Origin of the sequence: Vibrio sp. 10N.222.51.C5 (assembly GCF_041474575.1) — a bacterium.
GTDB classification, from domain to species: Bacteria; Pseudomonadota; Gammaproteobacteria; order Enterobacterales; family Vibrionaceae; genus Vibrio; species Vibrio crassostreae_C.
In genome coordinates this window covers 57,672-115,342 of the sequence record NZ_JBFRUJ010000032.1, presented here as the reverse complement: position 1 = coordinate 115,342, position 57,671 = coordinate 57,672, and the positions used below count along the sequence as shown (strand labels likewise).

General features: G+C 44.5%; 47 protein-coding genes, 1 tRNA gene and 1 riboswitch (2 of these 49 cut by a window edge). Of the genes, 36 read left to right on the top strand and 12 right to left on the bottom strand.

The features are described 5' to 3' along the window. From AB4558_RS11170 to torD, 3 genes are all read right to left on the bottom strand, one after another. Positions 1-420: the 5' portion of a TfoX/Sxy family DNA transformation protein gene (locus tag AB4558_RS11170; RefSeq protein WP_019820997.1), read on the bottom strand. 171 nt of this gene lie to the left of the window's left edge; 420 of the gene's 591 nt are visible here — the first part of the coding sequence; its start codon is at positions 418-420; its stop codon lies beyond the left edge, outside the window. A 127-nt stretch (positions 421-547) separates the two neighbouring features. Continuing rightward, positions 548-633: riboswitch (cyclic di-GMP riboswitch) on the bottom strand. 170 nt (positions 634-803) lie between these two features. Beyond that, positions 804-1,808: an HTH-type transcriptional repressor PurR gene (gene purR, locus AB4558_RS11165; RefSeq protein ID WP_017063507.1), complete on the bottom strand. Its 1,005-nt coding sequence runs from the start codon at positions 1,806-1,808 to the stop codon at positions 804-806. Between the two features lie 316 nt (positions 1,809-2,124). Beyond that, the gene (gene torD / locus AB4558_RS11160; protein WP_017062095.1) at positions 2,125-2,772 is read right to left on the bottom strand and encodes a molecular chaperone TorD; all 648 of its coding nucleotides are present in this window, start codon (positions 2,770-2,772) and stop codon (positions 2,125-2,127) included. A 285-nt stretch (positions 2,773-3,057) separates the two neighbouring features. Between torD and torR the strand changes: the two genes are divergently transcribed. Continuing rightward, positions 3,058-3,771 (top strand): two-component system response regulator TorR, encoded by a 714-nt coding sequence (gene torR, locus AB4558_RS11155; protein WP_017067841.1) that lies wholly within the window; start codon positions 3,058-3,060, stop codon positions 3,769-3,771. A gap of 164 nt (positions 3,772-3,935) precedes the next feature. On the opposite strand, the gene elyC is transcribed toward torR, so the two are convergent. Beyond that, positions 3,936-4,787, bottom strand: a complete 852-nt coding sequence (gene elyC, locus AB4558_RS11150) for an envelope biogenesis factor ElyC (protein ID WP_372158806.1) — start codon at positions 4,785-4,787, stop codon at positions 3,936-3,938. Positions 4,788-4,902: 115 nt separating this feature from the next. Between elyC and cmoM the strand changes: the two genes are divergently transcribed. The 5 genes from cmoM to fdhF all read left to right on the top strand — a co-directional run bounded on the left by cmoM (position 4,903) and on the right by fdhF (position 16,978). Then, the gene (cmoM, locus tag AB4558_RS11145) at positions 4,903-5,688 is read left to right on the top strand and encodes a tRNA uridine 5-oxyacetic acid(34) methyltransferase CmoM (RefSeq protein ID WP_108149820.1); all 786 of its coding nucleotides are present in this window, start codon (positions 4,903-4,905) and stop codon (positions 5,686-5,688) included. Between the two features lie 125 nt (positions 5,689-5,813). Continuing rightward, entirely contained in the window at positions 5,814-7,151 is a 1,338-nt protein-coding gene (gene mukF / locus AB4558_RS11140) for a chromosome partition protein MukF (RefSeq protein WP_372073341.1), read from the top strand. Continuing rightward, on the top strand, positions 7,132-7,938 hold the full coding sequence (gene mukE / locus AB4558_RS11135) for a chromosome partition protein MukE (RefSeq protein WP_017062090.1): 807 nt from the start codon (positions 7,132-7,134) through the stop codon (positions 7,936-7,938). Before mukF ends, mukE begins: the two co-directional genes overlap by 20 nt. Then, complete coding sequence (gene mukB, locus AB4558_RS11130; RefSeq protein ID WP_372158805.1) at positions 7,935-12,395, top strand: chromosome partition protein MukB; 4,461 nt, start codon at positions 7,935-7,937, stop codon at positions 12,393-12,395. Before mukE ends, mukB begins: the two co-directional genes overlap by 4 nt. A 353-nt stretch (positions 12,396-12,748) precedes the next feature. Then, positions 12,749-16,978, top strand: a complete 4,230-nt coding sequence (gene fdhF, locus AB4558_RS11125) for a formate dehydrogenase subunit alpha (RefSeq protein WP_372158804.1) — start codon at positions 12,749-12,751, stop codon at positions 16,976-16,978. A 124-nt stretch (positions 16,979-17,102) separates the two neighbouring features. On the opposite strand, the gene AB4558_RS11120 is transcribed toward fdhF, so the two are convergent. The 6 genes from AB4558_RS11120 to AB4558_RS11095 form a co-directional block, all read right to left on the bottom strand. Next, positions 17,103-18,083: an alpha-L-glutamate ligase-like protein gene (locus AB4558_RS11120; RefSeq protein WP_029235672.1), complete on the bottom strand. Its 981-nt coding sequence runs from the start codon at positions 18,081-18,083 to the stop codon at positions 17,103-17,105. A 3-nt stretch (positions 18,084-18,086) separates the two neighbouring features. Next, positions 18,087-19,592 (bottom strand): inactive transglutaminase family protein, encoded by a 1,506-nt coding sequence (locus AB4558_RS11115; protein WP_029235905.1) that lies wholly within the window; start codon positions 19,590-19,592, stop codon positions 18,087-18,089. Between the two features lie 17 nt (positions 19,593-19,609). Further along, the gene (locus AB4558_RS11110; protein ID WP_017062085.1) at positions 19,610-20,350 is read right to left on the bottom strand and encodes an ATP-dependent zinc protease; all 741 of its coding nucleotides are present in this window, start codon (positions 20,348-20,350) and stop codon (positions 19,610-19,612) included. A 312-nt stretch (positions 20,351-20,662) separates the two neighbouring features. Further along, positions 20,663-21,634, bottom strand: a complete 972-nt coding sequence (gene cmoB, locus AB4558_RS11105) for a tRNA 5-methoxyuridine(34)/uridine 5-oxyacetic acid(34) synthase CmoB (RefSeq protein ID WP_017062084.1) — start codon at positions 21,632-21,634, stop codon at positions 20,663-20,665. 186 nt (positions 21,635-21,820) lie between these two features. Beyond that, on the bottom strand, positions 21,821-22,549 hold the full coding sequence (gene cmoA / locus AB4558_RS11100; protein ID WP_017062083.1) for a carboxy-S-adenosyl-L-methionine synthase CmoA: 729 nt from the start codon (positions 22,547-22,549) through the stop codon (positions 21,821-21,823). Positions 22,550-22,688: 139 nt separating this feature from the next. Continuing rightward, positions 22,689-23,594 carry a DUF72 domain-containing protein gene (locus tag AB4558_RS11095; RefSeq protein WP_029235140.1) on the bottom strand — a complete coding sequence of 302 codons (906 nt, stop codon included), beginning with the start codon at positions 23,592-23,594 and terminating at the stop codon, positions 22,689-22,691. 314 nt (positions 23,595-23,908) lie between these two features. Between AB4558_RS11095 and aspS the strand changes: the two genes are divergently transcribed. The 18 genes from aspS (at position 23,909) to AB4558_RS11005 (ending at position 41,709) form a co-directional block, all read left to right on the top strand. Next, entirely contained in the window at positions 23,909-25,687 is a 1,779-nt protein-coding gene (gene aspS / locus AB4558_RS11090) for an aspartate--tRNA ligase (RefSeq protein WP_017062081.1), read from the top strand. Between the two features lie 171 nt (positions 25,688-25,858). Continuing rightward, entirely contained in the window at positions 25,859-26,380 is a 522-nt protein-coding gene (gene ruvC / locus AB4558_RS11085) for a crossover junction endodeoxyribonuclease RuvC (RefSeq protein ID WP_372158803.1), read from the top strand. Between the two features lie 196 nt (positions 26,381-26,576). Further along, entirely contained in the window at positions 26,577-28,037 is a 1,461-nt protein-coding gene (locus tag AB4558_RS11080) for a methyl-accepting chemotaxis protein (RefSeq protein ID WP_372073332.1), read from the top strand. Between the two features lie 92 nt (positions 28,038-28,129). Next, entirely contained in the window at positions 28,130-28,741 is a 612-nt protein-coding gene (gene ruvA, locus AB4558_RS11075; protein ID WP_017062079.1) for a Holliday junction branch migration protein RuvA, read from the top strand. Between the two features lie 103 nt (positions 28,742-28,844). Beyond that, entirely contained in the window at positions 28,845-29,861 is a 1,017-nt protein-coding gene (ruvB, locus tag AB4558_RS11070) for a Holliday junction branch migration DNA helicase RuvB (RefSeq protein ID WP_017062078.1), read from the top strand. Positions 29,862-30,413: 552 nt separating this feature from the next. Then, entirely contained in the window at positions 30,414-32,000 is a 1,587-nt protein-coding gene (gene cydA / locus AB4558_RS11065) for a cytochrome ubiquinol oxidase subunit I (RefSeq protein ID WP_017062077.1), read from the top strand. 13 nt (positions 32,001-32,013) lie between these two features. Next, the gene (gene cydB, locus AB4558_RS11060; RefSeq protein WP_017067531.1) at positions 32,014-33,150 is read left to right on the top strand and encodes a cytochrome d ubiquinol oxidase subunit II; all 1,137 of its coding nucleotides are present in this window, start codon (positions 32,014-32,016) and stop codon (positions 33,148-33,150) included. 31 nt (positions 33,151-33,181) lie between these two features. After that, positions 33,182-33,289 (top strand): cytochrome bd-I oxidase subunit CydX, encoded by a 108-nt coding sequence (gene cydX, locus AB4558_RS11055; RefSeq protein ID WP_000270284.1) that lies wholly within the window; start codon positions 33,182-33,184, stop codon positions 33,287-33,289. Then, the gene (gene ybgE / locus AB4558_RS11050; RefSeq protein ID WP_017062075.1) at positions 33,282-33,584 is read left to right on the top strand and encodes a cyd operon protein YbgE; all 303 of its coding nucleotides are present in this window, start codon (positions 33,282-33,284) and stop codon (positions 33,582-33,584) included. The genes cydX and ybgE overlap by 8 nt, the downstream gene beginning before the upstream one ends. A 171-nt stretch (positions 33,585-33,755) precedes the next feature. Beyond that, positions 33,756-34,193, top strand: coding sequence for a tol-pal system-associated acyl-CoA thioesterase (gene ybgC, locus AB4558_RS11045; RefSeq protein WP_017062074.1), 438 nt, complete (start codon positions 33,756-33,758; stop codon positions 34,191-34,193). Further along, positions 34,183-34,866 carry a protein TolQ gene (tolQ, locus tag AB4558_RS11040; protein ID WP_017062073.1) on the top strand — a complete coding sequence of 228 codons (684 nt, stop codon included), beginning with the start codon at positions 34,183-34,185 and terminating at the stop codon, positions 34,864-34,866. Before ybgC ends, tolQ begins: the two co-directional genes overlap by 11 nt. Before the next feature lie 3 nt (positions 34,867-34,869). Beyond that, positions 34,870-35,313, top strand: coding sequence for a protein TolR (tolR, locus tag AB4558_RS11035; protein WP_017062072.1), 444 nt, complete (start codon positions 34,870-34,872; stop codon positions 35,311-35,313). A 13-nt stretch (positions 35,314-35,326) separates the two neighbouring features. Further along, a complete protein-coding gene (gene tolA, locus AB4558_RS11030; protein WP_017062071.1) occupies positions 35,327-36,394 on the top strand; it encodes a cell envelope integrity protein TolA in 1,068 nt (355 codons plus the stop codon). A gap of 12 nt (positions 36,395-36,406) precedes the next feature. After that, a complete protein-coding gene (gene tolB, locus AB4558_RS11025; RefSeq protein ID WP_017062070.1) occupies positions 36,407-37,759 on the top strand; it encodes a Tol-Pal system beta propeller repeat protein TolB in 1,353 nt (450 codons plus the stop codon). Positions 37,760-37,872: 113 nt separating this feature from the next. Beyond that, positions 37,873-38,415: a peptidoglycan-associated lipoprotein Pal gene (gene pal / locus AB4558_RS11020; RefSeq protein ID WP_017062069.1), complete on the top strand. Its 543-nt coding sequence runs from the start codon at positions 37,873-37,875 to the stop codon at positions 38,413-38,415. A gap of 33 nt (positions 38,416-38,448) precedes the next feature. Continuing rightward, the gene (ybgF, locus tag AB4558_RS11015; RefSeq protein WP_372158802.1) at positions 38,449-39,231 is read left to right on the top strand and encodes a tol-pal system protein YbgF; all 783 of its coding nucleotides are present in this window, start codon (positions 38,449-38,451) and stop codon (positions 39,229-39,231) included. Between the two features lie 209 nt (positions 39,232-39,440). After that, complete coding sequence (nadA, locus tag AB4558_RS11010) at positions 39,441-40,502, top strand: quinolinate synthase NadA (RefSeq protein WP_017062067.1); 1,062 nt, start codon at positions 39,441-39,443, stop codon at positions 40,500-40,502. A gap of 175 nt (positions 40,503-40,677) precedes the next feature. After that, the gene (locus AB4558_RS11005; protein ID WP_017063519.1) at positions 40,678-41,709 is read left to right on the top strand and encodes a potassium channel family protein; all 1,032 of its coding nucleotides are present in this window, start codon (positions 40,678-40,680) and stop codon (positions 41,707-41,709) included. A 75-nt stretch (positions 41,710-41,784) separates the two neighbouring features. Here AB4558_RS11005 and AB4558_RS11000 read toward each other — a convergent pair whose 3' ends face one another. Next, the gene (locus tag AB4558_RS11000; RefSeq protein WP_136978944.1) at positions 41,785-42,354 is read right to left on the bottom strand and encodes a UPF0149 family protein; all 570 of its coding nucleotides are present in this window, start codon (positions 42,352-42,354) and stop codon (positions 41,785-41,787) included. 171 nt (positions 42,355-42,525) lie between these two features. Here AB4558_RS11000 and AB4558_RS10995 point away from each other — a divergent pair, with 171 nt between their 5' ends. From AB4558_RS10995 to AB4558_RS10970, 6 genes are all read left to right on the top strand, one after another. Next, positions 42,526-44,979: a hybrid sensor histidine kinase/response regulator gene (locus AB4558_RS10995; RefSeq protein WP_017062063.1), complete on the top strand. Its 2,454-nt coding sequence runs from the start codon at positions 42,526-42,528 to the stop codon at positions 44,977-44,979. Between the two features lie 248 nt (positions 44,980-45,227). After that, positions 45,228-45,677: an L-alanine exporter AlaE gene (locus tag AB4558_RS10990; RefSeq protein ID WP_017062062.1), complete on the top strand. Its 450-nt coding sequence runs from the start codon at positions 45,228-45,230 to the stop codon at positions 45,675-45,677. Positions 45,678-45,857: 180 nt separating this feature from the next. Continuing rightward, positions 45,858-45,948 (top strand) — tRNA-Ser (locus AB4558_RS10985). Positions 45,949-46,202: 254 nt separating this feature from the next. Continuing rightward, positions 46,203-47,417 (top strand): sodium/glutamate symporter, encoded by a 1,215-nt coding sequence (gltS, locus tag AB4558_RS10980; protein ID WP_017062061.1) that lies wholly within the window; start codon positions 46,203-46,205, stop codon positions 47,415-47,417. 250 nt (positions 47,418-47,667) lie between these two features. After that, positions 47,668-48,594: a LysR family transcriptional regulator gene (locus AB4558_RS10975; RefSeq protein ID WP_017071749.1), complete on the top strand. Its 927-nt coding sequence runs from the start codon at positions 47,668-47,670 to the stop codon at positions 48,592-48,594. A 225-nt stretch (positions 48,595-48,819) separates the two neighbouring features. After that, positions 48,820-50,073 (top strand): D-amino acid dehydrogenase, encoded by a 1,254-nt coding sequence (locus AB4558_RS10970; RefSeq protein WP_372073325.1) that lies wholly within the window; start codon positions 48,820-48,822, stop codon positions 50,071-50,073. A gap of 117 nt (positions 50,074-50,190) precedes the next feature. Here the strand turns inward: AB4558_RS10970 and AB4558_RS10965 are convergent, their stop codons facing one another. Continuing rightward, positions 50,191-50,970 (bottom strand): ABC transporter substrate-binding protein, encoded by a 780-nt coding sequence (locus tag AB4558_RS10965; RefSeq protein ID WP_107898491.1) that lies wholly within the window; start codon positions 50,968-50,970, stop codon positions 50,191-50,193. A 499-nt stretch (positions 50,971-51,469) separates the two neighbouring features. Between AB4558_RS10965 and AB4558_RS10960 the strand changes: the two genes are divergently transcribed. From AB4558_RS10960 to AB4558_RS10935, 6 genes are all read left to right on the top strand, one after another. Then, the gene (locus AB4558_RS10960; protein WP_017071752.1) at positions 51,470-53,104 is read left to right on the top strand and encodes an ABC transporter substrate-binding protein; all 1,635 of its coding nucleotides are present in this window, start codon (positions 51,470-51,472) and stop codon (positions 53,102-53,104) included. Positions 53,105-53,159: 55 nt separating this feature from the next. After that, positions 53,160-54,134 (top strand): ABC transporter permease, encoded by a 975-nt coding sequence (locus AB4558_RS10955; protein ID WP_017071753.1) that lies wholly within the window; start codon positions 53,160-53,162, stop codon positions 54,132-54,134. A gap of 20 nt (positions 54,135-54,154) precedes the next feature. Next, complete coding sequence (locus AB4558_RS10950) at positions 54,155-55,132, top strand: ABC transporter permease (protein ID WP_371957688.1); 978 nt, start codon at positions 54,155-54,157, stop codon at positions 55,130-55,132. After that, on the top strand, positions 55,132-56,085 hold the full coding sequence (locus AB4558_RS10945; protein ID WP_048659634.1) for an ABC transporter ATP-binding protein: 954 nt from the start codon (positions 55,132-55,134) through the stop codon (positions 56,083-56,085). Before AB4558_RS10950 ends, AB4558_RS10945 begins: the two co-directional genes overlap by 1 nt. 10 nt (positions 56,086-56,095) lie before the next feature. Continuing rightward, positions 56,096-57,085, top strand: coding sequence for an ABC transporter ATP-binding protein (locus tag AB4558_RS10940; protein ID WP_372073323.1), 990 nt, complete (start codon positions 56,096-56,098; stop codon positions 57,083-57,085). Positions 57,086-57,159: 74 nt separating this feature from the next. Then, positions 57,160-57,671: the 5' portion of a hypothetical protein gene (locus AB4558_RS10935; protein ID WP_372073321.1), read on the top strand. It continues 2,932 nt past the right edge of the window; the window shows 512 of its 3,444 coding nt (coding positions 1-512); its start codon is at positions 57,160-57,162; the stop codon falls past the right edge of the window.

The following is a 57,671-nucleotide window of genomic DNA, read 5'->3' as shown; positions in this document are numbered from 1 at the left end:
TACAGAATCGATCCCTGCCTTTTTCAACATACGCTCGGTAGCGAGTCGAAGATTAGGCAGATCTTTGAGTCGGGTCGGCTTAGCAGAAGACTGCTCAGCTTTTTCTTCTTTAGCAAAACCTAGAGACGTGGTTGCAAGCTGCAAGATTTTCTCTTGGTCTTGCCAGAGGCCTTCAGGTAAAGCGAAATATTTAGTAACGACAGGGAAACCACGTTTTTTGTAGACGTAAGGTTGAAACCCTTGTTGTTCGAATTGTTTCGTTGTGCCTTTGTCTGCGCGTATGTGCAACTGGTCATTTACAACCAGAGCAAACATAGTGTCATCAGCAAAAAGACCGAAGCCACCAAACATTGAGCGTGATTTTATTTTTCCTAGGGACTCAAATAACTTCATCGAGTCCTTTAGTATCGGTTTATCCATGTTATTTATCTCGGTGTATTTGAACTACGCCACCAAATAAGCAGGTCCGAGAGATTAGCAAAATGTTGCAATTAAATTGTCAATAAGCCGTAAATTACTAAATTATTAGTAGTTACTGCATTTTGCCATCGGTAACCCCGCTACCATACCAACGAGTGGTTTAGGCCGGAAGCTTTGCGTCTCACTCTTTCGAGTGGTTTGCCCTGTGCGTGACTGATTGAATAGAATAAAGTTTTTGTTGAATGAAGCTCACACTTGATATTTCAAAATGTGATACTGCTTCAATTAATGATCTTTCCGTTGTGCATCTGGGTTCATTATAGTTGCTGATAAAAAAAGCGCACCTAAAGGTGCGCTTGATGAAATTAAACTCGAATTATCAATTAATTTAACGTCTTAACTGTACTTCGTTCAACAATTTCAGGGTGCATTTCGAAGACGCGTTTTTCGTGGTCTTTGTCTTTGATGCGCTCCAATAGAATTTCGAATGCATTCTTACCAACACGACGTTTTGGTTGGTGAACTGTCGTTAACGGCGGAGAGAAGTATTCAGCGAGTTCGATGTTGTCGTAACCGATCACTGAGATATCTTCAGGAATGCGGATGCCTTTTTCTTGCAGTCGGCTCATTAAGCCGAGTGCCATTGTGTCGTTAAAGCAGAATACCGCCGTTGGACGATCTTCCATCTCAACGATTTGTTCTGCAGCAAGAACAGCCGTATCACACTCGAAGTTGCCTTCGATGATCATATTGTCATCGGCAGAAATTTTAGCTTCGTTAAGTGCGCGCTTGTAACCGGCAATACGTTCAACACATGCTGCTTTGTCTAAGTGGCCACTTAAACATGCAATCTTAGAGTGACCGCGTTCAATAAGGTATTTGGTCGCTAGGTAGCCACCTTCTTCAGAGTTATCGATGATCTTATCAGCTTGAGAACTCTCTGGGCCCCAGTCCATAATAACTTTAGGGATGTCAGCGTGACGGTCTAACATCTCTCTTAGTTCTTCAGTTAGGTCAGAACACATAACTAAGATGCCATCTACACGTTTCTCTGCAAGCATTCGAATGTAGTCACGTTGCTTCTCATAGATACCGCCCGTATTACACAGGATCAAAGTGTAACCTTGACGGTAGCAGTAGCTCTCAACACCATCGATAACTTCAGAGAAGAATAGATTAGTTGATTGAGTCACTAGCATGCCGATGGTGCGTGTTGTATTACACTTCAAGCTACGAGCAACAGCACTTGGTGCATAGTTCAGTTCATCTACGGCTTTGTTTACTTTTTCTTGCGTTGCTTCTGCAACAAAGCGAGTTTTATTGATTACGTGAGAAACGGTTGTTGTTGATACGCCGGCTAAGCGAGCGACATCTTTTATAGTGGCCATGGTTTTATCCTATTAGAAGCTACTTTCCCAAAGTACGGAATAAAGTAGCCGTTAAGCTACCTAACTAAGAGCTTAAATTTGTAGGGCTCTTTGGGTACTAAAAGTGCTAAAAAACAAAAAACCGCTATTGAGCGGCTTGTCTTAACACCGAAATGCTCAAAACTATAATAAGCATAGCATTTCGTGAATGTTTCATATTTTATCGTTTGCGGTCACAATTTTAGACTGACTAGAAATTACTCGCAATAAAATTCACCCGGAAATCCGGGTGAATTGTCACATTCTTCTGAATTTATTTAACGAGTCATCCAATAAGCTATTCACCAGCTAAATATTGAGTGTCTAATTGACAGAATGCGAGTAGCAACGATGAGACGGAGGCGTAGAAACCGAATTCATCAACGTCATGACATTTCACGTTGAACTTTGGTAACCAAGTCAGCAGTTGTTGTTCGATAAACTGCTGTTGAGCGGCAAATGAATTCTCTAGTTCTTCTTCAATATTCGTTTCGTTTGAACGAATGATCAAGTTACCAAGGAAATCGAGTTCGATAGCAATGTGGTCTGCTGGCTCTTTTAGATCTTGGTTCACAACTAAGTTGTGCTTAGCCATGATCTCTTCCATATCTTTTGCTGGCTTATCATTCAAAAGGCCAGTTTCGCCGATATACATTGAAGCGTAAGGAAGAGCGCCGTGCTTATCTGTCTTTAAGAAAAGATCGCAAAAGTCTGCAGACAGTTCTAGCTGAGCATCTTCACGAGTTTGTAGGCGGTTCAGCGCATCCACTAACTTATCAATCGCTGGCTTTAGTGTCTCATTTTCGCCTAAACCAGTTAGGAAAGAACGAATTTCAACAGAGTGGTAGTGATCGAGTTCTTCTTGAGTGAGCTCTTTGGCAAATAAGCTTGATAGCCACCAGTATATTTCTGCTCTTTGCTCGTTGAACGCTTTCGTATCTTTCATTTGTTAGATCCTGACTTAGTCTTGTGATGTTGCTTATATGCATCTTGAAGTCACTTGGGCATAAGCACACCAAGGCTGAATAACAAGGTTATTTGCGAAACGCAAAGTTACTCGTTAGTAGTAATGCCTATATTGAATTGCGATGGACGATAAATAGCAAGGTTTAAGATTGTCTTGTATCAAAAAAAATCCATGTTTCTGGCTTTTATCTTCTGTACCACTAGAATTGTTACTAGTTATGAATAGAATAGTCACTGAAACTATTAAATAAGAAAAGTGGTGTAGATGAGCTATCACGTATTAGTCGTAGAAGATGATGTGGTAACCCGCAGTAAACTGGTTGGATACTTCCAGAACGAGGGTTACACAGTGAGCGAAGCAGAAAGCGGCGCTCAAATGAGAAACGTGTTAGAAGAAAACAACGTTGACCTCATTATGCTGGACATCAACTTACCAGGCGAAGATGGATTGATGCTAACTCGCGAATTACGCAGTCAATCAGACATTGGAATTATTTTAGTTACTGGACGCACGGATAGCATCGACAAGATCGTAGGCCTTGAAATGGGCGCTGACGATTACGTTACTAAACCCTTCGAACTTCGCGAGTTATTAGTTCGAGTTAAAAACCTACTTTGGCGTATCTCTGCTGCTCGTAAAACAGCAGCGGGCGCTGTAGAAGAAACATCAGATGAGTCTGTGGTTCGTTTTGGTGAGTGGACATTTGATATCCCTCGTCGTGCGTTAAGCAAGAACGGCGAACCAGTGAAACTGACCAAAGCAGAATACGAACTGCTAGTGGCGTTGTCTTCTTACCCTAATCAAGTATTAAGCCGCGAACGTATTTTGAATATGATTAGCCACCGAGTGGACGCGCCTAATGACCGTACTATCGACGTATTGATTCGTCGCATGCGTGCTAAAATGGAATTCGACCCTAAGAACCCACAAATCTTTGTGACGGTTCACGGTGAAGGTTACATGTTCGCTGGTGATTGATTTCCTTCGGGAGTGATTAATCAACAACGACATTTAAACGTAAAAAGCCGAGACATCATTGATGTCTCGGCTTTTTTATTACTTAGCTTTTATTGTTAACGACCAGAAAATCTATAAATATTTGGCGACTCGTCTGCTCATATGAGTTTAAAGATTCAATAGGGTTACTGAGGCTGGGCCGCAGAAACGTCACCGTCATCTTCAACTAAGCTGGAAGCTTCTGGAATAACCGGCTCTTCAACAATGTCATTGCTTGTATCTAGCCAATCACGCAGGCTTTGCCAAACTAATCCCATAGTTTCGTGCCAGTAACGCTCAGTCTGCTCAAGGTATAGCGCTTTCGGCATGTACTTTTCCCACGGCTCAACTATACCTTCTTGTGCAAGGTAGTTAGTTGGTGCCGGCAGTGGTTTCATTCCAGCAGCATTGAATTCGTTCAGTGCGCGAGTCATATGGCTCGCTGAAGTCACCAACACCATTCTTTTATTCTTAACGAACGCAGCGGCTTGGCGGGCTTCTTCCCAAGTGTCTTTTGCGGTTTCAAGCAGAATGATGTCGGGCTTTGCTACGCCAAGTGCTAAAGCCACTTTAGCCATCATTCTTGCGTTACTTACTTCAGTGCCTGCGCCATAGCCAGACAAAATGAGTTTTGCACCAGGGTAGAGGCGTAGAATACGAATCCCTTCACTTAAACGCATCAGGCCGGTGCGGCTAAGTTCTGATGTCGGTGGAATTTGGTCGTCTACGACGTGACCACTTCCAAGAACCATCACGTAATCGACGGTTTCATCGACAGGTAAAAATGCGGTGTGTTGCCTTTCCATTGGCATTAAAAGTTGACTAGAAACTGGCTGGAAAGCGATTAGGAAAATACCACATAGGGCTGAGAGGGTGATTAGGCAACCAGTCTTCCTTTTGGTAGTAAACATCACTAGGGCTAAACCCAGAAAAGCGAGAATTAACATTGCTGGCAGTGGCATCAATAGCGAAGACACTACTTTTTTCAGCTCAAACATATCCGAATAGTCCGAAAAAACATCACTTAGTAGTAAAAAGAGACATCGCCTCTTTATTCCTGAAATTCCTGTGACAGAATAGCAGGCACGATAGGACATAATAACTCAAGTAGCCGTGACTGAAGACCGTAATTTCGACGATATTGCCCACAAATTTGCAAAAAATATTTACGGCTCTGACAAAGGAGAGATCCGTCAGATCATCGTATGGGAAGATTTAGAACAAGCTTTGAGCAAGTTTGAGCAATCAGCTTCGCCGCTGCATGTGCTTGATGCTGGAGGCGGACTTGCGCAGATGTCGCAAAAAATTGCCGCGCTTGGGCATAACGTTTCTCTTTGTGACCTCTCTTCTGAAATGTTGAAGCTCGCAGAAGAAAGTATCAGCGGAGCGGGTTTGCTAGAGCAATATCGATTTATTCATTCACCAGTACAAAAAGTCGCAGAACATCTCGATGAGAAAGTCGATTTTGTGATGTTTCATGCCGTAATGGAATGGTTAGCCGATCCTAAAGAGGCACTTGATTTATTGCTTGAACAAGTTAAACCGGGTGGCGTCGCCTCGATAATGTTTTACAACCACCACGGATTAGTCCTGAAAAATGTGATTTGTGGCAACATTCCTCATGTATTGAATGGGATGCCACATCGAAAACGGTTTAAGCTGCAACCACAAAAAGGCTTGAAGCCGGAAGAGGTTTATCAATGGATAGAAGACGCTGGTCTAGAAATCTGTGGTAAATCAGGCATTCGCTCTTTCAGTGACTACATAGGTAATATGGAGTACATGGGAGATTACCAATTTGAAGATGTATTGGAACTGGAAAAACAGCTATGTCGCCAAGAGCCATATCTGTCACTAGGCCGTTATATTCACGTTTGGGCTCAAAAACCTGCGCAATAACAGCGGTGAATGTGGTAAAAGAAGCCACAACATGCGCTATGCAATCGTAAGAAGCCCGCGTCATAAAGAAATAGGCGTCATATCTAATACATTCGATATGACGAAGAACAGTAACAGGAACCACAATGAGTGAAATGACTCAAACTGCCGAAGAGCAGCCAATTGATGAGTTGGTGGGCTGGGTCAAGCAGCATGATTTTTCATTAAACTTGCCACCAGAGCGCTTAGCATTTTTGATTGCTATCGCAGTACTAAGCAATGAAAGGTTCGATGAAGAGTTGGGCGAGGGTGAACTGCACGATGCATTTACCATCGTCACTCGACTGTTTGAAGATACTGGCGAAGCGTCCGCGTTTCGTGCCAACAATGCCATCAACGAGTTAGTTAAACAGAAGTTGATTAGCCGCTTTACTAGCGAAATCACCGATGGTGCGAGTATTTATCGCTTATCACCATTGGCGATTGGTATTTCAGATTATTACTTACGCCACCGTCAGTTCTCTAAGTTGAAACTGTCTATCCAGCTTTCAATGGTTGCGGACGAGATGGCAAAAGCCATTGAAGCAGCACAAAAAGGCGGAACTCCAGGACATTGGAGAAAGAATGTTTACGGCGTGCTCAAGTATTCTGTTGGTGAAATTTTCGATCAGATTGATCTTAACCAACGTGTTATGGATGAGCAGCAGCAAACCGTTAAACAGCAAATTGCCGACCTTTTAAACAAGGATTGGCGAGAGGCGATTAACAACTGTGAAACCTTGCTTTCAGAAACCTCGTCCACACTAAAAGAATTGCAAGACACCTTGCAAGCGGCGGGGGATGAACTGCAAACACAGATCCTCGATATTCAAGAAATTGTTTACGGTGACGATGAACTCGAGTTCGTTGGCGAAACCCTGTTCGGCTTGCAGATGAAGCTAGACCGAATCACCAGTTGGGGCCAACAAGCCATCGATTTATGGATCGGCTACGACCGCCATGTTCACAAGTTCATCCGTACCGCGATTGATATGGATAAAAACCGCGCCTTTAGCCAGCGCTTGCGTCAGTCAGTCACTGACTACTTTGATGCGCCTTGGTTATTGACCTACGCCGATGCTGAGAAGCTGACGGATCTTCGTGATGAAGCGCTTATGCTTCGTGATGACGAAGTGATGGGACAAGCACCAATCGACGTAGAGTACGAAGAATTTGAGCAAGTGAATGACCTGCTTTCAGATCGAATTGCAGAGATGTTAAAAGCTCACAAACAGCAAGGCGCGCCAATTGATCTTGGCCTTGTGTTACGCGATTACCTCGCTGCACACCCTCGCACACACCATTTTGATTTAGCCAGAATTGTTGTCGACCAAGCCGTACGCTTAGGTTACTCAGAGTCTGACTATCAGGCTATTCAGCCAGATTGGCAGGCAATCAACGATTTCGGTGCAAAGGTACAAGCAAATGTCATTAACAAGTACTGATGATTACATGCCAGAGAAACTGGTAAAAGCGATAGCGAACCCACTGTTCCCTGCGCTAGATAGCATGCTGCGTTCAGGCAAGCATGTTTCAACAGAAGATCTAGATAACCACGCGTTGCTGTCTGATTTTGAAGTTGAGCTTCAGCATTTCTATCAACGCTACAATACGGAACTGGTAAAAGCGCCGGAAGGTTTCTTTTACTTGCGTCCGCGTTCTACGTCTCTGATTGGTCGTAGTGTGTTGTCTGAGCTCGACATGTTGGTTGGCAAGGTGTTGTGTTTCTTATACCTAAGCCCAGAACGTCTGGCTCATGAAGGTATCTTCACCAATCAAGAACTGTTTGATGAATTGATGTCGTTAGCGGATGAGAAAAAACTCATGAAGCTAGCAACCAACCGTGCATCTGGTTCTGACTTAGATAAAGAAAAGCTCTTCGAAAAAGTTCGTACTTCTCTGCGTCGTTTACGCCGTATCGGCATGCTGATTGCGATTGGTGAAACGGGCAAGTTCCGTATCAGCGAAGCGGTATTCCGCTTTGGCGCTGACGTTCGTGTTGGTGACGATATGAAAGAAGCGCAATTACGTCTTATCCGTGATGGTGAAGCTGTGGTGCATACCCAAGAGCCTAACCAAGGTAGCTTGTTGAATGAAGAACAAGCGGAAGCTGTATCAGAAGTAGTTGCAGACGTAAACGAAAACGGTCAACAAGACATTTTTAACGATCAAGCTGACTTTGACCTTGAGTCAAACGATGGCGAACAAACAAAAGTAGAAGGTGAAGCATGATTGAAAGAGGTAAGTATCAATCATTAACCATGGTCAACTGGAACGGCTTCTTTGCGCGTACTTTTGATATTGATGGATTGGTTACAACGCTTTCTGGCGGTAACGGTGCGGGTAAGTCGACCACAATGGCGGCATTCATCACAGCACTGATCCCTGACCAAAGCCTTCTGCATTTCCGTAACACAACGGAAGCGGGTAGCTCACAGTCATCTCGTGATAAAGGCCTTTACGGTAAGCTTCAGCCAGGCGCATGTTATGCCGCACTAGATGTTGTGAACTCTCGTAATCAGCGTCTATTGTTTGCAGTAAAACTGCAGCAAGTCGCGGGTCGTGATAAGAAAGTCGACATTAAACCGTTCGTTATCCAAGGCCTTCCAAGCCATGTGAAACCAACGGATGTGTTGATTCAGAACGTTTCAGACAGCCACGCTCGCGTATGTCAGTTGAACGACGTGAAAGCGGCGGTTGCACAATACGAAGGCACGCATTTTAAGGCCTTCTCTTCGATTGTTGATTACCACTCGCAAATGTTTGAATACGGTGTGGTACCGAAGAAACTACGTAACAGCAGCGACCGTTCTAAGTTCTACCGCCTAATTGAAGCATCACTTTACGGTGGTATCTCAAGTGCGATTACGCGTTCTCTGCGTGATTACCTGTTACCGCAAAATGGTGGTGTGAAGAAAGCGTTCCAAGACATGGAATCAGCACTACGCGAAAACCGTATGACGCTAGAAGCGATCAAAACGACTCAGTCGGATCGTGATTTGTTTAAGCACTTGATCACTGAATCTACGAACTACGTGGCAGCAGATTACATGCGCCATGCTAACGATCGTCGCAACAAGCTTGATCAAACCATGAAGTTCCGTGGTGAGCTGTTTGGTTCTCGTGAAACCTTGCTTGATCAAAACAACTTGTTGAACCGCGTTCAAGAAGAACTAGAGTTACTTGTCGATCAAGAATCAGCACTAGAGCAAGATTACCAAGCGGCTTCGGATCATCTGCAATTAGTTCAAACTGCACTTCGTCAGCAAGAGAAAATTGCCCGCTACAGCGAAGATCTAGAAGAGCTTAACGAGCGTCTAGAAGAGCAAATGATGGTGGTTGAAGAAGCTCAAGAGCGAGTACTTCTTGCTGAAGAGCAGGCAACCATCACTGAAGAAGAAGTGGATAGCCTGAAAACTCAGCTTGCTGACTACCAACAAGCATTGGATGTTCAGCAGACTCGTGCACTTCAATACCAGCAAGCGGTTCAAGCATTAGAGAAAACTAAGCAGCTACTTGGTGATGAGTCTATTACGGCAGAAAGCGCACTAACTCTGGTTTCTGAGCTAAAAGCACAAGAAGAATCAAGCACTCAAACGCTGCTGTCTACTAAACATAAACTAGACATGTCTTCTGCTGCTTCTGCGCAGTTCGACAAAGCGCTCGCTCTTGTTAAAAGTATTGTGGGTGACGTTGAGCGTAAAGAAGCGTCTCAAAGCGCTAAGCAAGCTTTAGAAAAAGGCCGTAACGCAAAACACGTTGTTGAAAATGAACAGCAGTGGCGTGCTCAGCACCGCGATATGGCTCGTGATGTGGCTCAGCAGCGTCAAGCAAAAGAGCTAGCGACTGAATACCAAAAGCAACACAACATCTCACTGACTGACGAAGCGGTTTTCGATGAAGAACGTGAACGTCATGCTATGCAGATCGAGTCTCTTGAGTACGCTCAAGAAGAGCTGCGTGAAGCGAAGAGTGAGCAACGTCGTGTACAACAAAACCACGATCAAGAGATTCAAAAACTTGAGTCTATTGCTCCAGCATGGATCACGGCAAACGATGCGCTTGAAGCATTAAGAGATCAAACCGACGCTGAGCTAGAAGATAGCCAAGCGGTGATGACTCAAATGCAACAAGTGCTTGAAGATGAGAAATCTCAAGCGGTAGCAAAAGATCAGTTGGCTACGCGCCGAGCTGAACTTGAGCACGAAATTGAGCGTTTAGCGTCTCCAGGTGGTTCTAACGATCCTCGCCTCAAAGGCCTAGCGGATACGCTTGGTGGCGTGCTGCTTTCTGAGATCTACGATGATATCACTATTGGTGATGCGCCGTACTTCAGTGCGATGTACGGCCCGGCTCGTCACGCAATTGTGGTTTCTGATCTTGATGGTATTAAAGAGAAGCTGGTGGATCTTGATGATTGTCCAGAAGACCTTTACATCCTAGAAGGCGATGTCGACGCGTTTGATGACAGTTCATTCAATGCCGATGAGCTTGAAGGCGCAGTGTGTGTTCAGCTGAACGATCGCCAAATGCGTTACTCTCGTTTCCCTGAGATCCCACTGTTTGGCCGTGCGGCTCGTGAACAACGTCTAGAGAAATTGCGCGAAGAGCGTGACGTTGTGGTTGAAAACCACGCGAAGGCAGCGTTTGACTCTCAAAAACTGAATCGCCTATACCAAGCATTCAACAGCTTTGTTGCGAAGCACCTGCACGTTGCGTTTAACGCAGACCCAGAGCAAGCACTTGCTGCGATTCGTGATAAGCGTAATCAAATTGTTCGTTCTCTGGCTGAGCTTATCTCTAAAGAGCAGCAGCAACGCAGTCAGCTTCTACAAAGCAAGCAGGCACTTGGTGCGCTAGATAAATTAGCACCAATGGTTCGTATTTTAGAAGACGAAACATTGGCTGAGCGTTTAGCTGAATTAGAAGCGCAACTAGAGCGTTTAAGTGAAGCGAAATCTTACTTGAATACGCACGGCAAGGCGCTTACTTCTCTAGAACAGTTCGTATCTGCACTAGACGCTGACCCAGAGCAATTCGAAGCTTTGGAAGCAGAGTACCGTCAAGCAGACAACGCGCTACAAACGCTAAAAGGCAAAGTGTTCGCACTGTCTGATCTGATTGAGCGTCGTCATTACTTTGCTTACGCGGATTCTGTTGATTTGCTTAATAAGAGCAGTGAACTGAGCGAGCAACTGAAAGCGAAGTTGGTTCAAGCTGAACAAGCAAGAACCAAAGGCCGCGATGGCTTGAAGCAAGCTCGCGAACAGATGAACCAATACAACCAAGTATTGGCGGCACTGAAGAGCTCACATCAAGCGAAGCAAGAAACGGTTCAAGAGTTCAAACAAGAGCTACAAGAGTTCGGCGTAAACGCTGACGAAGGCGCTGAAGAGCGTGCTGTACGTCGTCGTGACGAGCTTCAAGAGCGTCTGCACACATCTCGCAGCCGTAAGAGTGAATACGAGCGTACGATTACGTCAACTGAACTTGAGATGAAAGCACTGGCTAAGCGTCTTAAGAAAGTTCAAAAAGAGTACACCGAGCTTCGTACTTTCGTTGTTGCAGCGAAAGCGGGTTGGTGTTCAGTACTTCGTTTAGCGCGTGAGAATGATGTTGAACGTCGTCTGCATAAACGTGAACTGGCTTATCTAACGGCAGGCGAGCTTCGCTCTATGTCGGATAAATCACTGGGTGCGCTACGTCTGGCGGTAGCCGACAATGACGACCTGCGTGATTCGCTGCGTTTATCTGAAGACAACGCGCATCCAGAGCGTAAAGTTCTGTTCTACATTGCGGTTTACCAACACCTTCGTGAGCGTATTCGCCAAGATATTATTCACACGGATGATCCGGTTGAAGCAATCGAAGAGATGGAAGTGGAGCTAGCTCGACTAACAGAAGAGTTGACGCAGCGTGAAAATCGCCTGGCAATCAGCTCTGAGTCCGTAGCAAGCATCATCAAGAAAACGATTCAGCGCGAGCAGAACCGTATTCGAATGCTGAACCAAGGTTTGTCTAACATTTACTTTGGTCAGGTTAAAGGCGTACGTCTGAACGTTAAGATCCGTGAAAGCCACGAGATCTTGCTATCGGGCTTAGCGACTCAACAAGAGCAGCATAAAGACTTGTTCGAGACGACTCGCTTCACCTTCTCTGAAGCAATGGCGAAGTTGTTCCAACGTGTGAACCCACACATCGACATGGGTCAACGTTCTCCGCAAGTTCTGGGTGAAGAGCTACTGGATTACCGTAACTACCTAGAGCTAAGTGTGGAAGTTAACCGTGGTTCAGACGGCTGGCTACAAGCGGAATCGGGTGCACTTTCTACCGGTGAGGCGATCGGTACTGGTCAATCTATCCTATTGATGGTTGTTCAGAGCTGGGAAGAAGAGTCTCGTCGACTGCGTAGCAAAGACATCGTTCCATGTCGTTTGTTGTTCCTTGATGAAGCAGCTCGTCTGGATGCGAAATCTATCTCTACCTTGTTCGAACTGTGTGACCGTTTAGGTATGCAACTTTTGATTGCAGCACCAGAGAACATTAGCCCTGAGAAAGGCACAACCTACAAACTGGTTCGTAAGGTCTTTAAAGATCACGAGCACGTACATGTTGTTGGCCTGCGCGGTTTTGCTCAAAACAAACCGGCATCCCCAGTTCAAGAGCTTATTGAAGAAGCTGAGCAATAACCTTGATAGCCGAGTCATAGCCTTGATAGCCGAGCAATAAGCTTGATAACTGAGTTATAAGCTCGAAAGCGACTCAATGATATTTGTACAAAGTCCCTAATCAATAGGGGCTTTTTTGTATCTTGAATCTAATTTCCTCAACTGAACTCCTCTCGCCTAATTCTTTTATCGATACTGATAAGACCACTCATACCTTGTGGTTATTATCAATGGAACTTGTTTGAGGTCACACGCACAAAACCACAAATAATGTATGGTAATGACATAGATTTAATAATATTAATAATATTGTATTACTTAAATTTTAATTGTTGATAACTCGCGTGTGCGAAAGGTAAAGGTAGGACTTAGGTATGATTCAAATCGTGATTGATGGGAAATATCGAATCGTCGAGCAAGGACAAACCGTTCTTGAAGCGGCAAAAACATGTGGTTTGGAAATCCCATCTTTATGTGGTTTGAACAAAACAGCGGATAAAGTGCCGTGTGATTTGTGTGTCGTTGAAGTTGATGGCGTTGGTGTTACTCGCTCTTGTGAGCTTGAAGTGTCTAATGGGTTGAATATTACCACTCAGTCAAAACAGTTAACGAATCATCGACAAGAAGCGTTGAATCGCATTATGACCGATCATTACGCTGACTGTGAGGCGCCATGCCAAACAGCCTGTCCTGCTGGGGTCGACATCCAATCTTACCTGCACCATATTGCTCAAAATGATCACATCAAAGCGATTGAAGTGATCAAAAAGACATTGCCAATGCCGCTTTCAATTGGTCGTGTGTGTCCTGCTTTCTGTGAAACCGAATGTCGTCGTAACTTGGTCGATGAATCCATTGCGATTCGCCAACTCAAACGACACGCTGCCGATGCGGATCTAGCGGCTCAAGAGAGCTACATGCCAGCGAAGAAACCAAATAAAGGCAAGAGCATTGCTATTGTTGGTAGTGGCCCCGGTGGGCTTACGGCGGGTTATTACCTATCTAACGAAGGCTATGAAGTCAGTGTCTATGAGTCGATGCCCAAAGCGGGTGGTTGGCTGCGTTACGGTATCCCTGAATATCGCTTACCTAAGTCGATTCTAGATAAAGAAATCGAGTTGATGTGTCGCAACGGAATGGTGGTTGAGTGCGGTAAAAAACTCGGTGTTGATTTTACACTGTCTGATTTAAGTAACGATTTTGATGCGGTTTGTTTAGCCGTTGGCGCATCACAAGCGGTTGAAATGAATTACCCGGGTAGTGAACTCGGAGGTTGTTATTTGGGTGTCGATTATCTGAAAGATTACGTGACCGATCAGCAGTACGTCACTGGTAAAAAGGTTGCCGTGATCGGTGGCGGTAATACAGCGATTGACTGTGCTCGAACCGCAGTTCGTGATGGCGCGGATACTACGCTGATTTATCGTCGTACTCGAGATGAGATGCCAGCAGAAGATTACGAAATCGAAGAAGCTGAACATGAGGGTGTGAAGTTCCACTTCTTAACCAACCCTGCAGAAAACATAGCCGATGAAAATGGTCATGTATCAGAAATACGATTAGAACGAATGGCTTTGGGTCCTGCTGATGCTTCAGGCCGCCGCAGCCCTAAACCAACTGGCGAGTTCTTTGTTGAAGCGTTTGATACGGTTATTGCTGCCGTGTCGCAAAAGCCTGATCTGAGCTTTATGGACAATGAAGCGATTGATATTCCTCTTACTCGTTGGAATACCGCAGATGCTGATCCACAAACCATGCATACCGGAACCGGAAATATTTTCAGTATTGGTGATTTCCGACGCGGCCCTGCAACCGCAGTCGAAGCGGTGGGGGATGGGCGTATTGCTGCACAAGCGATCGATCGCTTCTTCCATGGTGATATGGAAAATATTCCGGCTAAACCGTTTAACTCAAGAAAGCACAAACAGCTCAAAGCGGTGGATCCTGAGCAATACAAATCTATACAACGCATGGCGCGCAAGATCATGCCTGAGCTAACGCCCGAACAGCGTGAACAAAGCTTCGATGAAGTAGAAACAGGGTTTGATAATGCCGATGCAATCGCTGAAGCTGCAAGATGTCTAGAGTGTGGCTGCCAAGCTAATACAGATTGCGACCTACGAGACTACTCGACTGAATACAAAGCAACGCAAACCCATCCTGAATACAAAATCGATGTGGCTTCGAATGAGAGTTGGCAGGCGATTCGTGCTGAAGAAGCGAAGGTCGGGTTAACAAGACAAAAATTTTCGGCCGATGACAGTTCTGAGTTCATTATCTTTGACGCCAACCGCTGTATCAGTTGTGGCCAGTGTATCCAAGCCTGTCGCGAACAGAATGTTCATGGCGTTCTAAGCTTCATGAACCAATCCGATGGCAAACCTGCATCAAGACCCGAATGTCGCCCTAACTTTGGGGCGGACAAGACCTTAATGGGCGACTCAAACTGCGTTCAATGTGGATCGTGTATTCAGGCGTGTCCAACCGGTGCAATGGTGGATGCTCGCGACAGAAAGCAGGGAGACACAGACGTACTCAAGAAAGTCGATACCATCTGCACCTATTGCGGTGTCGGCTGCAAGCTAACCATGCATATCGATGAGCAGAAAAACAAAATCCGCTATATCGAAGGCGGAGACTCTCCGGTTAATGAAGGCATGTTGTGTGTTAAGGGACGATTTGGCTTCGATTTTGTGGGCAGCGATGCGCGTTTAACCACACCATTAATTCGTAAAGATGGCTGGTTGCAACCTGCAAGTTGGGATGAGGCAGTTAAGCTTATTGCCGAGAAGTTTACTGCGATTAAGCAAGGCTTTGGCAGTAACGCTTTAGCGGGGTTCTCGTCGGCGAAAACCACCAATGAAGATAACTATGCCTTCCAAAAATTCATACGTCGTGAACTCGGTACCAATAACGTCGATCACTGTGCGCGCCTTTGTCACGCATCTACTGTTACTGGTTTAGAGGCTTCGCTAGGTAGCGGGGCGATGACCAATGATATTCCAAGCATCAAGCACTCAGATGTGATCTTTATTATTGGCTCCGACACCACGTCAGCACACCCAATTATTGGCTCGCATATCAAGCAAGCTGTGAGACATGGTGGAGCGAGATTGATCGTTGCCGATCCAAAACGAATCGATATTGCTGACCATGCTGAACTTTATTTAGCGCACCGACCGGGTACTGATGTAATGTTGATCAATGGTGTGATGCAGCAAATCATCAAACACGGTTGGTACGACCAAGAGTATATCGAAGACCGTGTGGATGGCTTTGATACCTTGCTTCAAGAGGTAATGTCACCAAGCTATTCACTAGACAAAGTGGAGCTGGTAACTGGCGTTAAAGCGGAAGACATCTTCGCAATGGCGCGATTGATTGGTACAGCAGAGCGTACAGCGGTGTACTACTCGATGGGCATTACGCAACATACCACTGGTCACGATAACGTTCGATCAATCGCTAACCTACAGCTCTTGTGTGGCAATATCGGAATTGAAGGCGGCGGTATCAACCCATTACGTGGTCAATCCAATGTTCAGGGTGCGTGTGACATGGGCGCATTGCCAAATAACCTTCCGGGTTATCAGAAAGTGTACAACCCAATGGTTCGTCAAAAATTCGCGATGGAGTGGGGTGTTTCTGACCTACCGGCTGAAACAGGCTTAACGTTGACCGAAATTATTGATGGAGCGTGTCATCGAGATGTTCGTGGTCTGTACGTAATGGGCGAGAACCCAGTGCTGAGTGACCCGAACCAAGCGCATGTGATTGAAGGTCTTGAAGCGTTAGATTTCCTCGTGGTTCAAGATATTTTCTTAACCGAAACCGCTCAATATGCCGATGTGGTGCTACCGTCTTGCTCGTTTGCTGAGAAGTCTGGTCATTTTACTAATACCGAGCGTCGTGTTCAGCGTATTAACCCGGCGGTATTGCCTCCAGGTGAAGCGAAAGAAGATTGGGTGATTATCCAAATGTTGGCTAATGCGATGGGCGGCAATTGGGAATATGACTCGGTTGCTGATATCACCAATGAGATAGCGCGTGTCACGCCACAGTATGGTGGTTTACGTTGGGAGAACATTACGGTGAACGGCGTGCAATGGCCAAGTAATAAGAACAACCCTGATGGCACACGTATCATGCACCAGACCCAATTTACGCGTGGGCGTGGTCAAATGGAGGCGATTCCGTTTAGATACGCTGCTGAGCTACCGGATGCGGAATACCCGTTAGTATTAACGACAGGCCGTATTCTAGAACAGTTCCACACCGGAACCATGACACGTAAAACAAAAGGGTTGGATAACTTAGCAGGGCCGCGTGCCATGGTGAGTGTTCATGATGCTGAAGCGCTAGGTATCTCGAATGGTCAGATGCTTAAGGTCTCAACACGTCGTGGTGAAATCGAAATCGCGGCCTTTGTGACTAAACGAATGCAAAAGGGTGTGGTATTTATTCCATTCCATTTTGTTGAATCACCAGTTAACCGTTTGACTACCACAGCGACTGATCCACACGCGAAGATCCCTGAATTTAAGGTGGCGGCTGTGCGTATTGATCCTATTCGTGAGCCTGAGTGTGAAGTAACAGAGGCTTAATCATATTAGCTCGGTGAAGACGGCTGGCATTAAAAAGCCGCGTAACTCTCAGAGTTATGCGGCCTTTTTATCGAGCTAGATTCAGTATCAATAACTGAGTCGTTTCGCTTTAATTTAGATGAGCTTAGTTTTGAACAATTTCGCTACCGTGAACACCAAATTGCTTAGCAGCGTAGGCAACGCGCTCTGCTGGTTTTGGGTATTCAGCCGGTGTGCCCAGGTTTTCAATATGATGCAAGCGAGGTAATAAACCTGCGCCGTTTGCAATCTGTATTGCTAATCCAGGGCGAGCGTTTAGCTCCAGTACCATCGGGCCTTCTTCTTGGTCTAAAACCATGTCCGTACCCATGTAACCAAGGCCTGTCATTTCCCAAGCACTTGATGCAAGTGTCAGCAGCTTTTCCCAATGGGGTACTTGTAGTAGCGCCAACTCTTTACCCGTATCTGGGTGGTGAGTCACTGGGTGGTCAAATTGAACCGCACGAACGGCTTTACCCGTAGCGATACAAATACCTACGCCCACAGCACCTTGGTGCAAGTTAGCTTTACCATCAGAAGCCGAAGTCGATAGACGCATCATCGCCATTACAGGGTAGCCCTTGAATACAATGATTCGTACATCTGGTACACCCTCGTAACTGAAGCCGTCAAAACACTCGTCAAACTTGATGAGGTTTTCAACTACAGCAACATCGTTCTTACCACCGAGTGAGAAAAGACCCGCGAGAGCGTTACTGATGTGGCGCTCTACGTCTTCTTCATTGATAGTCGAACCCGATGGCTTGGTGTAAACGCCGTCCTTGTGAGAAGTCACAACAAGGATACCTTTACCACCACTGCCTTGAGCTGGCTTGATTACGAAACCCGGCCACTCTTTTACCATCTTGTGGATTGTTTTTACTTCAGCTTGATGACCAATCACGCCAATCAGTTTTGGTACAGTAGCACCAGCCTGTTCAGCAATGATCTTCGTCTTAAGCTTGTCATCAACGAGTGGATACTTGGAACGATCATTGTAGCGACCAATATAACTATGGTTACGCTTGTTCATTCCCATTATGCCTTTGTCTTTCAACCTAAACGGTGAAGTAAACTGATCAAACATAACTTAGTCCTCCGCTAGCGGTTTAAAGCGACGAAGCTCGGTTAGACGGTATCCTGTGTAGTTACCTAGTAGCAAGATGGTCGCTAGAATAACAAGTTGTAAACCAATAAAGTTAAACGTTAAGTGCTGAATGAACGGGTTAGTCATGCCTAAGTAAACAAGAACCGCAGTGAATAGAGAACCACCACCTTGCAGCATTACTTCTTTCGCGCCTTCTTCTTCCCATAGGATAGACATACGTTCGATAGTCCAAGATAGGATAATCATAGGGAAGAACGTAATAGATAGACCTTCAGTCAGACCCACTTTAAACGCGACTACAGTAAACACAGAGATAATCATGATTACCGTGATGATTACGGCGGATATCCTGGCGACCAGTAGCAAGTTGAGTTTGGACAAGTAACTTCGAATAATCAGACCCGTACCTACAATAAGCAGGAAGCCAACAATACCCGTTACCAGTTGTGTTTGTACAAAGGCTACCGCAATCAGTACTGGCATGAACGTACCAGACGTTTTCAGGCCGATGATGACACGTAGGAACACAACAATCAGAGCACCGATAGGAATCAGCATGATGGTTTTAAACATCGCTTGCTCTTCTAACGGTAGGCTGTGAATTGAAAGGTTTAACAGTTGATCAGCAGAGACTTTACTATTGGTTGCTTCCGTTGGTGAAACCTCTTGAGCAATCATAGAGAAGTGAACTTTACTGTTCTGACCGCCAACAACATCCAGTAGAGAAACGTTTGATTCGTCCCAGATGAGTAGGTTTGGTTGAACTTGTTGTTCGCTTGATTCAGGAGAGAATAGAACCCACTCGTCGTTATCCCAGATCTGAATCATGTTTTGAATCGACTGACGACGACGACCATCTTCTAGCTCGATAACACCAACCACTTTGTTGTGTATTTTCGCCGCTGAAAGTAGCTTGTGTGTCGCTTCCACTTTGGTCATGTTGTTCAGAATCAGCGCTGAGTTTTGGCTGTCTGGATCATTAAGTGTTTTGATGAGCTCACGGGTAAAAGTGATATTGTCTGCAGAACGTTTCGTCGCTCTATCAATCAATGCAAGAGAAGCCGCTTCTTCAGGGCCGTCGAAGCTTGGTTGCGAGACTTCACCTTCTGGTGCGATAGCATCAACTTTTGCTTGGTTGTCGACTAGGAATTGTGTTTTGTAGTAGATGGTTTGAGGGCCATCTGCGTATCGAATAGACCACTCTGCGCGGCGACCTGATTCGGTATTCAAGTAAGAGATACCGTAACCCGGCGATGAAGCCGATTCGCCGATAAGTGTGTAGTTAGACTGAGTATGAGGAGCCGCTAAGGAAACTTTTGCTTCTTTGCCTACTGCATTGAACTCGATGCGAGCTTCAACGTCCCAAACCTGTCTGGTTTCCCCTGGAGTCCAAGGTACACCGTAGGTCGTATGTCTGAACATACTCAGTGTTATACCTGCCACAATAAGCAGGAATATAGAGATATAAAATGGAATTCTTGACGTCATAGCTTACCCTACTATTGTTATTTAACTTCCGTTTGTACGTACTTTTTACTTACATCTACTAGCGCTATGTCTTTGATAAATTCGCGCCCTAGTAACACAGGGTGACTCATTTGAGAGCGATCCGCCAATGTAAATTGCGCTTTTTCATGGATTTTTCCAACTTTCACCCATAATTCGATCACAGCTCGACGTTCTGCTTGATCATTGGTTGATTGACGGATTTTTACATAACGTACAACAGGCGCTTCAATCCATTTCTGGTCTTCTTTAGCTTGGGCTTTGTCGTCTAGGTGAAATTTAACCCAGTTCTTGCCGTTACGTTCGAATTCTTTGATATCGACAGCGTTTAAAGAAGAGGTGGTTGCACCTGTATCAACACGAGCATCAAAGCTTTGCTTGATAGAGTCGATAAACACTTTTTCGATGCCGCCAAGGATAGTCGGTTGTGATATAGGAGCGATAGGAGCAACGGCAATAGCGACCGGTTCCTCTTCCTCTAGCTCTTCAATAACCTTGTGTTCCATGCTCGTTAGATGGGTATCTAATTGACTAGAAAGGGTAGTAATTTCGTCTTCTAAGCTTTCAATATAGTCACTTTGATTGCTTAGTTGCAGTTCAAGATTTTGAACCTTATTTGCGATGTTTGTCTCTGAGCGGGAAATAGCGTCGAGAGTTTCTTGGTGGTAGGTAGCACCATTTGTAAGAGTACAACCAGAGAGCAAACCAACCGCCACAATAGGCGATAATCGCTTAAACATAAAAAAACCTTTGAGAATTAGAGAATAGTTCAGACTATTTAGAAGTTTAGCCCACAAAAAAGGATGCGTGAAGCATCCTATTGTAAGAGTCTGGTCATATTGAATCGCAATGTGAGCGCTACGCCAATTATTGCTATTTGGAATAGCTCACTTATTAAACACAAGTCAATTTTTGTTCAATTCTTAAGCTAAGGAAGCAAGGTTCACCGCGAAATTAACAGTGGCTTTTTGACCATGCAAGCAATTGTTTTGCTGCCTTAATAGGCTTGTGCTTTATTTACTCAATATGCCACTGCTTTGTGGGCAGTAAATCTATGGCTTTGTTGCTACCAGAATCGCACGTCTCGGTGCAGGGTGACCTTCAACCGTTTTACTTGGATCGTTCGGATCGAGGTAATCTGGAAGAGAGTTGTGTGTCATCCATTCTGTGGTGCGTTGTTCACCAATTGTCGTGACATTTTCGTCAACGATTCGTACGTCTTCAAAACCAACTTGTTCTAGCCAGCGTTTCAGTGCGCGAGCTGAAGGGAAGAAGTAGACGTTTCTCATTTGCGCGTAACGGTCAACCGGAACTAATACTGCGTTCTCATCGCCTTCAATCACCAAGGTTTCAAGAACCAGTTCACCGCCAGACACCAATTGGTCTTTCAGTTGAATCAAGTGGTCCAGTGGTGAACGACGATGGTAAAGCACGCCCATGCTGAATACCGTGTCGTAGGCTTCTAGCTTTGGGAGCTGCTCAATACCTAGAGGTAATAGGTGAGCTCGTTGGTCATCGCCCATCAACTTACGAATTGCTTCAAACTGAACCAAGAATAGGTGGGAAGGATCGATACCAACCGTTAAGCGAGCACCTTCACCCAGCATGCGCCACATGTGGTAACCATTGCCACAACCTACATCGAGAACCGAACGGTTTTTTAATGGAGATATATGTGGAAGCACACGATCCCATTTCCAGTCACTGCGCCACTCTGTATCGATATGGATGTCGTGAACCGTATAAGGACCTTTTCTCCACGGGTGGAAAGTCTTCAATAAGCTTTCTAGCTTTTTCAGTTCGCCTGTGTGGTATGGCGTAGAACTACCAATCGTCACTGAATTTTTCAGGTCAACTTGATCTGGCACGTCTTGTGGAATCTTGTTTAGTGCACGTAGCCAGCGGTCAAAGTCACCGTGCTCTGCATTTTGCCAATCGGTCAGTTGCTGTGGCAGGACATTTAGCCACGGCTGAAGGCGAGTATCTTGGGCAATAAGTTGATAAAAATTGGCAAAATTAAACATAGGTTTTCACTGAGTTGGTGGTGTAGAAATTAAATTTGTCACTCCATTAAGAGTGTGGACAAACATGCTAGGGAATCTCGTTTATCGTGTTTGATAAGAGATCCCCAATTCGTTTGTTCCTCGCTCTTGAGGATGACATTTTAGTACGTGCTAACGGTGTCGCGACGGTTACGTAATCTAAAATGTTTACTTTATCGCGAACATTGAACCAAAGTTGAAACATTGGAACCAGACTTCGCTGCTTGAGAAGCCAATCTTATCAAATCGCTCTCTGTGAACAGGGATCGAATCCGGGCGCATCACGTTTTCAATTGCGCTACGTTTCTGACTTACTTCTAGCTCGCTGTACCCGTTAGCACGTTTGAAATCATGGTGCAGGTCGATAAGCAGTTCATTTGAGCTTTCATCTTCGAATACGTATTTTTCTGACAGGATTAAGATCCCGCCTGGGCGCAGGCCAGCATGAATTTTCTCAAGCAGAGCGTATCGATCGTCTGGAGAAAGAAATTGCAGCGTAAAGTTAAGCACCACAACAGAAGCGTCTTTGATTTCCACTTCACGGATGTCGGCTTCAATCACTTCTACCGGTGTGTCACTGCGGTAAGCATTAACGTGCAATTTGCAGCGCTCAACCATGGCTTCTGAATTATCGATCGCGAAAATCGTGCAGCCTTCTTGCTGAATGTGACGACGCATAGAAAGTGTCGCAGCACCAAGCGAGCAGCCAAGGTCGTAAATATTTGAGTGTGGCTTTACAAAGCGCTCAGCCAGCATGCCGATTGCAGAGATGATATTGCTATAGCCAGGCACCGAACGTTGAATCATATCCGGAAATACTTCAGCAACCCTTGCATCAAAGGTGAAGTCTCCAATTTTATCAATAGGAGCGGAAAAGATATTGTCTGTGTTGCTCATAGCATTTTCTCTCGACAGTCAGCGTAATTGGCACAAAATTCGTACCAAATAAAAGGGGGCGTATTTTACGTAAAAAAAACGCCACTGTCACGAAAACTGAGATTTAGCTCAAGGTTCGAAGCTACTTACAAGTGAGAGGTTAAAACATCGAGATTTGGTGATTGCCTTTTTGAGCTGGAAACTGAGCCAGTTCGGGCAGTAATAATGATGTATTTTCAGAGACTTGCTTTTGTAGCCTCTTATAAATAGCAATCGCAAGTTCAGGTGCGTGGTTATTGTCTGGGGTGTGGATCATTAAATAGGGCTGCTTGCCTTCATTAAGCCAGTTTGGGATTTTGGCAAACCAAGGCTTAAAAAACTCAATATTAGGTTCTTGGTCTGGGTGACCAATAAATCGAATCATCGGGTTATTGGCGGTAGCAATTGCATGAACAGGAACACGCGGTTTTTTCTGATGCGCATCGATCACCGCTTCTGTGGTGGGTGGCGCAGAGAAAACGGGGCGGCTGTCCATAATGATGCGATTGATGCCTTCCTCAACCAGCCATTGGTTGAAGCGTTTTTCCGCATCGCCCTTATCAAAGAAACCTAAGTGTCGAACTTCGACGCCAAGCTGCATATCTTTTGGGAATAAGGTGCAAAACTTTTGTAGGGCAGGCAGCATGCTGGGCTCAAAACTGTGCGGCAGCTGAATCGTCCATTGACCAATACGGTCATGCAGTGGCGACATCGTCATCAAGAACTCTTTGAGTTCGGCTTGGCAGTGTCTCAGTTGTTGCTGGTGGGTGATGAATTTGGGCAATTTGAAGGTGAACTTGAAATCATCGTGACTGGCGGCTTTCCAATTGTGAACGGTAGACATACTTGGCGTAGCGTAAAAGGTGGTGTTGCCCTCAACGGTATGGAAAACTTGGGTGTATTTTTCCAAGCGTTCGGCAGGCTTGGTGCCTTTACCGTAGAACTGACTTTGCCACTCAGAATGGGACCACATAGTTAATCCAAGTCTTAGAGGTAAAGTTTCTGTTGTTATTACACGATTATCCATCTATTACACCGTTATCCATCACGCCATCAGTCATTACAAAAAGTTTTTGGGTTGAAACGAAAATCTACTTTACGAGAGTTTTGCTGATTAAGGTACTTTCGAGATATAATTATCGCAATTTTTTCGGTTTTGATGAATCTTTGCGCACTTGATGGGCTAAAAAGCAGCAAAGCCAGATAAAACACAATAAATTCGAATGTGGAAGGTCGATTTTAAGCGAGTTTCCGCGTATAAATGTTCCTTTGCTCTGTTGTGTGGAATGACCACTGACAGCTTGGAAATTAGTAAATAATTAAGAGATTGGGAAATTCATTATGCGTACCCATTACTGTGGTAACCTGAACAAGTCCCTGGCGGGACAAACTGTAGAATTGTGCGGCTGGGTAAACCGTCGCCGTGATTTAGGCGGTCTTATCTTTATTGATATGCGTGATCGTGAAGGCATCGTTCAGGTTGTTGTCGATCCAGATATGAAAGATATCTTCCCGATCGCTAACCAACTGCGTAATGAATTCTGTATCAAGTTTACTGGTGAAGTACGAGTTCGTCCGGACAGCCAAGTAAATAAAGACATGGCTACTGGTGAAGTAGAACTTTACGCGACGGGTCTAGAGATCATTAACCGTTCAGAAGCGCTTCCACTAGACTTCAACCAAACGAACTCTGAAGAGCAGCGTCTTAAGTACCGTTACATCGATCTTCGTCGTCCAGAAATGAGCGACCGTATTAAGCTTCGTGCACGTGCTTCTAGCTTCGTTCGTCGTTTCCTAGATGAGAACTTATTCCTAGACATCGAAACGCCAGTACTAACGAAAGCGACACCAGAAGGTGCTCGTGACTACCTAGTACCAAGCCGTGTTCACAAAGGTAGCTTCTACGCACTTCCTCAATCTCCTCAGCTTTTCAAGCAACTGCTGATGATGTCTGGTTTTGACCGTTACTACCAAATCGTTAAATGTTTCCGTGATGAAGATTTACGTGCTGACCGTCAGCCTGAATTTACTCAAATCGATATCGAAACATCTTTCATGACTTCTCAAGAAGTACGTAACGTGACTGAGAAGCTTGTTCACGATATGTGGAAAGAACTTCTAGATGTTGAACTAGGTCAATTCCCAGTAATGCCTTTCTCTGAAGCGATTCGTCGTTTCGGTTCTGATAAGCCAGATCTACGTAACCCACTAGAGCTAGTGGACGTTGCTGACTTGGTTAAAGATGTTGAATTCAAGGTATTCTCTGGCCCAGCTAACGACGAAAAAGGTCGCGTAGCAGTTATCCGTGTTCCAGGTGGTGCTAAGCTAACTCGTAAGCAAATCGACGGCTACGCTGAACACGTAAACATCTACGGCGCGAAAGGCCTAGCTTGGATGAAGGTTAACGACCGTGCTGCAGGCATGGAAGGTATTCAATCTCCAGTTGCTAAATTCCTAAGCGAAGACGTAATCAACGGTATTCTAGATCGTACTCAAGCTGAATCTGGCGATATCATTCTGTTCGGCGCAGACAAAGCGGGCATCGTTGCTGAAGCAATGGGCGCACTTCGTCTTAAACTAGGTACGGATCTAGAGCTAACAGACACATCTGCATGGGCTCCACTGTGGGTTGTTGACTTCCCAATGTTCGAAGAAGACGGCGAAGGTAACCTACACGCAATGCACCACCCATTCACATCACCACTAGGTGTGAACGCGGAAGAGCTAAAAGCGAACCCAGCAGCAGCAAATTCTGATGCATACGACATGGTAATCAACGGCTACGAAGTAGGCGGCGGTTCTGTACGTATCCACAACGCAGAAATGCAAACAGCGGTATTTGGTATCCTAGGTATCGAAGCACAAGAGCAACAAGAGAAGTTCGGCTTCCTACTTGAAGCGCTTAAGTACGGCACGCCACCGCACGCTGGTCTAGCATTCGGTCTTGACCGTCTAGCAATGCTGCTTTGTGGTACTGAGAACATCCGTGACGTTATCGCATTTCCGAAAACAACAGCTGCAGCATGTCTACTGACAGACGCGCCAAGCCTAGCGAACCCAGCATCACTGGAAGAGTTAGCAATCGCAGTTAAATTGGCAGAGAAAAAAGAGCAAGCGTAAGCCTGTTATCTTTTCTTGTTGATGAAGAGATCCTAGTTGATAGAGAGCTCTCAATTAATTAGCCAAGACTTGCCAGTAAATTAGAGAATGCCCGTTAATTTGACGGGCATTTTTTTTTGCGTTCGATATACTAAGCTCATAAAGCATGTATAAATAATCAGTATTGAAGTTATGTCTATTATCTTAGGAATTGACCCTGGCTCGCGTATTACCGGCTATGGCGTGATTCGTCAAAATGGTCGCCATCTATATTACTTAGGTAGCGGTTGTATTCGCACCTCTGAAAAAGAACTGCCGGGCCGACTCAAACAAATCTACGCCGGTGTGAGCGAAGTCATCACTCAGTTTCAACCGGATGTGTTTGCGATAGAACAGGTCTTCATGGCGAAGAATGCGGATTCTGCACTTAAGCTGGGACAAGCGCGTGGCAGTGCGATAGTGGCAGCGGTAAATGCTGATCTCCCCGTTCATGAATATGCGGCTCGTCTAATCAAACAAGCGGTGACAGGCAATGGTGGTGCAGATAAGTCGATGGTTCAGAACATGGTGATGAGCATGCTTAAGTTACCCGCTAAACCACAGGCCGATGCTGCCGATGCTCTAGGCGTAGCGATCACTCACGCCAACACCAATAAAACCTTGGTAGCTCTTGCTGGTAAAGCGACAGGCGCGAGAAAAGGGCGCTACCGTTAATCCCATCCCTCTATTTTCTAATAGCTTGCATTACATGAGCCTTACGCCTCGTTTGGCTCAGTTCAAAACAATACGCCCCTAAATCCTTGATGAAATGAGATCTTTCGAACACAAACCAAATAATAACATTGCGCATCATTTAACATGTTATTAACATTGGTCAGAGGTCTAACAAGTTAATCAAGGATGATCACTGATGAACCCTATCAAGCTGTGGCGCGCGTTGTTTCTACCCAAAAGTAATGGGTGGAGTAACAACCAAGTCAGACAAGCCGATATCTTATTACTCTTTACCTTTATCGCCTTCTTTGTGGGTGTCTACAGCTTAATTAAATGGACAAAGCACGAAGAGCAACTTCTGATCACCACATCTGTATTCCTTATCGTGTTTGAACTGATCTCCGCACTGCTGTTGCGTGTTACCAGTAAACCCAGCCTTGCACTTAACTTTGGTTTTGTCGGGATGGCAGTACACGCTTTGAACATCATCTACCAAAGCGGTGGTGTGGTGGCGTCAACACAGGCTTATTGGGTGCCGTTGTTAGTGGTCGCTTTTTTCTTGTCGGGAACTCGAATTGTCGCCCTTGTATGGAGTGGGTTAGTGATTGGCGTTTCTTTGGTGATGACTTCAGCTCATCTTGATGGCTTTGAATTTCCGCAGTTAGTACTTACTCCGGAAGCGGTAGTGGTTGAAACGTGGTCTGGTGTGATCATGCCGATGGTGGTGATTTGCATTGCTCAAGCGTTTACCGCTAAGCAAAAAGAGGTGGCGATTGAAATGGCAGAAGATGCGATCTCGGAAAGCCAACAGATTGCCAATCAAGCGACGCAAAGTGAAGGTCGACTTTCTATTGTCCTAGACCAAGCTAACTCAAACTCTGAAAGCTTACAGGGCGTATCTGTCCATTTAGATCAGCAGTCTCAAGACCTGCATGCTCAAGTTGAAGTGTTGAACATCAATTGCGAATCTCAGGCGAGTGCAGCAGAACAGATGAGCCAACAACTGCATCAAATGACTCAAGGCATCGAAGAATCTAATTCATTTGTGGGTGAGCTAAAAGAGCGCAGCGAAGCGGTCGGAATGAAAGCGCAAAAGAGCTCAGAATCACTAGAAGCCTCAACCAGTGCAATCAGCCAGATCATTCAAAGTAATCAAGAAATCATGAAAGTCGCTGATTTGATTACCTCGGTTGCCGAGCAAACCAACCTATTAGCACTCAATGCAGCTATAGAAGCGGCTCGTGCCGGTGAGCAAGGACGAGGTTTTGCGGTAGTTGCAGACCAAGTGAGAGAGCTATCGGCGAAAAGCAGCCATTCCGCGATAGAAATTCGAACCTTATTAGACCGAAGTAAAGAAGAAGTGGAACATGGCAGAGCCATCATTGAAACTACGGCCAATGAAATGAACGGCATTATCTCTGAGGTGCAAACCATCTCGACCGATGTTAATCAGCTCACCAATATTATGGCGATGCAGATGAGCTCATTGAAAGAACTCGATCTCGCCAGTTCAGAAGTGGCGCAGAGCGTTGCAGAAACCAAATCCGTGTCAAGTTTAGTCGCTAATTATGGTTCTGAACTGACCGGGCATGTCACCTCAGTAAAAGAACTGGTCGAAAGCTTAAACAGCGTGGTTTCCCAAGCTAAGCAAGCTTAAATAAATCATCCTAATAAACACAAAGAACTGGATAAGCATCCAGTTCTTTTATATTCTGTCCCTCAAATTATATTCCATCAAGAGAGTGAATTGTGATCGGACGTCTACGCGGTACATTAATAGAAAAACAGCCACCAGAATTACTAATCGAAGTGAGTGGCGTTGGCTATGAAGTTCAAATGCCAATGAGCTGTTTTTACGAATTACCAAACGTGGGCGAAGAGGCAATCATCTACACGCACTTTGTTGTACGTGAAGATGCGCAGCTACTTTATGGTTTTAACACGGTTAAAGAGCGTGCGCTGTTCCGTGAAGTGATCAAAGCGAACGGTGTGGGCCCTAAGCTAGGCCTTGGCATTCTTTCAGGCATGACGGCTAGCCAGTTTGTTCAAAGTGTTGAACGTGAAGACATCTCGACGCTGGTTAAACTTCCGGGTGTGGGTAAGAAAACCGCTGAACGTCTGGTTGTTGAAATGAAAGACCGCCTGAAAGGGTGGGGCGCGGGTGACTTGTTTACTCCAGCGACAGATGCAGCTCCGATTGATTCTATGCCAACCGTTCACGACGCGGAAGAAGAAGCGGTAAGTGCGCTACTTGCATTAGGCTACAAGCCGACTCAAGCTTCCAAGGTGGTTTCTCAAGTGGCTAAAGATGGCATGACCAGCGAACAGTTGATTCGCGAAGCTCTGAAATCGATGGTTTAATACCCAATATACTTGTTCGACAAAATAGACTCATTCACTTTGCCTTTACACAGAGTCAAGAAGCGCAGAGTCAACAAGAGCATAGTTAGGAATAGCAGAATTTATGATTGAAGCCGATCGCCTTATTGCACCGGATAACCCAGTATTCAAAGATGAAGATGTCATTGATCGTGCAATACGCCCTAAAGCACTGGCTGACTATCAAGGTCAGGATCACGTTCGTGGCCAGATGGAGATTTTCATCAAAGCGGCACAACTGCGTAACGAGGCGCTCGACCATCTGTTGATATTTGGCCCTCCAGGCTTGGGTAAAACCACGTTGGCGAACATTGTTGCCAATGAGATGGATGTCAACATTCGTACGACTTCAGGCCCTGTTCTAGAAAAAGCAGGCGACCTAGCGGCGTTACTGACCAATCTCGAAGAAAATGATGTCCTGTTCATTGATGAGATTCACCGTTTAAGCCCTGTGGTTGAAGAGGTGTTGTACCCTGCAATGGAAGACTACCAACTGGATATCATGATTGGTGAAGGCCCTGCGGCGCGTTCTATCAAGATTGATCTTCCTCCCTTCACATTGATTGGTGCTACCACGCGTGCTGGCTCACTGACGTCTCCACTGCGTGATCGTTTTGGTATTACTCAACGCCTTGAGTACTACAAAGTCGAAGATCTGCAAAATATCGTTCAGCGCAGTGCTGATTGCCTTGGACTTTCGATGGAGTCGGAAGGAGCATTAGAAGTTGCTCGCCGTGCTCGTGGTACGCCACGTATTGCTAACCGTCTACTGCGCCGTGTTCGTGATTATGCGGAAGTAAAAGGCGACGGGCATATTTGTCCGGAGGTTGCTGACAAAGCGCTAAACATGTTGGATGTCGATGCTAAAGGTTTCGACTACATGGATAGAAAGCTTCTGCTGGCGATTATGGAGAAGTTTGGTGGTGGTCCGGTAGGTATCGACAACATGGCTGCCGCGATTGGTGAAGAGAGAGACACTATTGAAGATGTGTTAGAACCTTACTTGATTCAACAAGGTTACCTACAAAGGACGCCAAGAGGTCGAATCGCGACCGACAGAGCGTATTTACACTTTGGAATAGATAAACCCTCCAATCGTTAAATTATTCATTTTTAAAGATCCCAGTTGCATAAGCGCTGGGTTTTTTTGCTTTTTACTGAATAACAACTCTTTGAGCGAGTCGATAAAAAGATCGAAAAGGGAGCTTCAAAAATGGAAACTTTGATTTCAGGTTTGATTTAGATAACAGGAAATGAAATAAGTTGTCATATTTTTTGTTAATACTTTATAGGTAGTTGTAATTCGGATGTTGAGGCGGTGCTGAGCATTTGTCACAGATATCATGCGCTGTTATTAAGACAAGCATAATTGGTGTGATTTTAATCATAATTGTACAAAAATAACTCTAATTTGCTCGAATAAATTTGATACAAATCAACGCAGGGTTCTCCCATAAACCTTTTGAAACATACTGATTTTACCAGTAATATTAGCGCCAGCTATATTAGCTCATGCTTAACAATAATCTAACTATAACGGTACGTTTTTGCTACAAATTTCAACTTGTAATAACAATTACATAAATTGTTTTAACATGGATTTTTGCGGTGAATAATCACACAAGTGTCATTCAGCCGACACAAAGGAGTTACCATGATTGATGTTGTTGATCTGTCGCGATTGCAGTTTGCATTTACAGCGATGTATCACTTCCTATTTGTTCCACTGACTTTAGGTATGGCATTTCTACTTGCCATTATGGAGTCAGTTTATGTAATGACTGGCAAGCAAATTTACAAGGACATGACCAAGTTCTGGGGTAAATTGTTTGGTATTAACTTTGCTCTTGGTGTAGCGACAGGCTTAACCATGGAGTTCCAGTTTGGTACTAACTGGTCTTACTATTCTCACTATGTTGGCGACATTTTTGGTGCTCCGCTAGCTATCGAAGCGCTTGTTGCATTCTTCCTAGAGTCTACTTTTGTTGGCCTATTCTTCTTCGGTTGGGACAGACTGTCAAAGCGTCAGCACTTAGCGGTAACTTGGTTAGTAGCACTTGGCTCTAACTTCTCTGCGCTTTGGATCTTGGTAGCAAACGGCTGGATGCAAAACCCAGTGGGTGCGGAATTTAACTTTGAAACTATGCGTATGGAAATGGTGAGCTTCGCTGAAGTTGTACTAAACCCAGTAGCACAAGTTAAATTCGTACACACAGTAGCTTCTGGTTACACAACGGGTGCAATGTTCATCCTTGGTATCAGCTCATACTACATTCTTAAAGGTCGTGACCTTGCCTTTGCTCGTCGCTCTTTCGCGATTGCAGCGTCTTTCGGTATGGCGGCGATCTTGTCAGTAATCGTACTAGGTGATGAATCTGGTTACGAGCTTGGTGAAGTTCAAAAAGTGAAGCTCGCTGCTGTAGAAGCGGAATGGCACACTGAAGAAGCACCAGCCGCATTTACTGTTTTTGGTATTCCAAACCAAGAGACAATGAATACTGACTACGCAATTAAAATTCCTTACGTAATGGGTATCATCGCAACGCGTTCGCTTGATACTGAAGTAACGGGCCTACGTGACCTACGTGATGACCACGTTGATCGTATCCGTACTGGTATGTACGCGTACGAGCTGCTTGAAAAGCTACGTGCAGGCGATAAGTCTGAAGAAAACATGGCTGCGTTCGACGAAGTGAAAGGTGACCTAGGTTACGGCTTGCTTCTTAAGCGCTACACAGACGACGTTGTTGATGCAACTGAAGACCAAATCCAAATGGCTGCGGATGATTCTATCCCAACAGTTTGGCCTCTATTCTGGTCATTCCGTCTGATGGTTGCTTGTGGCTTCATCATGCTGTTTGTATTCGGTGCTGCGTTTGTTCAAACGTGTCGTCAGAAAATCGAACAGAAACCATGGGTACTTAAAGCTGCGCTATTCTCAATCCCACTTCCTTGGATTGCGATTGAAGCAGGTTGGTTCGTTGCTGAGTTTGGTCGTCAACCATGGGCGGTTGGTGAAATCCTACCGGTTAACGTTGCTGCATCAGCACTGACTATTGAACAGCTTTGGACTTCTCTATTCGCTATCCTGGCACTTTACACAGTGTTCTTGATTGCTGAAGTTTACCTAATGCTGAAATTCGCACGTAAAGGTCCAAGTAGCTTGAAGACAGGCCGTTACCACTTCGAACAAAACGATAACTCTGTTGAAGACAAAGTTAGCCGTTCAGTTGAAGTATAAGTGAGGGAATATTATGTTTGATTACGAAAGCTTACGACTTATTTGGTGGGTATTGATCGGTGTTCTACTGGTTGGTTTCGCCGTAACTGATGGCTTTGATATGGGTGTTGCCGCTCTGTCACCTGTTATCGGTAAGAGCGACACTGAACGTCGTATTATGCTAAACACGATTGCCCCTCACTGGGATGGTAACCAAGTTTGGCTTATCACTGCGGGTGGTGCATTGTTTGCTGCATGGCCACTGGTTTACGCAACGTCGTTTTCTGGCTTCTACTTCGCAATGTACGCGACGTTAGCAGCGCTTTGGTTACGTCCACTTGCACTTGACTACCGCTCTAAGATCGAAGATCCAAAATGGCGCAAAACTTGGGACTATGCACTTTGCTTTAGTGGCGCAGTACCACCAATCATTTTCGGTGTGGCATTTGGTAACCTACTACAAGGTGTTCCATTTGAACTGAACGAATTTATGATGTCTAAGTACCATGGTACGTTCTTCGCTCTGCTTAACCCATTTGCATTGCTTTGTGGTGTGTTGGCTCTGATGTTGTTCGTGATGCAAGGTGCAACATGGCTTCAAATGAAGACAACAGAAGCGCTGCACGCTCGTGCTCGTAACGTTGCTCAGATCACTGGCCTAATTGCTATTGCTCTATTCGTTATTGGTGGTTTCTGGGTTCAATCTATCGAAGGCTATGTAATTACGAGCACTATCGATACGTTTGCTGACTCAAACCCACTAAACAAAGAAGTATCACTTCAAGTGGGTGCTTGGATGACAAACTTCGAAACTTATCCAGCAATGTGGGCTGCGCCGATCCTTGGTGTAGCAATGCCACTGCTTGCTGTGATTGCATCTCGCTTTGAGCGTGGTGGTTTCGCATTCTTGTTCTCAAGCCTATCGAACGCTGGTGTTATTCTAACGGCTGGTTTTGCAATGTTCCCATTCGTAATGCCATCAAGCCTGAACCCTAACCAAAGCTTGACTATGTGGGATTCAACAGCGAGTGAGCTAACGCTTGGTCTTATGACTGTCGTTGCGGCGGTAATGGTTCCTGTGATTCTTGGCTACACAACTTGGACATACTACAAAATGTTCGGTCGTCTAGATAAGAAACACATCGAAGATAACGACGTTTCAGCTTACTAAGCTAGAAGTGAAATAACTTAGGAGAAATTTTATGTGGTATTTCGCATGGATTTTGGGTGTACTTCTAGCATGTGCATTCGGCATCATCAATGCTCTATGGCTAGAGCATTCAGAAATGATGGACAAAGACAGTGAGTAATCTCGCAGAGCAAATCGCTAAGCTGCATCAACCAATGGATAAGACTCTGCTTAGAGCCTTAGCCCTAGTATTGGGTTTCATGCATGTGGGTTTAGTGATGTGGGATCCTGAAGCGTATGCGACAAGCATCGGTGGCTTTAACGCGATCATCGGACCAATGTTTATTTGGGCAGTATGCTCAAGCATGGTTTACGGTATCGGATTTAAGCCAAGAGCTTGGATGTGGCAGCTACTGTTTAGCCCATATGTTTCACTCACAATTTTGCTCTACCTAACGGTGCTGCGCCTTCTATAAAAGGCAAAGGATTTAGGTTCATAACAACGTGAGCCTTTATACTTGTTGGGTTTTTAGCCAAAAAGAGGTCATCTTATACAGATGGCCTTTTTTTCGTCTCTCAAATCAAAAAATTCACAGCGATATACTATTAATGATAAGGAGTTAGGTTATAGTGAGATCTTTATCGTTTTGGATTGTGGTAGCAAATTGCAGGGATTATCTAAGCTATTTACGTGGCCAGTGACTGTGTATTACGAAGACACCGATGCGGGTGGCGTTGTATACCATTCAAACTATCTTAAGTTTTTCGAACGCGCTCGAACTGAGATGTTGCGCTCAATTGGCGTTTCTCAGCAAGTATTGTTAGAACAAAACATCGGTTTTGTAGTCCGACATATGGACATTGATTTTATTCAAGGCGCGCGTCTTGATGATTCTTTACAAGTCATTACAAATATTTACGAGTTGAAGCGAGCTACCTTGGTCTTCTGTCAAGAGATCGTAAATCCTGATGGCAAGGCATTGTGTAAAGCAATGGTTAAGGTAGCATGTATCGATAATCAAAAAATGAAACCCAAAGCAATGCCAACATTTATTCTCACGGAGCTAACGAATAGTGACTGCTGAAATCTCAATCTTAGGCCTAATTTTAGAAGCTAGTTTACTAGTTAAGATGGTCATGCTGACTCTTATGGGCATGTCTGTTGTTTCTTGGGCGATGATCATAAAAAGAAGTAAAGTGTTATCTCAAGCTTCTAAACAAACAGAAGTGTTTGAAGACAAATTTTGGTCAGGCGTTGATCTTGCAAAACTGTACCAAGAGAGCAACAAACGCAAAGACGAGCTTTCTGGTACTGAAGAAATTTTCTACGCAGGCTTTACTGAGTTCGCTCGCCTTCGTAAATCGAATGCAACATCACCTGACTTCATTATGGAAGGCACTGGCCGTGCGATGCGCGTTGCCGTTGCTCGTGAGGTTGATGAACTAGAAACTAACTTACCTTTCTTGGCGACCGTTGGCTCTATCAGCCCATACATCGGCCTATTTGGTACGGTTTGGGGCATCATGCACTCATTCATCGCATTAGGTGAAGTGAAGCAAGCGACGCTCGCAATGGTTGCTCCTGGTATTGCAGAAGCACTGATCGCAACAGCAATGGGTCTATTCGCTGCGATTCCAGCGGTAATGGCGTACAACCGCTTCAGCAGCCGAGTAGGCAAGCTAGAACACAACTACGCGACTTTCTCTGAAGAGTTTCACAGTATTCTTCACCGTCAAGCGATGGCTGGCAGGGAATAATAGATGGCTGGATACCAACCTAAAAAACGCAAAATGACAGCAGAGATTAACGTTGTACCTTACATCGACGTTATGCTTGTTTTGCTGATCATTTTTATGGTGACTTCGCCGTTTGTTACTCAAGGCGTTGACGTTGAATTGCCTCAGGCTTCAACGGCTAAATCGGCACAAGACCTACTGGGTGACGACAATGCAAGTTTCATCATCGTTGAAGTGAACAAAGACGGTGAACTTGGCTTGAGCGTTAATGACGAAGAAGTACAGCGTGGCTTATCAATGGAAGATATTATCGTCCGTGTGAAAGCCGAGTTGTCTCTGAAGCCAAACTCTCCAGTGGCGGTTGGTGGTGATGCCGCAACGCCATACGCTGAAGTGGTTTTATTACTTGATGAATTAAGCCGTGCAGGTGTGCCAAAGGTTGGCCTTTTAACGGATATAAGGGAATAGCTCCGTAGCATTCATGAAAGCGAATAATAAAAAATCCAATAATTTCAGATCACCGCTTCTTATTTCTCTTGGGCTGCACGTCATTTTATTCGTTGCGCTCATTTGGGGGGCGGATTTCACGATGTCAGAGCCAAAGCCTACAGGGCAGATGGTTCAAGCAGTGGTGATTGATCCTCAGTTGGTTCGCCAGCAAGCTCAACAGATTCGTCAACAAAGAGAAGCGGCAAGCAAGAAAGAGCAAGAGCGTCTTGACAAACTAAGACGTGAAAGCGAACGACTTGAAAAGAATCGTAAAGCTGAAGAAGAAAATATTCGCAAGCTAAAAGAACAGCAAGCGAAAGAAGCTAAAGCAACTCGTGAAGCTGAAAAGCGTCGAGTTGAGAAAGAGAAACAACGCAAAGCTGAAGAAGCGCGTTTACAGCAAGAGCAAAAGAAAGCCGCTAAAGCCGAAGCTGACCGTAAGCTAAAAGAAGCTGCGTTAGTGAAAGCCGAGAACGAGCGTAAAGCCAAAGAAGCGGCAATCGCAAAAGCTGAACAAGAACGCGTGGCAAAAGAAAAAGCAGCGAAAGAGGCAGCAGACAAAGCTCGTAAAGAGAAAGAAGCCGCTGAACTCGCGGAAAAGCAACGCATAGCGAAAGAGAAAGAAGCGGCAGCCGCAGCAGAGAAAGCCCGTAAGGCAAAAGAAGCTGCAGCAAAAGCAGAAAAAGAGCGTAAACAACAAGAAGCCGCATTGAACGATATCTTTGCTGGGCTTGAAACGGAAGCGACTCAAAACTCTTCAGCAAGACAACAATTTATCACTGATGAAGCGCAACGTTACGGGGCTATCTATACCCAACTGATTCAACAGAACCTGTTGTTAGAAGACAGCTATCGAGGACGCTCATGTCGAGTGAACCTTAAGCTGATTCCAACGGGCTCTAACGCGATATTGGGTAGTTTGAGTATCTTAGATGGCGATAGCCGTTTATGTGCAGCAACCAAGCGTGCGGTGGCACAAGTACAATCTTACCCGTTGCCTAAAGACCCAGACATTGTGAACTCACTGAAAGACATTAACTTAACTGTATCACCAGAGTAAAAGGACGAACTTGTGTTAAAGAAACTATTACTGAGTTTTGTTTTCTTAATAGCTACAAGCAGCCAGTTTGCACATGCAGCGCTGGAGCTGGTTATTACAGACGGTATTAACTCTGCAAGACCTATCGCTATTGTACCTTTCCGTTGGGAAGGCTCAGAGCCATTGCCACACGATGTATCAGCGGTTATCGCTTCTGACTTACAGCGCAGTGGTAAATTCAGCCCAGTTGCGACAAGCAAAATGCCTCAAACGCCTTACAGCGAAACTGAGGTTAACTTTGATGCTTGGACTAACCTAGGTGTTGACTCATTGCTTACCGGTAGTATCACTAAAAATGCCGAAGGGCAGTATGTGGTGAATTACCAATTGATCGACATTGTTCGTGGTCAACTGACCAAAGGACAAAGTCGTGCGCTGAGTGATGAAGGCCAATTAGTGCTTTCTAAAGATCACGTTCTATTCAATAAGAAGGCTACGGTTCCTGGTAATCGCTTGAGAGAGTACGCACACCGTATCTCAGACCTAGTGTATGAAGAGCTAACTGGTGAGAAAGGCGCGTTCTTAACTCGTATCTCTTACGTGGTAGTGAACGATAAAGACAAGTACCCGTATCAACTTCGTGTTGCTGACTACGATGGCTTTAACGAGCGTTTAGTACTTCGTTCTAAGCAGCCTCTCATGTCTCCAGCATGGTCACCAGACGGCAAAAAGCTAGCTTATGTGAGCTTCCAGAATGGCCAAGCTGAAATATTCATCATGAATATTTACACGGGTGAACGTGAGAAAGTGACGTCATACCCTCGTCACAATGGTGCGCCAAGATTCTCGCCAGATGGTAAAACATTGGCATTGGTATTGTCGAAAACGGGCAGCCTTCAGGTGTACACACTTGACCTTGCTAGCCGTAAGCTGACTCAAATTACCCGCGGCCGTTCGAATAATACTGAACCATTCTGGCACCCAGATGGCAAGTCTCTTATTTTCACATCGGATCGTGGTGGTAAACCACAGATTTATAATGTAAATTTGTCCAATAATTCGACTTCTCGTATTACTTGGCAAGGTAGCCAAAACTTAGGTGGCCAGATCACTCCTGATGGTCGATTCATGATCATGGTGAATCGCAGCAACTCAGGTTTTAACTTGGCTAAGCAAGATTTGGAAACCGGTGCGGTTCAGGTACTAACAAAAACATTGTTAGATGAGTCTCCAAGTATTGCACCGAATGGAGGTATGGTTATCTATAGCTCTATTTACAACAAAACAAATGTACTATCGATGGTTTCTATCGATGGACGTTTTAAAGCTAGATTACCGGCAACTAACGGACGCGTAAGAGCGCCTGCATGGTCACCGTTCCTCTAGGGAAAATTACATATTCTTTTAGCTATTGATAGTGTTAACTATTGTGGCATTTAACTATCTATAGCACTCTTAGTCGCTGTAGAAACTAAGTTTGATAACGTAAGGAAAAAAAGATGCAACTTAACAAAGTTCTTAAAGGCTTGATGATTGCACTACCAGTGATGGCAGTAACGGCATGTAGCTCAACTGATGAAGCAACATCTGCAACATCTGGTACTGAAAGCAACCAAACAACTTCAGGTTCAGAAGGCAATGTAGACACAACTGTTGTAACGCCAATTGACGCTAACGGTCAACTGTCTGAGCAAGAGCTTAAAGAGCAAGCGCTACGTGAAACTCAAACAATCTACTTCGCATTCGATAACTCTACTATCGCTGGCGATTACGAAGAAATGCTAGCAGCTCACGCAGCATACCTAGTTAAGAACGTTGACATGAACGTTACTATCGAAGGTCACGCTGATGAGCGCGGTACTCCTGAGTACAACATCGCACTTGGCGAGCGTCGTGCACAAGCTGTAGCGAAATACCTACAAGCTCTAGGTGTTCAAGCTGACCAAATCTCTATCGTAAGCTACGGTGAAGAGAAGCCACTTCTTCTAGGTCAATCTGAAGATGTGTACGCTAAAAACCGTCGCGCAGTACTAGTTTACTAATTTTAGTAGACTATATAATTGAGGAATTGCCTCATGTTCAGTAACACAAAGCGAGTCATTTTGCTTTCGTTACTGGCAAGTGCAGCGAACACCGCGTTCGCTGCACCAGCTCCAGTATCCGATCTCAATAGCACCGCAACCCATTCATCATCTTCCTCTCGATCAGCATCTAACGAATCAGATATTGAGCGTTTAGAGCGCCTGCTTCAAAATCGCAATCTCGTTCAGCTTCAAATGCAACAGCAAATCGACGACATGGCACTGGAGATCAGTGAACTTCGTGGTGAGCTGGAACGAAACAGCTACGATATGAAGCAAATGCTAGAGCGTCAGCGTGAACTGTTCATTGAACTGGATCGCGTAAGAGGCGAGGTGAAAGCAGCAGGAACAGCAACGGTAGCAGTGGCGGCGAGCGAAGGCTCTAAAGACGCTTCTGGTACGTTCAGTACTGATGTGGATGAGCAAACTGCTTATCAAAATGCTGTAGATATGATTCTAAAGCAACGAGACTACACGGGTGCTATCGCTGCATTCCAAAAGTTTCAAAAAGACTTCCCAGATTCTACCTTCACACCTAACTCACATTACTGGTTAGGTCAGCTTTATTTCGCTAAGAAGCAAGATAAAGAAGCCGTGAAGAGCTTCGCTGCTGTTGTGTCGTACAAAGACTCAAACAAGCGAGCAGATGCACTGGTTAAGCTTGGTGACATAGCAGCGCGCAACAACAACGCGACGCAAGCTAAGAAATATTACCAACAAGTCGTAACCGAGCACCCAAACAGTGCTTCGGCTAAAGTGGCCAAAACCCACTTATAACCAAAATAGGGGTGCTTAGGCGCCTCTTTTTTATACCTGTTCACTTCCGTTTAGTGTTTACTTCTCTTGCTAGTGATGACAACACATCGCCTTGTTTATGCGTTTTAAGCATTAGCTAGTCACCGCTTGCAACCAATCCTTTTTGATCCCAATCGCTGTCCTGTGTAGAATACTCGGATTCTCGGAAGAAGTTGCGTAGAGCAAGAGCAATGAGTCATATACTAGATAAAATCGATACAGTTTACCCGTTTCCGCCTAAGCCAGTTCCATTGAGCGACGCTCAGAAACAGGCCCACATCGCAAACATCAAAAAACTACTTCAAGAAAAAGATGCAGTTCTAATTGCACACTACTACACCGATCCTGAAATTCAGGCTCTGGCAGAAGAAACTGGTGGTTTCGTTGGCGATTCATTAGAGATGGCTAAGTTCGGTAACCGTCACTCAGCAAGCACTTTGATCATCGCTGGTGTTCGTTTCATGGGTGAGTCTGCAAAGATTCTTACTCCTGAAAAACGCATTTTAATGCCAACACTTGAAGCTGAATGTTCGCTTGATCTTGGCTGCCCAGCTGACAAATTTACAGAATTTTGTGATGCTCACCCTGACCACACTGTGGTTGTATACGCGAACACCTCTGCAGCTGTTAAAGCTCGTGCAGACTGGGTAGTTACGTCGAGCATCGCTTTAGAAATCGTTGAAAGCCTAGACGCTGAAGGCAAACCCATTATTTGGGGGCCAGACCGTCACCTAGGTTCTTACATCGCAAATCAAACTGGCGCTGACATGTTGCTTTGGCAAGGTGAGTGTATCGTTCATGATGAGTTCTCAGCTGATGCTTTGAAGAAAATGAAATCGGTATACCCAGAAGCGGCTATCTTGGTTCACCCAGAATCACCAGCAAGCGTGGTTGAACTGGCTGATGCTGTAGGCTCAACAAGCCAACTGATCAAGAAAGCAAAAGAGCTGCCTCATCCACAGATGATTGTTGCGACAGACAAAGGCATCTTCTTCAAGATGCAGCAATTGGTTCCTGAAAAAGAGCTGATTGAAGCGCCGACAGCGGGTGCTGGTGCAACGTGTCGTAGCTGCGCACACTGTCCTTGGATGGCAATGAACGGCCTTGAAGCGATTGAAAACGCGCTTGAGAATGGTGGTGAGCAACACGAAATCTTCGTTTCTGACGAATTACGCGTGAAGTCTCTTATTCCATTGAACCGCATGCTAGATTTTGCAGAGCAGTTAAATGTGCAGGTAAAAGGTAACGCGTAAGTCGTTCTTTTATCTAACCAATAAAAAAACCAGCCAATAGTGCTGGTTTTTTTGTATCTGCGTATAGGCCGCCAATATCAATCTTGTGGTCATGTATCTTTTTCTGATGATACATCTTGTTGATATCGCGTATTTTTTCTAGCATGTAAGTAAGAGGAAAAGATTAGAGGCTCGAATGATAATCTGGTTACAACTCAAACGCTGGATCAAAGCAAACATCTTTGTTTTGAATGGCAAAAACTTACTGTTCACTTTTCTTGGCTACATCGCTTTATCGTGGTCGATGCTGTATTTGGCGGGTGAAACAGATTTAACCAGTTCGGTTACCGTATTCGCTTACTACTTGGTGGTGACGGCTTCTACGGTTGGTTATGGTGATTTATCACCGACCACGGTAGCGGGGCAGTGGATCGTTATTCTATTTGTGATTCCAGGCGGGTTGAGCCTTTTTGCCGCGTTGCTCGGTAAAGTGGCGACAGAAGGTGTTGAATATTGGCGAGCGGGCTTGCTAGGAAAAAGGAGAGTTAGAGTGGACAACCACATTTTGATGTTGGGGTGGAATGAGCAAAGAACCATTCATCTCATCCGCATGCTACAACACGAAGAAACGGGTAAACGACCAATCGTGCTATGTACGCGTTCAGATATCGAGAACCCGTTACCCGGTGAAATCAATTTCGTCAAAGTAAACAGCTACACCGATGGCAAAGAGATGGAGAAAACGGGCATTGAGTCTGCAAGTTGCATCCTGATTGATAACCCAGAAGACGACATTACGTTATCTGCGGCGCTTTACTGTGCCAACCGAAACCCTAAAGCGCACCTTCTTGTTTACTTTAAAGATGAAGCGCTGAGCGATTTGTTACACAAGCATTGCCCTAACTCAGAATGTATTCCAGCGGTGGGTGCTGAGATGCTAGCAAAGGCTGCGGTAGACCCAGGTTCCAGTGCGCTTCACCAAGAATTATTGAGCTCAACAAGAGGCATGACACAGTATTCAACGTATTTCCCTGAAGACGCTGAGTCTGTCACCGTCGCGCCTATTTTCTCAGTGTTTAAAGAGAAGTATCAAGCAACTCTGATCGCCATTGATACGGGGAGCGGTATTGAACTCAACCCAGAGTTAGATCAAGTGGTCAGCAGTGGCACTAAGCTGTTTTATATTGCTGATGAGCGAATTGATGACTTCGATTGGAAAGGCTTCTAAAGCGACTATTTTATTTCGTCTGAAAACTAAAAAAGGCCTCATAATGAGGCCTTTTGGCTTGTATAAAGCTAACTGTTATTGAGTTTCAGCCAGTGCAATGCCACGCTGCGTTAGTCCGCAAAGCATCACAGGAACAGCGTTAAAGATCTCTTCGAACTGCTCTAGGCCTTCGATGCCTTGCTCTGCAAGCGTAGCAATTGACGTTTCTGGATCGTAAAGCATGCTCAGTGACAGCAGGACACCGCCAACGAGTGCGTTATCTTCGCTCTCTTCAGGCATTAGTGTTTCCCAATCGTCGCGAGCAATCTGCCAGCCTTGAAGCAAGCCTTCACAAAAATCACGAGCGGCAGTGTTCACCACTTCTTCGTCGTCTAATTGACAAGCTTCAGGCCAAACCCAAGTCCCTTCAATCAGTTCTGGGCGGGTTTTATTCCAAAGCTCGATGATAACTTCAATGTAGCTTTCTAGCTGTTCACCATCCGTAAAAGGTGCGACTTCTTCGCCACCCCATAAGAACGGTAGCCACTCATGCGGGGTTAACACATTCGGTGCCGCTGCCATTGCAGTGACAAAGCCCATTGTTTTGTGTTCTGTGATTAGCTTTCCTTCCAACTCTGGAAGCGCAAGAATATCTTGTAAAGTCAAAGTGAGGTACCGTAAAAGGGAACATATTTGCGCTTATAGTACCAATGAACTTGTGCCAATCAAGCTTCAATCTAAAAAGGCTTGATGTCATGGATGATAAACACTAGGTTTAACAGAAAAGAAAACAATAAAAGAATTATGCAGATACGGTCGTCTTTAAAGAAAAAAAGCATGGTAGCGCTTGGATTATACCTTGCGATGTTTATTGCCATTGTCGGTAGTGTGACGTATTACGTCGTAGAATCCCCTGTGCGCGCCAAATTACAACAAAACCTCGACTTGCGTACGCAACTGTTATCCGCATTGATTACAGAGCCACTCAGTAGTTCTCGAGGCTTCGTAGACAGTCTCGTTGGGTTTGCTCAAGCGCATCGTAACGGTGATGATGTTATTCCGCTCTTTAAGTCCATGTTGGCGGCGAGCGACGATACGATTGTCAGTGCCGGTATTTGGCCCGAACCTTATGCGCTTGATTCTAAAAAGCTTCTCAACAGTTACTTTTTTAATAAAGCCGACGATGGAATAATCGACCAGATATATTCTTACAACAACCCCCAAAATGCCCCTTATCAAGAAGAGTATTGGTACACCTCTGTCGTCAACCAAAAACAAGGCACGATCTCTTGGAGCGATGTGTATATCGATCCATACACACACGTTCGAATGATTACGGCGTCTTCCCCTTATTATTACGACGGTACTTTTGCCGGTGTTGCCACGGTGGATCTCTCGCTCGAAGAGCTGCTTGGTTTTATCAAGAACCACGCCGAAGAATACAACCTTGGCATTACGCTCAGAGATAAGCTTAACCAAGTGTTGGTTTCGCATAACTTTAATCTCGTTGAAGGCATTTACATCAGTAGCAATCAATTTGGTGATTTCGGCTGGCAAGTGGATGTGGTGAACTCCAAATCACGAGTAGAAGACGAAGTGTTTCGTCAGGTGATGAGCATTGAAGGCGGTATTGTTCCGCTATTGCTACTTTGTGTCATGGCGGGGTATTACTTATTGAACCGTTATTTGATTAGTCCAATCACAAGGATTGCAGCACAGGTTGATAGTTCGAAAGCCGGCGAAATCATTGATGTGGATTACTCGAGTGATGACGAAATCGGCCATTTGATTAAAACCTTCAACGAAAAGACCATTTATCTCGAAGCGGAAAAGGTTAAAGCTCAGGCATCTACCAATGCAAAAACCGCTTTCCTTGCGACCTTGTCACATGAAATTCGCACTCCGATGAATGGGGTATTGGGTACCGCTCAAATCCTATTAAAAACGCCTCTAAATTCTGAACAAGAGAAGCATCTTAAGAGCTTGTATGAGTCCGGCGATCATATGATGACTCTACTCAACGAGATCTTAGACTTCTCGAAGATCGAGCAGGGCAGGTTGGATCTTGATGAAACGCGTTTCCCGCTTGATTCGATCATCGGCAGTATTAACAGTGTTTACTACACATTGTCTTCCGAGAAAGGGCTTCAATTCAAAGTGTACTCTGAGGTGACTTCGGGTCGTTGGTACTTCTCAGATAAAGCTCGCCTTCGCCAAATTTTGTTTAATCTATTGAACAACGCGGTGAAGTTCACCTCCAGAGGCTTTGTTGAGGTGTACCTGAAAGAAGTTGTAGAGGGGAGTGACACCTATCTGAGCATTCGAGTTCGTGATACCGGAATTGGTATTTCTAAAGAAGCTCAGAAGCGTATTTTTAAACCGTTTGAACAAGCGGAGTCTTCGACCACAAGGCGTTTTGGCGGTACTGGCCTTGGCCTCGCGATTGTGAAGAAAATTGCCCAGTTGATGGATGGCAGTATTACCGTCACCAGTGAAGAAGGGATAGGCACGAGTTTTGATGTTCGCTTGAAGATTCAGCCATGTCAGCCAGGAGAAATCGAGAGTTTGCCACATAAGAAGTTGGACTACTCTGGCTTAAAGGTACTGATCGTCGAGGACAACCGAACTAACACGGTGATCATTGAAGCCTTCATGAGCAGTAAAGGCTTTACCTGTAAGAGCGTCGAAAACGGTGAACTTGCGATACAAGCCGTGGTTGCTGAGCGCTTTGATTTGGTGCTCATGGATAACCATATGCCTGTGATGGATGGCGTTGAATCAACCACTGCTATTCGTGCTTTGATAGGCGATGTGTCATCGGTATTGGTGTTTGGTTGTACGGCTGATGTCTTTAAAGAGACTCGTGAGCGTATGTTGGGGGCAGGTGTGGATTATATTATTGCTAAGCCGATTGACGAGCGTGAACTGGATGATGCCTTGTTCCGCTATTCAAATAAGCTTTATCAATACCATGAAGTAAAAGCGGATGAGCTCGAAAGCCAAGACGTAAAACCACACGATTCGAAAAGTAAAAGCGAGTCACTGCCTAAACCTGATCTTCGCAACAAAGATAACACTGAAGAGCTGTTAGTGACGTTGTATGTGGCGCTAGAAGACAACAACCTAGAACTGATTCAATTTGCACTAGAGAGCCTACGTGTCCACGTTGAAGCTATGAACAACGCGGAACTTACTGAACAAGTCGATAAAGCGTTAGAGCAGGTTGCTTTAGGATCACCACCTACACAAGATGTCATTAATATCATTACTGTAAATCTACCTATGGCTTAAATGTTGTTTAATTACGGTAAGTAAATGACGAACTGTCCAATATTTGACCTTGGTTGGATTTTTTGGTGAAAGTGACTGCTTTTAAAGTGGTTTTTGGTTGTTAATTTACAACTTGATTTTTAATTTGGAGTGTATGACTACTAATCTTGTGATTTAATAGCGACATTATCTGGTGAGGTGCAAATGTGCCTTGTTTATATGTTACTAAATCACTAATTAAGCAGTGATATATTTTAGGTTTGTCGTCAATGAAGTCTCGTGGTCCATTTTGTATTCGAAACGCAGCTGCGGATACATTTGCTATGGTCGTTTTCTGTTTTATTTCTGGCATGATCGTAGAAGTGTTTATTTCTGGTATGACGTTTGAGCAATCTCTTGCTTCTCGAACGTTATCTATTCCTGTAAACATTGCTATCGCTTGGCCTTATGGCGTTTTTCGTGATTGGTTCTTACGCAATGGTGCAAAACTTTCAGAAAGCTCATTGATGAAAAACTTGTCTGATTTGATGGCATACGTGTTATTCCAGTCTCCAGTGTATGCGGGTATTTTGTTGGCAGTGGGTGCTTCAGGCGACCAGATCGTTACGGCTGTCACCAGTAATGCAGTTATCTCGTGCGGTATGGGCGTACTTTACGGCTACTTCCTCGATATGTGTCGTAAATGGTTTCGAGTTCCTGGCTACTATCAACAAGCTTAAGAAAAGCAACAAGCGTAAGTGCAGCGAAAGAATGAAATTTGGTTTGTTTTTGATCTAATGAGTTAATTTGTAATCGAACAAACCGAAAAAGGCACTTTTTTTGAGAATGCCCCTTGACCAAAGCAAGCAGAATCAATAAAGTAGCGCCTCGTTGAGTGACATGCTCAACACACAATTTGTGGAAGGATGGCTGAGTGGCTTAAGGCGCTCGCCTGGAAAGCGAGTATACGTTTATAGCGTATCTGGGGTTCAAATCCCCATCCTTCCACCACTATTCAAAACCCTAGCAGAAATGCTGGGGTTTTCTCGTTTTAGAGCCTCTATATCCCACCTCATCTGTATACCTCCCTAATATCCGTTCCTTTAATCATTGCTTTATAGTTATAATCTCTATTAATACCGTCGCAGAATTAACCATATTAGGTGTTTTTATCATAGATAATCGCTTGATTTTTTGGCGTGAACCTAGATTATTAATAGTACGCAATATTATGAATAATCTAACTATTAGGAATCCATAACCTCATGACAGAAACCCTAGTTTCTCCAATGCTCTCTTTTACGATCGCGATTTCATTACTGTTTATCGGTAAAGGTTTGATCGAGCGATCTGAAGTATTAAGAAAGTATTCACTGCCAGAGCCTGTGATTGGTGGCTTTGTCTGCGCAGCGACCGTAGCGGCGCTTTACTATATTTTTGAAATCCAAATCACTTTTAGCCTAGATGTCAGAGACTTTTTGCTTCTCTACTTTTTTGCTGGCATCGGGCTCCAAGCGGATATTAAAACACTGATTAAAGGCGGGCGACCGTTGTTCATCCTACTGTGTCTTGCTGCCATTTTTATCGTGTTGCAAAACGTAGTCGGAATGGCAGTCGCTTCTGGCTTTGGAATGGATGCGAAAGCAGGCTTGCTATCTGGGTCTGTTAGCTTGATAGGCGGCGTAGGCACAACGTTAGCTTGGGCGCCAATGTTTGTGGAAGAGTTTGGTATTGCTAACGCGCTCGAGCTTGGTGTCGCTTCAAACACGGTTGGTTTAATTGCAGCGTGTGTGATTGGTGGTCCGATTGCGAACTACCTGCTCAATAAACACAAAGTAAGCCCTTCTAATGAAGAAGAGGTTACGGTTGGTGCATTCCAAGAGAGTGAAACAAAAACAGAGCTTAGCCACTACGGCGTTCTGTGGGCGTGGTTGATTCTTAACTTAACACTAATGCTGGGTTACAGCTTGAGTGAAGTTATCGACTCGATGGGCCTAAAACTGCCGTTATTCGTTAGCTGTTTGATCGCAGGTATCCTAATCGGAAACGTTGGTCGCGCACTGTTTAAGAAACGTCGTACACAAGAGAAAATCGCTCAAGGCCGCAAAGGCTTAGCGATGATCTCTGATATTTGTTTAGGCATGTTCTTGACCATGGCATTGATGGGGTTGCGTATCTGGGATCTCGATGGACTGTTTGGCTATATCTCTGTTGTCATGAGTATCCAGATCTTGCTTTCCCTGTTGTTTACTGTGTTTGTCGTTTATTACTTGATGGGAAGAAACTACGATTCTGTGGTGATATGTTCAGGCTTCGGTGGTATCACTCTAGGCTCGACCGCAACAGCAATTGTGAACATGACCGCAGTAACTCATCGATATGGCGCAAGCCCACAAGCATTCATTGTGGTGCCATTAGTATGTGGTTTCTTTGTTGATTTGATCAACGCATTGGTGATCAGTTTCTTTGTTGGTCTGTAGTGAAGTGACCGGTTATTGACTGCTTGAGGTTTACATCGGGATAATGACCACAAAGGCGATGACGAAAGTTGTCGCCTTTGTGTTATCTACAGCAAAAAATACACGTATATCAACCTTTGATGTAATGCCTTGAAGTGACTCGGTGCACAAGTTAGTAAGAGCAATTACGATCTTGATAAATTGGGATATATGTTCGCAGCAAATTTGTGAGACGCTTGATTAAGTGTCAGTTGAATTACAAGGAAGTTGAATGCACCACTTTAATATCCGTGCTCTCGAGTACTTAAACGCGTTATCAAAATACAGGTCGTTACGTAAGGCATCTAAGATGATGAACGTTGACCCTGCCGCGATGAGTCGAATGCTGACACAGTTAGAAGCGCAAGCGGAAATGAAAGTATGGGAGCGCAACAACCGCCAATCTCTGCTGACTGAGGCGGGGAACGAACTGTTGAACTACTATCGCTCCATTGTTCGTGGAGAGGCGGCAGTGCTTGCTCGACTAACCAAGCTTAAAAACCTCAAGGGCGGTAATGTTAGCATCGCGATTGGAGAAGGATTTATTACTAACTTGGTCTCTAAACCGATGCAAACCTTCATGACTCGTTATCCTGATATCAATCTTTCTATTGAGATCGCAGGGGCATTGGATGCAGTCAAGATGTTGGAAGATCAACAGATAGACTTTGCGATAACCTATGCGTCTGCACCTCATCCTAAACTGCATTCACACGTCGAGCGTAGTCATCCGCTCGAATTGATTGCTCCGAAGGGGCACTTCCTTACGATGAAAGATGCACCAGTGGTAATGCAAGATATTCAAGACGCTTCTCTCGCCTTGATCGATAACTCGACCGGTATGGGGAGGCTGGTAAAGCAGGCTGAACAAATTTCCCATCTTACCTTGCAGCCAAAACTTCAAACTAACTCAGTCACGGCACTGACTAACTTCGTTTCAGCAGGGTTGGGCGTCACCTTTATGCCTAAACTCACTGTGATCGATGAGATAAAGTCAGGGCAGATAGAAGTGGTTGCGACCGAGTTGGAGATGCTATCGAAGGCGACGGTTAAGGTTCAATCTTTGAAAGGCCGTGCACTAACGCTACAAGCGGAAACCTTGTTAGATTTCTTACTCGAGAACGCCACTTTCTTGAGTCATGACGCTTACAATATCTAGGCTTAATCAGTTTACTTAGCGACTCCTACCTAAGCTTTCAAATACCGCCAATATCACACTTCCAAACTGCTGGATTTGTTTTCGAGTCGAATTGATGTTTTGTCAATGCCACCTCTATTGTTAAGTCAACACATGCGGAATAAGTTACAAATTATTAACGAAACGAGTTTTAGACTGACAGCTGTGTTCGACAGATTTGGCTTTGTCAGGCATTAGGGGAAGAGAATGGAAGTTATTGTAATTGGCAGTGGTGTTATTGGATTGACCAGCGCATGGTACTTGGCAAAAGAAGGTCACTCGGTCACGGTTATTGATCGTCAAGATAGCAGTGGCAAAGAAACCAGTTTTGCGAATGCCGGGCAAATTTCTTACGGTTATTCTTCACCATGGGCGGCGCCTGGTATTCCTTTGAAAGCGATGAAATGGCTTACCCAAGAACATGCGCCACTTAAAGTGAAGCCTTCTCTTTCTCCAGAGTTAATGTCTTGGGCGACTAAGATGCTCGCCAACTGTAATGAAGCCAAGTACGCACAGAATAAATCGCGGATGTTACGAGTCGCTAACTACAGCCGAGATTGCCTGACTCATCTAAGAATCAGTGAAGATTTGGCTTATGAGGGCCGGCAGAAAGGCACCTTGCAAGTATTCAGAAGCGAAAAACAATTGGACGCTATTCAGCAGGATATGAAGCTATTAACAGAGAGTGGAATCGAACACTCGCTGTTTGATGTTGAACAGTGTCTGTCAGTGGAGTCTGGTTTAGCAGACGTTAAAGACAAGCTGGTGGGCGGCCTGTATTTACCACACGATGAAACCGGTGATTGTCATCAGTTCTGTTTAACCTTGACCGAAAAAGCCAAGCAACTCGGCGTTCAGTTCGTGTTTAATACCGAAGTGGTTAGGCTCAATCATCAGAATCAAACCATTGAGAGTATTACAACGACTCAAGGCGAGTTCAAAGCGGATGCTTACGTGGTCGCTTCAGGAAGCTATTCTCGAGAACTGTTGAAGCAAGTCGATTTGTCGATCCCGGTTTATCCAGTGAAAGGCTATTCGCTAACACTGCCGATCGTGAATGCAGATAAGTCACCAACCTCGACTGTGATGGATGAAACTTACAAGGTAGCGATGACGCGATTTGATGATCGTATTCGCATTGCAGGGACGGCAGAACTTGCGGGGTTTAATTACCTTATCCCTGAAAAACGCAAAGCCACGATTGATATGGTGATTAAAGATCTTTTCCCACAAGCGGGTGACTTTTCTAAGGCTGAATACTGGACTGGGTTAAGACCAATGACGCCGGATGGTACGCCTATTATCGGTAAGACGCCTATCAAGAACCTATTTACAAATACTGGACATGGGACATTAGGTTGGACAATGGCATGTGGCTCAGGAAAGATCTTGGCAAGCGTGGTCAGTGGCTCAGCTAGTGATATTAAAACTGATGACTTAAGTATCCACCGCTATATGTAAAAGCAAGCCGTTAGTTATCTTGCCTATGGTTTGATGATATCGACATTAGGAGCATAAAGCGGATGCACCTAATGTTGTAAATCTAGGTGCATGGTTTTAAGTCTCCTCTATTTATAATCACGAGATGAATTGAGACTTAAATGACCTTAGCTCTGGCGGTAGCTCCTTATTTACGAGGTTAATAGCTTTGCGATGTTCTAATCCAATGGATCTCACTACGTCCCCGAAATGTTGGTTAAACAATAGCTCGAAATCACCACTGAGTTTGTAGTCTTGCAGTTTGTCCTCAAGTAATTGAGCCAGTTGAGCCTTGTCTGGGTGGACATAGAAGACCAGAGGAAGAGGGTAATAAAGCATAATACTTTTTTCTATGACTAACCCATCCAGGGAATAGGTATGTTCTTGGTATATGCTTTCAACTTCATTGGCTCCGAGTGACACATAATCACATTTTTTATCTGAGAGAAGTTTCAGAATCTCTGGTAACGTTCCTTGCTCTAGTACTCGATATCCATTTGCTCTAAACAGCTCAGCATCAGCCCATGTCGCAGGAATTCCAGCGATAAGTGATTTCAGTTTATTGCTGTTGATATTATGGAATGTGGGTTGATCTTGTTCCCTAATTATCAGGATACGGTGTCCTAATAAGCCTTTACAAATTGGAGAGTTGAGTTTGATTGCAGGCTTATCAGCAAATTTACGGTTTCCCGCCACCGTGACGAGTACATCATAATTCTTGCGGAATATATTTCCTTCATCCTCAGCTCTTGGAAAGTCTGTATTATCGCTGTGAACGACAATAGGTTCGTTCGGATCCCAATTCAACAAGCTATGAATTAGCTCCAACTCATAGTGCTGTCTTTTACCTGATTTATTGCCATTCCAAAAGTTAAACATAGTTGTCCTAAGGGGGAACTTACATTTTATGACTGGTATGCTGACATAGGTTTAGCGTCCAAGAAAGCGCTTTCTTTTGTTTTTGAGAGAATCATACATAGATACAGTCTATGTATGTTGAGAATCGCGACGGAAAGGCTATTTTAAAGAAAGCACATAAGTTCATTGATGGGTTAGAGGTTCGACGATTAGGAAAGACCATGGGGGTACCATTAGTGAATTTTAACTTATTGTTTTTAAATTGTTTTTCGTGTTAGTGAACAATTAATGTGACGAATGGCACTGTTGTGTATTTCTATTCTCAATCTATTCTAAATTTGTGATCTATGGTTCGTTTCACCGAAATGTAAGTTGAAGAATCATTCTATCGGCTTATTATCCACCTAAAGAAAGCGGTTTCTTGATGCGAGTTGCCGATAGTGAATACGAAAACACCCCCTTTTTTAAAGTTAAAAGAAAGCGCTTTCTTTCTGGTTATTATCATTAAAAGGACAACGTGATGCACAAAAAGACATTGATTGCTTCGCTCGCCATTGGAGCTTTATTCGGAGCCTCTGTACAAGCAGATGAAGTTAAGCAGGGTGGCACACTAACGGTGCCAATTATCAATACTGGCTTTGTTGAAAACTTTAACCCTTATACAACTAAAGACTTGCTGCATGGGGTAATGTTTGAGCCATTGGTCGTATTCAACAACATGACAGGTGATGTTGATTATCGCCTGGCTGAGTCGGTTGAGTATTCAACTGACCTGAAAACATTGACGCTTAAGTTACGAGAGAATTTGAAGTGGTCTGATGGTTCAAAGTTAACTGCAGACGACGTTGTTTTTAGCTTTATGTTGACTAAAGAGGCACCAGCTTTTGACCAGAAAGGTATTTGGTCTTCAGGTAATTTAAAAGAAATCAAATCTATTGACGCGCGAACCGTCGTGTTTGAGCTGACGGAAGCGGATTCTACATTTGCTTGGAACTTAGAGCGTTACCATATTGTACCAAAGCATATTTGGTCGAAAGTTGAAGAGCTGACAACGTTTACCAACCTTAACCCGGTAGGTAGTGGCCCAATGACGACGGTTAAATACATTAAACCGCAACAGATGGAGCTGTGCCGAAACCCAAATTACTATTTAGAAAATAGACCTTATTTAGATTGCATCAACTTCCGTTCTTACAATGACAACTCTCAGATCCAACCTGCCTTAATCAAAGGTGAGATTGATTGGGGTTCAAATTTTATTGCTGACGTTGAGTCAACATTTGTCGATATGGATAAAGAAAATAACCATTTTTGGTATCCAGCGAATGATGCTATCCACCTTTACGTAAATACCAAAGAAGCGCCATTTGATGACCTAAGAGTACGACAAGCACTTTCTATGGCTCTTGATCGTGAAACCATCGTTGATATTGCTGCTTACGGTTATCCGACCGCAAACTTCAATGCTGGTGGCATCGGTGAGCTATACGAAACGCACATTGATAAAAATGTATCTAAGAAATATGGTTATCTAACTAAGTACGATGTTGAAAGAGCAAACGCTTTACTTGATGAAGCGGGCTTAGTTGACAAAAACGGTGATGGATTCCGCGACAAAGCAAACGGGGAAACGGTTGAGTTTGATATCGAGGTTGTAAACGGTTGGACCGACTGGATCCAAGTGGTTCAGATGGTATCTGAATACTTTGAAGAAGTGGGTGTGAAAGCAAACGTTAAGACTGTGGATTGGGCGGTATATGACAGCAATTTGAAAGAAAGCAAATATACCATGTCAATTAACTGGTCAATGGTCGCGACAAATCCAATCTTGGCGTACCAAGAGTACTTCTCAACGTCTCGAATCGGAAAAACTTGGCATGCTGGTCACGGTGTTAATTCACCAGAAATCGACGCATTGATCGACAGCTTCGGCAAAATTGGTGATGCAGAGCAGCAAGAGAAAGTGTTGAGTGAACTTCAGGAATTTACGGCTGAAAACCTTCCCTTTATCCCTCTATTTTCTAACCCAACTTGGTTCCAATACAGTACTAAACATATTGTTGGTTGGCCAAGTGAAAAAGACCCATACGTACAGCCAGTATGGTACGACGGTGGTAAGAGAGTAATAATTCTCAACAATCTACACCTTAAGTAAGTTATTTTTGAGAGGGCTACAGCTTAGGTTGTAGCCCCTAGGTTAAAAGATTTTTATGTCGTTTTTAATTCGCCGATTTGGCTTCTATTTTACCGCTTTCTTAATCGCTATCTCGTTTAATTTCATGTTGCCTCGCCTAATGCCAGGAGATCCTGTTGATGCTCTTTTCGCTGCAGCTCAAGGTCGAATGGATCCTGCTCAAATGGATGCTGTTCGTGAAATGTACGGTTTTGTTGATGGCAATGTTTTCGAACAATACTTCGCGTATATGAAAAGCGTATTCACTCTTGATCTGGGACCTTCAGTGCTTATGTTTCCTGTAAGTGTTTCAGATGTCCTTGCTATGGCACTGCCGTGGACTATGTTCCTAGCGCTTGGTTCGCTGATTGTTGCTCTTATCATTGGTGTCAGTATTGGTACGTATGCATCGTATCGACGTGAAGGGCTATTTGGACAAATTGTTCCGCCAGTTTTGGCATTTATTAGTAACTTCCCGTACATCGTGACCGCGTTACTGTTGTTCTATTTCTTCGGTTTAAAACTCGAACTATTACCTTTGGCATACACTTATGACCCATCGCTAGAGCCAGGTTTTACATGGGAGTTTATTTCTAGTGTGGCTAAACACGCTGTGTTGCCTATGGGCTCTATGGTCCTGGTTGGGATCGCAACATGGGTCTTCAATATGCGTAATGCGATGATCAATGTGTTGGGTGAAGATTACGTAACGATGGCTGAGGCCAAAGGCTTGAGTAGTTATCGTGTTATGTCTCGCTATGCTGGTCGAAATGCCATCCTTCCTGTTGCGACCGCTATTGCAATGGCAATCGGATTCTCATTCGCAGGCTCAATCATGACCGAAGTGGTTTTTAACTACCAAGGCTTGGGGAACATCCTTCTTAAAGGCATAGTTGCTCGTGATTACCCACTTATCCAAGCCATTCTTCTTATCTTGGTGACAGCGGTACTGACCGCTAACTTTATTGCCGACCTTCTATATGTCTGGCTTGACCCTAGAATCTCGAACTGAGGCGCATGATGGATAATTTAATGGATACTCAAAAAACCGCTAACCAGCCGAATATGCCAGTACGTGAGCCAAAATGGTCGTGGAAAAACGTAAAGAAAACTCTCGGTAAAGCTTACGCATTTTTCTACGGTAACCCTCCAGCCATTGTAGGTACTTTTTTACTTACGATTGTCTTAGCTGGGGCGTTATTTGCGCCTGTATTATCGACTCATAATCCAGAAAAGCGCGTAGCACGTCCACATATTGCACCAAGTTCTGAGCATATTATGGGCACTACTCGTAGCGGGCGTGATGTATATAGCCAGGTTCTATTTGGAGCAAGAAAGTCGCTTACTGTTGCGATCTCTGCGGGCGTAATCGCGATGACAATAGCAGTGCTCGTCGGGGTTTCATCTGGTTACTTTGGTGGAAAAGTCGATGAACGCTTGAACTTCGTTACTAACGTATTTCTTGTGTTTCCACAGTTGCCCTTGCTGATTGTTCTCGCCGCATTCTTAGGGCAGGTCGGTTCGCTGGTTATTACCGTGTTGTTAGGAATAACCTCCTGGCCTTGGGGAGCTAGGGTGATTCGTGCACAGACCATGGCAATTAGAAGCAAAGAATTCATCATTTCTGCAGAAGTTATGGGTGAATCAAAAATCCGCATTATTTTAGTAGAGATCTTACCAAACTTAGTTTCGATTGTTTTTGGCGGGTTCCTAGGCACGGTTATCTACGCAATGGGCTCTGAAGCTGGTCTAGGTATTTTAGGTTTAGGTGATGCAACAGAAGTGAGTTGGGGCTCTATGCTGTATTGGGCACAGACCTCTTCATCGTTATATACCGGAGCGTGGTGGGAAATGCTGGTTCCTGCATTGGCGTTAGCGATTACTGGTGGTGGACTCGCATTGATTAACATGTCAATTGACCAAGTGAGCAACCCTAAATTACGTACGGGCCCACACATCAAACTGTGGCACAAACTTAAAAAAGAAGCAGATAAACGCCGAGGCCTATAATGAGCAATCTATTAGAAATTAATAACCTGTGTGTTGATTACGTTTCTCCTAATGGCGTAGCAAGAGCCGTTAATGACGTTAGTATTTCCATTGCGCCCGGTGAAACGCTCGGTATTGCCGGTGAGTCTGGTTGCGGTAAAAGTACATTGGCTTTTGCTATATCACGCCTACACAAAGCACCAGCGCTTATCTCTGAGGGTGAAATACTCTACAAAGGGCAGGATGTTTTAAAGATGAATAACAAGCAGTTACGTGACTTCCGTTGGAATGACGTTTCTATTGTTTTTCAAAGCGCAATGAACTCACTTAACCCTGTCATTACCATCGGTGAGCAGCTAACGGACGTTATTCTAGCGCACAGAAAAATACCTTATAAACAGGCTCACGATCGTGCGGTCGAGCTGTTAGGAACGGTTGGGATTCATGGCGACAGAATGTCGAGCTTTCCCCATCAACTGAGTGGAGGTATGCGTCAGCGAGTTGTTATTGCGATTGCTTTGGCGCTGGAACCTAAACTGATCATCATGGACGAGCCAACAACGGCACTTGATGTAGTGGTTGAACGTGAAATCTTGAATGAACTGTATGAGCTTAAGAGTAAGTTTGGCTTCTCTATTCTGTTTATTAGTCACGACTTAAGCCTCATGGGCGAAATTGCTGATCGAATTGGCGTGATGTATGCGGGTAACCTTATTGAATTAGGTGATGCGAAAACGGTATTTAGTGAACCTAAGCATCCTTATACAAAAGGGCTTATCTCTTCATTCCCGACTATTCATGGGCCAAAAGAACGTCTCTACGGGATCCCTGGGAATCCTGTCAACCTTTTGGATACACCTCAAGGATGTAACTTCCAAGAGCGATGTGGCGAATGCATTTCAATGTGCATTAAAAGTGAGCCTCGTTTGGGCGCTATTGCGACTGGGCATCACGTATCTTGTCACCTAGTTTGAGCGAAAGATTATGAATACTTTAAAGAACGTTGATAAAAGCGAAGTTATCTTATCAGTTAAGAATTTGGTAAAAGATTTCCCACTTGGCCAGTCAGTCACAAGCAATATGATGCGAGCCGTAAATGATGTTTCATTTGATCTTCGTAAAGGAGAAGCATTAGCGATTGTTGGCGAATCTGGCTCAGGGAAAAGCACAGGAGCTCGAATTCTTACCCGAATTTACGATAAGACGGCTGGAGATATCGAATTCAAAGGTGAGCCTCTGTCTGATTATATTGAAAAATATGGTGAGCTTGAATATGCACGCCAAGTGCAAATGATTTTTCAAGACCCGTTTGGCTCGTTGAATCCTGTACATACGATTTACCACCATATTGCGCGACCATTACTTATCCATAAACGAGCAGAAAAAGAAGCGATTCCGAACCTCGTTTATGAATTGCTTGAAATGGTTGGGCTTACACCAGTTAAAGAGACCGCAGAGAAGTACCCCCATGAACTAAGTGGTGGACAACGACAGCGTGTCGCAATTGCACGCGCAATTGCTGTTAGCCCTGAAGTTATCCTAGCTGATGAACCTATCTCTATGCTTGATGTGTCTGTGCGGTTAGGAATCTTAAACCTAATGGCTGACTTGAAGGATAAGCATGGTATTTCGTTCATGTACATCACTCATGACATTGCGACAGCGCGTTATTTTGCTGAGAAAACGGCGGTGATGTATGTAGGACATATGGTCGAATGGGGCAATAGCGACAACGTCACTCAGAACCCACAACATCCGTATTCTCAGTTGTTGTTGTCAGCAGTGCCAGAAGTCGGTAAATCGGGCAAGCGTGACATGAACGTGAAAAAAGGCGATATCCCTTCTTGGAAGCCAAGTAGCGTAGGTTGCCCGTTCGCAAGCCGTTGTATGAAAGCCGATAAACTTTGCACGCAATCAATACCAGAACCGACTCAAATTGCAGAAGAGCATTTTGCTCGTTGTCATCATTTGTAAACTTTAAATCCTTTTTGAAACGCAAAAGAAAGCGCTTTCAAAGTTTAAGTGTAAGAATTTTTTGGAATTTTGATATGAAACAAGACTACAACTCAACACCAGAGGTCGATGGCAAGTTCGTTGATTTAGATGGTGAGCGTTACTACCAAATCTCTAATGTTGACCAAATGACGCCATTCTTTATTAGCGTTGTATCGTCGAGCGATCACTGGTTATTTATTTCATCAACAGGCAGCCTTTCAGCTGGACGCATTCGTCCGGAAAATGCGCTTTTTCCTTACAAGTCTGTTGACCATATTCATGAAAATGCGGAAAACACCGGCTCAAAATCCATCTTCCGTATTGAACATGGCGACAAGGTTGTACTTTGGGAACCGTTTAATACATTCCATGATGGTATTTTTGATGTTGAACGCAATCTTTATAAAAATACGATTGGAGACAAGATTGTATTTGAAGAGATAAACCATACTTTGCAACTACAGTTCCAATACAGCTGGAATACGAGTGAAAAATACGGCTTTATTCGTCGTTCAAAACTGACCAACCTCGCGAGCTTTGAGCGTAAAGTCGAAGCACTAGATGG

Coding starts and splice junctions, on each gene's coding strand:
- purR (WP_017063507.1), bottom strand. CDS start 1,808: ATGGCCACTATAAAAGATGTCGCTCGCTTAGCCGGCGTATCAACAACA.
- torD (WP_017062095.1), bottom strand. CDS start 2,772: ATGAAAGATACGAAAGCGTTCAACGAGCAAAGAGCAGAAATATACTGG.
- torR (WP_017067841.1), top strand. CDS start 3,058: ATGAGCTATCACGTATTAGTCGTAGAAGATGATGTGGTAACCCGCAGT.
- elyC (WP_372158806.1), bottom strand. CDS start 4,787: ATGTTTGAGCTGAAAAAAGTAGTGTCTTCGCTATTGATGCCACTGCCA.
- mukF (WP_372073341.1), top strand. CDS start 5,814: ATGAGTGAAATGACTCAAACTGCCGAAGAGCAGCCAATTGATGAGTTG.
- mukE (WP_017062090.1), top strand. CDS start 7,132: ATGTCATTAACAAGTACTGATGATTACATGCCAGAGAAACTGGTAAAA.
- mukB (WP_372158805.1), top strand. CDS start 7,935: ATGATTGAAAGAGGTAAGTATCAATCATTAACCATGGTCAACTGGAAC.
- fdhF (WP_372158804.1), top strand. CDS start 12,749: ATGATTCAAATCGTGATTGATGGGAAATATCGAATCGTCGAGCAAGGA.
- AB4558_RS11120 (WP_029235672.1), bottom strand. CDS start 18,083: ATGTTTGATCAGTTTACTTCACCGTTTAGGTTGAAAGACAAAGGCATA.
- AB4558_RS11115 (WP_029235905.1), bottom strand. CDS start 19,592: ATGACGTCAAGAATTCCATTTTATATCTCTATATTCCTGCTTATTGTG.
- AB4558_RS11110 (WP_017062085.1), bottom strand. CDS start 20,350: ATGTTTAAGCGATTATCGCCTATTGTGGCGGTTGGTTTGCTCTCTGGT.
- cmoB (WP_017062084.1), bottom strand. CDS start 21,634: ATGTTTAATTTTGCCAATTTTTATCAACTTATTGCCCAAGATACTCGC.
- cmoA (WP_017062083.1), bottom strand. CDS start 22,549: ATGAGCAACACAGACAATATCTTTTCCGCTCCTATTGATAAAATTGGA.
- AB4558_RS11095 (WP_029235140.1), bottom strand. CDS start 23,594: ATGGATAATCGTGTAATAACAACAGAAACTTTACCTCTAAGACTTGGA.
- aspS (WP_017062081.1), top strand. CDS start 23,909: ATGCGTACCCATTACTGTGGTAACCTGAACAAGTCCCTGGCGGGACAA.
- ruvC (WP_372158803.1), top strand. CDS start 25,859: ATGTCTATTATCTTAGGAATTGACCCTGGCTCGCGTATTACCGGCTAT.
- AB4558_RS11080 (WP_372073332.1), top strand. CDS start 26,577: ATGAACCCTATCAAGCTGTGGCGCGCGTTGTTTCTACCCAAAAGTAAT.
- ruvB (WP_017062078.1), top strand. CDS start 28,845: ATGATTGAAGCCGATCGCCTTATTGCACCGGATAACCCAGTATTCAAA.
- cydA (WP_017062077.1), top strand. CDS start 30,414: ATGATTGATGTTGTTGATCTGTCGCGATTGCAGTTTGCATTTACAGCG.
- cydB (WP_017067531.1), top strand. CDS start 32,014: ATGTTTGATTACGAAAGCTTACGACTTATTTGGTGGGTATTGATCGGT.
- cydX (WP_000270284.1), top strand. CDS start 33,182: ATGTGGTATTTCGCATGGATTTTGGGTGTACTTCTAGCATGTGCATTC.
- tolR (WP_017062072.1), top strand. CDS start 34,870: ATGGCTGGATACCAACCTAAAAAACGCAAAATGACAGCAGAGATTAAC.
- tolA (WP_017062071.1), top strand. CDS start 35,327: ATGAAAGCGAATAATAAAAAATCCAATAATTTCAGATCACCGCTTCTT.
- pal (WP_017062069.1), top strand. CDS start 37,873: ATGCAACTTAACAAAGTTCTTAAAGGCTTGATGATTGCACTACCAGTG.
- ybgF (WP_372158802.1), top strand. CDS start 38,449: ATGTTCAGTAACACAAAGCGAGTCATTTTGCTTTCGTTACTGGCAAGT.
- nadA (WP_017062067.1), top strand. CDS start 39,441: ATGAGTCATATACTAGATAAAATCGATACAGTTTACCCGTTTCCGCCT.
- AB4558_RS11005 (WP_017063519.1), top strand. CDS start 40,678: ATGATAATCTGGTTACAACTCAAACGCTGGATCAAAGCAAACATCTTT.
- AB4558_RS10995 (WP_017062063.1), top strand. CDS start 42,526: ATGGTAGCGCTTGGATTATACCTTGCGATGTTTATTGCCATTGTCGGT.
- AB4558_RS10990 (WP_017062062.1), top strand. CDS start 45,228: ATGAAGTCTCGTGGTCCATTTTGTATTCGAAACGCAGCTGCGGATACA.
- gltS (WP_017062061.1), top strand. CDS start 46,203: ATGACAGAAACCCTAGTTTCTCCAATGCTCTCTTTTACGATCGCGATT.
- AB4558_RS10975 (WP_017071749.1), top strand. CDS start 47,668: ATGCACCACTTTAATATCCGTGCTCTCGAGTACTTAAACGCGTTATCA.
- AB4558_RS10970 (WP_372073325.1), top strand. CDS start 48,820: ATGGAAGTTATTGTAATTGGCAGTGGTGTTATTGGATTGACCAGCGCA.
- AB4558_RS10965 (WP_107898491.1), bottom strand. CDS start 50,970: ATGTTTAACTTTTGGAATGGCAATAAATCAGGTAAAAGACAGCACTAT.
- AB4558_RS10960 (WP_017071752.1), top strand. CDS start 51,470: ATGCACAAAAAGACATTGATTGCTTCGCTCGCCATTGGAGCTTTATTC.
- AB4558_RS10955 (WP_017071753.1), top strand. CDS start 53,160: ATGTCGTTTTTAATTCGCCGATTTGGCTTCTATTTTACCGCTTTCTTA.
- AB4558_RS10950 (WP_371957688.1), top strand. CDS start 54,155: ATGGATACTCAAAAAACCGCTAACCAGCCGAATATGCCAGTACGTGAG.
- AB4558_RS10945 (WP_048659634.1), top strand. CDS start 55,132: ATGAGCAATCTATTAGAAATTAATAACCTGTGTGTTGATTACGTTTCT.
- AB4558_RS10940 (WP_372073323.1), top strand. CDS start 56,096: ATGAATACTTTAAAGAACGTTGATAAAAGCGAAGTTATCTTATCAGTT.